Genomic DNA, 57,671 nt, shown 5'->3' on the forward strand with positions numbered 1-57,671 from the left:
AACCCGGGCGTTAATCCTATTAATTCGCTTCGGTGTGCCATATATGGCACACCGAGCCGAATTAATAGGATTAACGCCCGGGATTTACCGGGATTGTGTCAGGGGTTGAGAGTTTGGCACTGCCAAACAAGGCAAGACCGCAGTCTGGCAAACGGGATGGGATTATCGCGATGCTTTCCAATCCAGAAACGACGGAAACTCCCGTTCACCTAGCGGGAGGGAATCATCGGCAGCGATGCCAAATTGAGACAGCGGGACCCGGATTTTAGGCGGAAAAATCAGTGGGCGCCGGCGAAAATGTCTTCCAGTAGCATCTTCCAGGCTTCGCCGCGCGCGGGAACCCCGTCCAACATGCCGATGGGAATGCCCACTTCGAACAGAGCGCCGGGATGGTCGGATTCCCAAATGCGCTGAACTGCCAGGGCATCGGGACGTATCGCGTCCGGCAGGCCGCGGATCCAACTCTCGATTTTGTCCGCGGGGCTACGTGCGTCGACTACCGCCCAGGTTTGATCTACATAGATAACCGAGATGAGTTTCGCCATGGTGCGCCGGTGGGCTTCGATGAGCGAATCCGCCAAAGCTAACACGCAAGTCTGCCCCGGATGGGCCTCCATCAGGGACTTCAATTCTTCCCCGGAACGAGCCCGCAAAGCCTCACCGGGAAGGGTGGTTTTCGGCCCGCCCAGCACGCAATAGGCGTCCTCGCCCAGCCGACCCGCCAAACGCTGCGCGGTTTCCACAATCGACAGGGATATCGGCGAGGAACCGACCACTACAATCGTGGAACCAGGCTTTTCCAGCAGTGGCACCGGCTCGGGTAAAGCCCCCAGCACATCATCCAGCGCCATCTCGCTGGTGTCCACGGTACCGCTGGCGACGGCCTCAGCCAGGTTTTCGCCTCCCGGCACCCCAGCAAACAACTCCGCCGGGAATCCCAGTTCGCTCAGAGCCGCGGCCGGCAATTTCGGACCGGAAGCAACGCGCGGAGCGGAGGTAACGATACGCCCGGCACTCGCACCCGGCGCCGCCGCACCCTGCAGGCGCGCATCAAAAGCCCCGCCGGCAGGCCGGGCCATGGCCCCCATCGAGCCGGCTAAACCGGCGGTTTCACTAGCCTTGGGAGCGGCACTCGGTTCAGGCTGAGTTTCGTTGATGAGGGAAGCGGCATCCCCGATTCCCATCTGAGCCATCTGGGCTTCGAGCTGGGCTTGAGCGGCTTCGGTATTGGAGCTGAGCTGGGAACGCGCTTCGTCAAGCAGGTGTTCCAAATCGGGATCTTTCTTGGTGGGTGAAGCGGTGCCGCCATCGTCTCGCACATTGCCTTTACCGGTCGCGGCAGAATCGGCGGATTCACCAGCATCCGGGGGAGCCTGCTTTTTCTTTCCTAAGCCGGCTTCGTCAGCCTGTTCCGAAAGAGTCTTGTGGGTGGGCTTGGGTTTGGCGCTCGCCGCAGCGGCAGCCGCAGTGCCGGTAGCGTTGCGGAAGCTCTGGGGCGGTTCGCCGACCCCCTCGACTTCCACCAGGACTTCATAGTGTTCCTTGGCGAACATCCCGGCCAGGCCGCCCTTGCGGACTTTTTCGGCTTTGAGCACGGTGACCCGTCGGCCCATCCGTTTTACTTGGCCGATGAGGACGTCAAGGCGATCGCCTTCAACCAGATATCGCGTGGCTGCCACTTATCGTTCCCATCGTCTCGATCATTACTTTCGCGCCCGACACTTCGGTATACGACAGCACCGGCAAACGCGCTATACCAAGGTTAACAAGTTTTCGCAGCGCTGGGCGTAAGACAGGCGCACAAACTAAAACAACAGAAAATCCGGTCTGCTCCGCCTGCTCGGTCACTTCGCGAGTCTGGTTCAGGAAAGTCTCCATCCGATCCGGGTCCAGAGCCAGTTGGGAGCCTTCATCGCCGGGACGTACGCTCTCCAGCAGGGACTGTTCAAAAATCGGATCCAAGGTAATGACCCGCAGTACCCCTTCCATCACGTACTTTGCCACAATCGAGGGACCCAACTCCGCTCGAGCCGCCTCGATGAGCTGCTCAGGTTCGGTGGTCTGCTTGCCTTTCACGGACAGTGCCTCAAAAATCCGGGGCAGGTCCAAGATGGGGACCTGTTCTTCCAGCAAGCCTTGCAGCACAACTTGGACTTCACCCAGGGACAGCATCGCGGGGATGAGTTCCTCCACGGCGCTCGGGTTCGTCTGGCGCACCCCGTCGACCAGGATACGCACGTCTTCACGAGACAGGAGCCGCGCCGCGTTCTCGCTGACCAGCGCCCCCAGGTGGGTAATCAGCACAGAAACACGATCTACTACGGTCGCTCCACCCAGCTCGGCGTTGTAGCGTAACTCCACGGGAATCCATTTGCCGGTCAAGCCGAATACGGGTTCGTTGGTGATTTCACCAGGCAGGTCGTCCAGGATATCGCCCAAGGCCAGAACCTTTCCGGGCGGGGCGATGCCGCGGCCGACTTCCACGCCGGACATGCGGATGACGTAGGTGGACACGGGCAGGTCTACAGAATCGCGGGTGCGCACCGGCGGCAGGACGAAGCCCGATTCGAGAGCCACTTTGCGGCGCAGGCCGCGCACTCGCGCCAGCAGGTCGGTGTCGGTGTTCGCTCCCACTAGGTCGATGAGGTCAGGAGCAAGGAGGATTTCGAGGGCGGGGACTCTCATCTGTTCGATGAGCTGTTCGGGGGTTTCGCCCGCGGGCTTGGAGTCGTCCTCCTCGACCACGACCTCTTCCTCAGCCTCGACTTGCTTGAGTTTCGCCATGGAGCGCCACCCGGCATACAGCAGCAGGGCGCCGATGACAAAGAACGGGGCCTTCGGCATGGCCGGAATGATCCCCATAAAGACGCAGGCCAGCCCCGCGATAAACAGCGCGGCGAAGGACTGGGTCAGCTGGCGAGAGAAGTCCCCGCCGATACCACCTTCGGGAGAGTCCTTGGAACGGGTGACGATAACGCCGGTAGCCAAGCTCATCAGCAGGGACGGAATCTGGGAAACCAGACCATCGCCGACCGTCAGCTGGGAGTATGTCGCGATGGAGTCGCCAACCGACATGCCTTCAACGACCATGCCGATGATGAAGCCGGCGATGAGGTTGACGATGGTGATGACGATACCAGCGATAGCATCGCCCTTGACGAACTTGGAACCACCGTCCATAGCGCCGTAAAAGTCGGCCTCGGAAGCAATCTCGGCACGCCGGGCACGAGCGGTTTCTTCATCGATGAGACCGGAGTTCAGGTCGGCATCGATAGCCATCTGTTTACCGGGCATAGCATCCAAGGTGAAACGCGCCCCGACTTCCGCCACACGCCCCGCGCCGTTGGTAATGACGACGAAGTTGATGATGACCAGGATGACGAATACCACCATGCCGACCACAAAGTTGCCGCCCACCACGAAAGTCCCGAATGCCTCGATGACTTTGCCGGCTTTCGCGGAACCACCCCCGGAGCCGGGCGTCAAAATCAACCGGGTCGAAGCGATGTTCAAACTCAGCCGGAACAGTGTCAGCACCAAAACCAGGGTCGGAAACACCGAAAAGTTTAACGGCTTGGAAACGAACATGGTCGTGAGCAAGGAAATCATGGACAGCATGATGGACATGGTGAGCAGGACGTCCATCATCCACGGCTGCAGCGGGAAAACAAGCAACATGACGATGCCGACAACCCCCATGGGGACTATCAGCTTCGGTATCAATGTGGCATCAAATTTGCCCTTCACGTGCCGGTCTCCTCACGGCCATGGACTCCATTCCTCACTTATCTTACCGTTGCCCCATCGGCAAAAGGGTCGTTTACATTAGTTTTTCCAACTTTTTAGGGGCAAAACTGGTTCGTCAGGATTCCTTCTCAAAGAGGTAAGAGGGCATCTTGTGAACCCCGCCGCGAGTCCCGCGCTTTTTCAGAATCAACACGAATGCCAGAACCTGGGCGACCGCGGTATACAGCTCCTCGGGAATCGCCGCCCCGACCTCGACCGTGGAATACAGAGTCCGCGCCAGCGAAACGTCCTCTACCTGGGGAATCTTTGAATCCTGGGCGACTTCACGAATCCGCGAAGCAATATGGTCCACCCCTTTCGCCAGGACTTTCGGGGCGCCCTGACCCGCTTCGTACTTGAGCGCAACAGCGTAGTGGGTCGGGTTTACCACCACTACGTCAGCGTTAGCGGCGTCAGCAATCATCCGGTTGCGACTCATGGCGATGGCACGAGAGCGGCGCTGGGACTTAATCAACGGGTCGCCTTCGTCCTGTTTGTATTCTTCCTTGATTTCCTGCTTGGACATCTTGGTCTGTTTCTGGTTCTTTTTAAAGATAAACAGAGCGTCCAGCACGGAGACCGCGATGCCGGCGATAACCGAAGCCCAGATGAGCAGCCACATCTTGCCCTGACCGTAGGCAATCAAATCCCACAACGAGATATGTCCGGCCGCTCCCATTATCTCGGTGACCCCGGAAATGACTACGTACAACACGATGCCCACGGCGATGGTCTTAAGCAGGGCCTTCAAACCGTTCCACAAGGGCTGGATGCCGACCACTTTCTTAAAGCCCTTGACAATATTCAGGTTTTGCAGTTTGGGCTTCAAGTGTTTGGCGGAAGGGAACACGCCTTTACCTTGGATAATGTTCACCATCACGGCGACCAGCAAAATGGCCAGCATGAACGGCAGCAGAGTCCACACAATCGTACCCAACGAGGAGGCCAAGAAACCCACGATTTCTTGCTTAGAGGGAACCTCTTTGAGGGTCACCGCCGTCAAGGTCTGATGACGAGCCTTTTGGAACGCCGTGTCCATCATGAACGGAAGCAAGGCTGCCCCGGCGGCCAAGGAAATCCACCCGGTCAGATCCTGGGACTTTTGCAGGCCACCTTCCTCACGAACTTTTTTCAGATGCCGCGGGGTGGCCTTTTCAGTCTTTTCGCCGGAATCGCTCACATGAACACCCCCTGGAAACTCACCATGACCTTATCCATCAGTTTCTCAACGACCTGAGGAATGACCACCATAATCAGGGGGGCGGTGAATGCGGTCATCATAATCTTCAGCGGGAAGCCCAAGGTAAAGGCGTTCATGGCCGGCGCAACCTTGGTCAACAGACCCAGACCCATGTCGGTGAGGAACAGCACCAGCAGCAGCGGCCCGGCAATCTCTATGGAGGCCACCATCAGTTCACCGAAACGAAACACCAGACGGTCGGCGTAGTTGGCCATGTCAAAGACCGCGCCGACCGGCATGGCGTTAAAAGAGCGCGCCAGTCCCATTATCAGCAGCTGGTAGCCGTTGGTAGCAAAAAGCATGGCCATGGCCGTCAGTTCGTAGACCCGCCCGAAAGTCGCCTGGTTCGTCATGGTCAGCGGGTCGAAGGCCTGGGCCATCGTAAAGCCGCCTTCAAAGTCAATGAGCGAACCGGCCATCTGGAGTGCCGCGATGATGATGCGCACCATGACCGCCATAGAAAAGCCGATGAGGGCTTGAATCAGCAGCTCAAATAGGAATACGTCCGATTGCTCTATCGGCCCGACCCGGCTCATGCAAGCGAACCCCAAAGCGGCCCCCAACAGTGCTTTTACTCGGCCAGAGATGGCACGGCTATTAAAAGGCGGGCACAGCGCCAGGAAAACGGTAGCGCGCACGGTGGCCAGGGCAAAAGCGGTAAAGAGAGCGAGATTGATGGTCATTGCCCCACCTCGCCTTAAGAATTCAGCAGGGCTGGAATCCGCGCCATCATGTCTTGGGTGGTGGTGACCAGGGTTTGCAGCATCCAGTAGCCCGAAATATACAGGGCAATCCCCACCGCAACGGTCTTGGGGACGAAAGTCAGCGTGACTTCCTGGATTTGGGTGATGGACTGGAACAGCGAAATGAGAAAGCCCACGACCAGGGAGGTAATCAAAATGGGTGCCGCCAGCTTGGCCCCCATCAACATGGCGGTCAACGCGAGGTCCAAAACTGCGGAGGAGTTCATCGGTACGTTCCTATCAAGGTCTTGGTCAACAAGCCCCAACCGTCAACCATGACAAATAGCAAAACCTTGAAAGGCATAGAAACCATCACTGGAGGAAGCATCATCATACCCATACTCATCAGGGCGGCGCCCACGACCAGGTCAATGACCAGGAAGGGGATGAACACCACGAACCCGATGATGAAGGCGGAACGGACTTCGGAAATCATGAACGCCGGCACCAGGGTGGTGAAGGGGGTTTCCTCCAGGCTGGGCGGATTAGGGCGGTCCGCGGCGCGGGTCATCAGGGCGATGTCCTCCTCGCGGGTCAGCGGTCCCATGAACTCGCGCACCGGCTTTTCCGAGAGTTTCAGCATATCCTGCACTTGAATCTTGCCGTCCATATAAGGCTGCACAGCGTCTTGCCAGATAGACGTGATGGTGGGGCTCATGATGAACAGGGATAGGAATATCGCCAAACCGGAGATGACCTGGGTCGGAGGAATCTGATTCAGCCCCATCGCATTGCGCGCCATCGCCAAGACGATGAAAATCTTGGTGAAGGACGTCATCATCAACAGCAGTGACGGCGCCACTGAAAGCACGGTAATCAGCAGGAACACCAGGACGGCGGTGGAGGGCGCTTTATCCCAGCCGTTGACGTTCAGTTGAATGCCGGGTTTTTCTGGATTGACCGGGGCGTTCGGGTCATCAGGGCCGATGATGTCTCCCGGATCCGTTAACGGGTCGGGTTGCCCAGGTTGGATTACATTTGCAGAGCTCACAAGGGCGGATTGTCCTGGTTGACTGAGCGCGGGGGCTGCCGACTGGCTCACGGTTGACGCGGCCGGGGCGACCGCAGGGTCGGCTGAAGCGTGGGGCATGGAAAAATTGATGGCAAAAACTGCCACGACAGCCAGGAACCAAGCCAGCTGCAGGCGCAGACGAGCCACGCGCTGCTCCGGGCTCAGCTCCCGATGTTTCAAGCCGAATCCGAAGCGAGAGCCGCGGGCGCGTTCGCGTTTTTCCCGTTCCAGGCTGGTGGCATCGACAGCGGTTCGCCCGGAACCGATGGTGTCCGCGCCGAAATCGGGGGGCAAGGTGAACGTGACACCCAGGCGTTCCCAGTGAGCGGCGCTGGTGCGGTACTGGTCGCGCACGACCTGACGGAAGGCAGCTTGGCGCCGCGCTTGGCGCGCCTGGCGCTCCCGTGCATAGGCTTGAAACTCCGCCACCGAAGCGGCGTGTTGGGTCAGCAACATGTCACTCATGCGGACTCACCGCCGAAGTCTGGGATGCGGCGGCAGGAAAAGTTTTGTCTGCCGGCTTTTTGTCGCTCGCCGTGGGTTTCGTAGGCGCTGTTTTCGTGGGGACGAGCTGACCGTCCGCGGCAGGTTTCTGTGGTCCCTTGGCCCCGAATTCGGCGGCAATCTGAGAGGCTAGAGCATCCATCTGTTCCTCAGTAACCTGCGACTTCGGCTTGGCTTTGGCCGCGGCAGGGGCGGCTGGCGTTGCGGGCCTGGCCTGCACGGCAGTACGGCTTGGCGTGACGGAACGAGTCTCGGTAGGCTTCGGGCTCGCCGACTGCGGCGAGGGGCGCGAGCCCCGCTCGGCACGTTTCGTGGCGCGAGCCAACAGCTCCCCAAAAGGCCGGGACACCGGCTGATTAGCCCGCTCCTGAAAAGCCTCGGCGGCAGCGCTCAGTTCCGCGGACATTTCCTCCGTGTCATAAATCTCGGCGATGGGAGTGACGGAGGAATCCCCCGCGCCCACCAGGAACATTCGCCCGCCAATCTCGATGAGGGCGACTTGGGAAACCCGAGACAGCTGCAGTCGAGACACCAAACGCAAGCCCGGACCCTCGTAATCACCGAGGTTAGTGCGCTTGAACCAACGCCACAGCAGCCACATCAGCAGGAACACCACCACGATTCCCACGATGAAGCGCAGGAATATCATCATGGGGTTCTCGGCGGGCTGGCCGGTCAACGGCACGTCCGGGGTGAGCGTATCGGAGGCAGGGGAACTCGGCGGGGTACCCTTTGCGGGTGTAGTCGGAGGGGAAGCTGGAGTGGAGCCGACCAGCTTCGTGTTGCCGGTCGGGCTGGGGCTGGCCGGGTCTGAGGTTTCGGAAGCGCTCAGAGCCGCGGCAAGGTTATTGAGGTGAACGTAACCGAGCGTTGTCCACGCCACACCGGTCTGTAAGACGCCCAGTAAGCTCACCGCTCACCCCTTTTCGACTGATCCATTCACTAGGACTGGCTCTGATTCTGTTGATCGGCCAGAGACACAATCTCCGTAATACGAATACCGTATTCTTCGTCAACCACGACAATCTCACCGCGAGCAATGAGGCGGCCATTCACCATGACGTCAGCGGCTGAACCGGCGGAACGATCCAACTCGATAACGGAGCCGGGGGACAAATCCAGCACGTCATGCACCGCCAACTTGGTGCGCCCGATTTCCGCCGTCAAAGTCATCTCGACGTCATAGAGCAGTTTCATAGACTCGGCGCGCTGCTCGGGAGTGGCAGTGGCCTGAGTGACCGGACCTTCGGGAGTCTCCTGGGCTTTGTCCTCGGCGGCGGTTTCCTGGACCGGCGCGGGACGCACCGCTAACCAGCCCTGCACCGTGCCGTCAGCCTCCAAGGTGGCCTTAATCCAGTCTTCGCTGTCCAGCAGGTCGTCTACGGTTCCCTCGGTGGTGTTTTCCATGACCCCGGTCCCCAGGGCAGAAGTAGCCGCTTCCAAAGCCGGCAACAACGCCTGGGTCTGGGTCATCCCCTCCGCGCCCTCCAAGGCTTCCGCAATAATCGAGGAGGCGACCAAGCACACCTGCAGAGATTCTTCGGCGGATAGAGTCGTGACCACTGCGGGAGAATCAGCACCCGGCATCGGGTCGCCGGGCTCCCATGAGGATGCGGTAAGCTCAGTGGTCGAGGGTAGTAGTGGTATGACCGCCTGGGCAGCATCCAGAACCTGATTCGGGGTCACGCTCATTTCTTTTCTCCTTTGTTAACCGAAACCACCATCGCCGCTAAACGCGACCCGGAAGTTCCTGCAGCCGTTTCTGCCAAAATCAAATCCCCAACCACCATATCCAATGGACGAGAGGTCGGGTGAATTAAAGGTAAGGTATCGCCGATAGCCAGGCCATCGAGTTCACGCGGATTGACCTTCCGGGGAGTGAAACGCACCGCCACCTCAACCGGCACGTCTTCGATAGAATCCACCAGGAGCTGACGCACCGCGGCGGCTTCCGCTTTTTGCTGTTCGGTACGAGTGTCATGGACATCGCCCTGATGAATCGCGTCCGTAATCATCGACACCGGCATCATGATGGAGCAGTCGTCCTGGTGTTCCCCGGCGGTCAGTGTAATCGGGGCAAACAGCACCGGAGTGGAACCGTCCACGACCTGCACAAACTGAGGAGCATACTCGATGGTGCGGAATTGGCTACCCAGCGGCAGCATCGATTGGAAAGCCACATCGAGGTCAGAAAGCACCCGCTTGAGGAAGTCAATCAGGACCGAAACCTCGACCTCGGTCAGTTCTCGGTCAGGAGTCGATTCCACATCTCCGGTTCCACCCAGCAAGTGATCGACCCAAGCCAGAGCGGTTTGGCGAGGGAATTGCAAAACTCCCTTGTTGCGCCCCCCTTGGAAATCAATAATCACCATCAGAGTCTGGGTCGGCAGGGTCTTAATGTAATCGTCATAAGACCGCATGGACAAATCCCCGACTTCACCGGTTATCACCACATGCAGGCGTCCTACCAGCTGGTTGACCCAGTGCCGGGTAAAGGCTTCCAGAGCCATCTCCATAATGCGCGCGTACTCACGCGGGAGCTTCATCGGTTTACTAAAGTCGTAAACTCTCGCATCTACGTCAGTCTGAACGGTACTTGTCTTTGCCATCGTTTTCCATTTTATCCAGGTAAACCGTTAGAGTTTGGGGTTTTCCTGCGTTGTTAGAAAGAATTGCCTTCAGTCTCGGGTGGTCCCCGCCAGCAAGTTTGAGCTTTACTGGTAGGCAAAAGTGGTGAACTGGACAGTCACCACGTGTCCGTTATAAGGCGGAATCGGGCTCTTGTTCAGCTCGGCGGTATATTTCTTTTGCAGCTCCTGCATCGCGCCGGGCTTGTCCAAATCCTCTTTCTTCATGCCTTTGAACAGCCGTAAAGCCGCGTCGCGAGCGGGGGACGGATCGATGTCCGAGCTGCCCTCGCCCTCTGGCTTGATTTCTTCGTCAAAGTAAATCGTGGCCGCAAACGACATGAATCCATCATCGAGGTTGATACTCAGCGGCTCCCCAGTCGACACCGACTGCTTGCCCATCACCAGAGCCTTAGTGGTCTCTACGGGTTTCGGGGATTCCTTTTCACCGTCTCCTCCCCCGATGACACCGAGCAGCTTCAGCGCCAGGAACACACCCACCGCTAATACGGCCAGAATCACTACAATCAGGACGACGAGCAGAATCTTTTTCGCGCCGCCCTTCTTGCCCGGTTCCGCTCCCGCCGGAGGCGCGGTTGGGGGCATAGCCGGTTTAGCGGCTGCCGGGACCGGTTTTGCGGCGGTGCCTCCCGCTGGTTTCGCTCCAACACCGACTGGCATATTTCCTCCCTTAGGTCCGGACCAGCATGGCCGGTTCCGGTCTGTGTTTAGAATCGGACCGCGTCAGAGACTTTGCAATTGACCTGCACCGGGACGATTCGTATTATCCTTTTCCTACGTTACCTGTAAAGTCCTGCTCTCGGGGCGGCTTGACCCCGAAAATCTAGCTTTTTCGATGTCATCGTTCGATGAAACCCGCCCAGCCTAGTCCTCATTGCCCGTAGCGCCTGGCTCACCCGCGGTGCCTTCCGGCGGCGGGGGTGCTAGGGACGGGCCAATATTGGGAGGCGGCGGGGCGATGTTGGCATTTGTCCCACCCGCGAGCTGTTTCGCCGCATCGGGCAGTAAGGCGCGGACGGAATCTTTTGCGGTTGACATAATGACAATATCCACACGCCTGTTGAAAGCCCAAGCATCCTGACCGTCCGTAGCCTCAGTCTGATGATCGGCTCCATATGAAATCGTTCGCAGTTTCGCCCCCGGCACTCCACCGTCCTTTAGCGCAATCAGCACCTCAATGGCACGAGCTGAAGCCAGGTGGTAGTTAGAGGGGAATCTCGCGTTAGCGATTGGTTGCGGATCGGCATAACCTTCGATGGCAATGCTTTCTTCTAGGGATGCCAAAACCGGGGTCACCGCACCGAGTACCTCACGAGCGGTGGGCTGAATCGTTGCCTCTCCAGTCTTAAAGTAGGTGTCGTTGGCAACCATGCCCAACACCAGGCCCTTGTCGGTGATGCGCATCGCCAGGGCGCCTTCCTTGCCAGCCGCTTTCAATTGTTCTTCAACCTGTTTCTTGATGGAGTTCAAGTGACTGGCTTCCCGCATAGCCTGCATACGTTCGGGCTGAGATTGAGGATTTTGGTTCAGGTTACCCATCAGACTGCCCAGCTGCACCGCCGAGGTGGAACCGGCCAAAATCCCCAGTCCCCCATCGGTTTGGAGCGGATTGGCAATCTGAATGGTGGCGTTGAAACCGGCCGCCAGGGACGTGCGCAGCTTGGCCAATTTGCCCTGATCAACCTGAGAAATCGCGTACAGCACCAGGAACAGGCACATCATGACGGTAATCATGTCCAGATAGGATACTGCCCAACGCTCGGTGTTGTCAGGTGCCGGACATTCATGCTTACGCTTTGCCATACAAGTTCCTCCTCTCGGTGTTTGCGGAAAAGTCGTTTCCTAACGACGGGTCAGGGCTAGGCCGCTTTTTCGGCCTTTAGTTGGTTCGGCGGAATCAACGAGCGCAGACGTTCGCCAACCTGACGCGGGTTCGCCCCGGACTGCAGACTGATGAGCCCTTCCATGACGATTTCCATCCGAGCCAACTCCAGATTGGAGATTCTCTCCATACGGGAGGAAATCGGCAGCCAAATCATGTTCGCGCTGAGCAGACCCCACAGGGTAGCCACGAAAGCCGAAGCAATCAGCGGTCCCAAAGTCTCGGGCTCGGACAGTTGCGTCAGCACGTGCACCAGGGAAATCACGGTACCGATAACGCCAATGGTCGGGGCATAACCGCCAGCGACGTGGAACCAGGCATAAGCGGTCTTGTCTGACTGCTTGCGAGCCTCAATTCTATCCGTCAGCATGGAGCGCAAATCTTCGGGATCCATGCCATCGATGGCAGCCATCAAACCTTCACGCATAAACGAGTCCTCAATGCCTTTCGCGGCGTCTTCCAAAGCCAACAGGCCTTCGCGGCGGGCTTTTTCAGACAGCGACACGATGGTGTCAATCGCGTCGGTAGCATCGGGGACCTTAGCTGTGAATGCTTTCGGAACCTGGCCAAAAGCATAGAGGAAGTCTCTCATGGTGAACGACGCCATGGTCGCCAGAAGCGTCCCCCCAAAGACCAGGGTCATAGGCGGGGGCAACAGGATGTTTGTAATCTCGGCACCCTCCATATACAGCATGGCTACTACTGCCGAGAGCGCGCCAACGATGCCAACGATTGATGCGGGATCCATACTTAGTCCTCCGAATCTTTCTCAATGTTCACCACGGTAAGCCTCGCCGCAGGCGTCGAAGTCCGGGAATCGTCTTGGATGATTTCCTCAACGCGAGCCAGCAGGCGGGCGCGGTCCTCACGAATCAGTTCGATGACTTCGGTCACGGTTTGGGAAACCACGTAGCGAGTTGCGTCCACCATGACAATAATCGTGTCAGGCGTGGACTCGACGCGCTCAATCAGGTCAGGGTTTAGGACAAAGTCCGACCCGCCCAAGCGTGTCAACGCAATCATGGTTCCTCCTCTGCGCGGTTTTCCTTAACTTCGGTGTTTTTTCTGAAATTGAAAGGCTTTTAGGGATTTTCCAAGGAATTTCTCGGGTTTTTTCACCCTGAGTTCAGTCCCGGTTTACCCCTGGTTTAGCGCTTCATATTCACCAGTTCCTGCAGGATTTCATCCGACGTGGTGATGACGCGGCTGTTTGCCTGGAAGCCGCGCTGGGACAGAATCAGGTTCGTGAACTCGGCAGCCAGGTCTACGTTCGACATTTCGATGGCGCCGCCCGTCATGGCGCCACGCTGGCCGGTGCCGGCTTCGCCAATCTGGGGCTGCCCGGAGTTACCGGATTCCACGAAGTAAGAGCTGCCCGCCTTTTCCAAGCCCAGCGGGTTAGCAAAGCTGGCCACAGCGATACGCGCCAACGGCCGGTTATCCCCGTTCGAGAACGTGCCACGAATCGTGCCGTCAGCCTCGACCGAGTAACCCGTCATGTAGCCCGCCATATTGCCATCGACCTGCTTTTGACCGAAGTTATTAACCCCGCCGAAGCCGGTCATCGCGGACAGGTCCAGATTAACCTTTTCTTTCGTGACATTTGGAGTCGGAATTGTGGTCACTTTAGGCGATTTGGTCGTATCGACATTGACCTGATCGAGCTTGAATTTAATGCTCTTTAAGGCTTTCTGAGACTCTTGATCCAGAGTACCGTTCGTTCCAAACTGGAATAGCAGCACTCCGTCATTGGCATCAGTCTTAACCGTGGATGCGCCGGTTTTGACCTTGCCGCCAGCCGTAACTTCCAGCTTGATACGTGCCCCACCATCAGTTGTGGCTTTTTCACGCTGTTTTTCGTCTAACTCTGCGTATGCTTTCGCGTCATAAGCGCGCAGCTCCCACTTCGGTTCGGTACCGGGATCGGCAAAATCAGTACGCGCGAAAGTCAGCAAGACATCGTGCGGGTTGCCCTTATCATCGTAAGCATGCACGATTTGGGAACGCTGGAACGCGTTATCCGGCGAAGTCTTGGAGCCGGTCGGATCCATATAAATTTGGTCAGCGGGAATGTTACCGCCATAAATGACCTTGGTAGTCGGTCTGCCCTCTACCGTCTGAGTTAGCGGCAGGGTGATATTGCCGGGAGTACCCGAAGCGTTAATGGTTCCGTCCTTGTCGCCCATCCAGCCCTGCACGAACGAGCCGTCTGCCGCGACGACCTGACCTTGGGCATCCAAACCAAAGGAGCCGTTACGGGTGTACACGCTGGAACCGTTGGTTTTGCGCAGGACATAGAACCCGTCACCATTAATCATGGTGTCCAGGTTACGGCCCGTCATCTGGGCCGCGCCGCCGGTGAAGTTTTGGGTGATGGACTGGAGCTTCACACCCAAACCGACCTGCGCGGGGTTCATACCGCCGCGCTCGTTTAGTCGAGGCGCCGCCCCGGAACGCACCAGCTGGCTGAACGTGTCCTCGAAACGAGTCGACGCGCTCTTAAACCCGGTGGTATTGACGTTAGCGATGTTGTTGGAAGTGACATCGAGCATGGTCTGGTGGACACTCAAGCCCGAGATGCCGGTAAATAGTGAACGTAACATTTTCTCTTTCCTTTGCTCTATGAAGCCGCGGGGGCTGGAGTGTTGTTTCCTTGATTAGTGGTCTGTGTAGCCGGGGCGGGAGTGGCTCCCGGCTGGTTCGGGGTGGTTCCAGTGGCGGTTCCCGAAGCCGCCGGCGTGTTCTTGGGTTCGGTGGCCGCGCCTGTCTTTTTGCCCTCCTGCACGGCGTCCTTGATGGCCTTATCCAAAGGCGTGTCATCAGTCGGGTCGGCGATACCGAGGATGTCGCTCATGTCGACCTTTTGGTTGCCGATGTGGGCCAAGACTTTGCCGTCAGCCAGGAACTCCACGGCTTCAATCTTGCCCGCGGTCGTCACGGCGTTGCCATCAGCATCAACGGCGTCATACACGGCCGTCTTGCCGACCATGGTCGTACCCTGGGCGCGCTGCTGAGCCTCAAAAGACTTCTTGGAGGCCTCGGTCATCTGAATCATCTGTTCCATGTTCGTCATGGTCGAGGTCTGTTCCAGCAGCTTCGCGGTATCCATCGGCTCGGTCGGGTCCTGGTACTTCAACGTCGCCAACAGCAACTTCATGAAGTCGTCCTTGCCCAGCTTGCCGGGGTTTTCCTTCGTTTGAGCAGCCTTATCGGTCTTTTGTCCCTCGTTCATTTTCTTAAGGAACAGGGCCTGCTTTTCGGCATCGCTCATTTCCTTGGTGGTGGCGAGGGTTTTCGCTTCCTCTTTTGCCTTGGCGTTTGCCCCGATTGTGTAATTATCCACAATCGGATTGGCGCCGGCGCTTACTGCATCAACTGGCATAGTATTCTCCTCACAATCACGCGAACATATCCACCGAACCATCGGTGCCGTCCTTCAGGACGTCACCCACCTTCGGCCTGGAAACAACGTCTTCTGGTTCAGTTTCGGATCCATCCGTACTGGCTGCGCCTGCCTGGCCAGCCTGACCGGTTTCCCTCTCGGAAGAACCGGTTCCAGCGCCCGTGAACTGGGCAAACTCTTGAGCGTTTTCCGCCACATCCAAATCCGCCTGCAACCCGGTGGAAGCCAGGTCACGGCGCAAGTCGCTGAGCACTTGGCGCAGCTGGTCGCGCGCCGCCTCCGAAGCTCCCAACAGCTGCAGATGCACGGTGCCGTCAGCGTGGAAGTTCGCCGCCACCCGCACCGGGCCGAAGGTCTCGGGGTTGATGGCTAACTTCAGCTGATGCTGACCCTGACCCAACACTTTCAACCGTGACAGCTGGTGCTGCATCTGGTCAAAGAGCTGCTGGCTCAAGTTCGGGGCGTAAGTCGGGGCGGCTTGGGCCACCGGGTTCGGGGTGGACACAGCCGGAGCAGCGGCCGGCGCGGCGGATGCCACGGGGGTCGTCTGAGCCGAGGTGCCGGACACAGCGCTCACCGCGGAGCTACCTGCATTGGACGCTCCCGCCGCGGAGGCATTCGCGCTGTTCCCAGCTGCTTGCCCGGCCGCCGCCAAGGCTTCGGACATTATTGCTGGCTGCTCGATTGCTTCAGGCACCACCGGGGCTGCGACCTCAGGTTTTGCCGGAATCAGTGACGGGGCTTTACCGGATTTCAGCTGGGCGGCGATGTCTGCCCCGTCTATCGGTTTTTCTGTCTGCGGCGTCTGGACCACGGTAGCGGAGGGCTCCGGAGTGTCCGGGGCGGCCTCGGGCTGGGTCAAAGCCGGTTCCTCAGTTTCAGGCGTCGCCGTTTCCGTTTCTAGAGCTGGCGCTGGGGTCTGTGCCGTGGTTCCCTCGAGGGTGAGGGGGACGGCAGACTCCTCCGGGACCACTTCCGAGGTCGTTTCAGCGGTTTCCGTCAGCGTTTCCACAATCTCTGCGGCCACATCCGTCCCGGTTTGCTGCGCAACCGCGGTATTCGCGGCGGTGTCCCCAGCGGGGGTGGTTTCCGCAGTCTGTTCAGTATCGGCCGATTTCGTGGTGTCCTGAGCCGGCTCATCTGCCGGTTTCGCTTTATCAGCGCGGTCCTTTGGTGTGGTCGAGTCCTTCGCCGCAACTTTTTCGGGACGCCCCGGGCGTTCCGGGCGTTCGGGACGCTCGGTCTTGTCGGCCCGGACATTGCCAGGTTGACCAGGGTTGTCATGACGCGTACGGGACGGACGAACCGACGCTCCCGGTTCAGTCGCCCCGACACGGGAAGGCTTTGCCGGAGCAGGGCGGGAATCACGAGCCGAGCCGGGGTGGTTTTCCCCACGGCGTGCCACCCCTTCATCGGGAGTGCGAGCTTCGGTCGCCAACGCACTCATGAGGGACTCAAAAGCGGTGGTGTCGGCTGTTTTCGCACCCTGCGAAGCCATTTGGGCGGCAATCGCGGCCGCGTTCGTGTTCTTAATATCGATCATGTCACACCCCCAAAGATGAACGTAGGGCGCCCAACGCACTCAAGGACGACGCGGTATTGCTCAAGCTCGCGTTGGCTCCCATCGTGCCGCGGTTCCCGGCCAAAGCCCCCAAGCCGCCGGCCGCATTAGAGCCGTACAGTGAGGAGCCGCCCAAGAACTGGCTGAGTAGGGTCGAGCTGTAAGAATTATTCGAGTTAGCGGTTCCCATCAAGGCAGCCAGCGGATTCGCCCCGGCAGTGCCCGCTCCCGTTCCTGACAGGGCTCCCACCAGCGCGGCAGCCAGGTCTGCGGACGGATTGCCCGGATTCGCCGCACCGCGGTTAGCCGGACCGGAAGCCGCGTTATTTTGGGCCAAAGCCGCATTGCCCAAGGCTCCCAGCAAGCTCACCAAACCCGCCGCCACGGCATCCGGCGAAGGCGCCACCGCGCTGCCGTTGTCTCGGAAAGCCGCGTTCGCAGTGACCCCGGTCGGGGCTGCGGATTTATCGGAATCTTCCACGGACGGGGTGACGCGGGAAGCGGCCTTGGCGGTATCCGGAGCCGTCGGCGCGTTTACAGTCGAAACGGGCGCCCCCGGAGCGTCTCCCGCAGAGGGCATCACGCGGCGAATGGTCACAATCGGACCCAAGTCAGAAACGTTGGCTTCCGTTACGGTCTTGCCGGGGCGCGGCGCGTGAATCGCCTTGCCGTTGCCGACATACACTGCCACGTGTCCAGAATTGCGCAGAATCAGCAGGTCGCCGGGCTTCGCATTCTCAATGCCGTCGACTTCCACGCCGGAGTGCTGCTGATCGTAAGTGACGCGCGGCAAAGTCACGCCGACTTCCCGGGCGGCAGTTTGGACCAATCCGGAACAATCCAGCCCTTTGGCGGGGTCGGTACCGCCCCACACGTAGGGCACCCCGATGTAGGACCGAACCTTTTCCACGAAAGCCTCAGCGGTCCCGGGAGCTCCTTGGATCTGCCCTTTCCCGGAAGTTCGGGTGGGAGTGGCCTTATTGGCCGCAGAAATTTGGCTGGCCAACTTGGTGCTGAAATCTCCCGTAGTCTCGGAATTTTTAGACGTTGATTTTGCCGCCCCACTCTCGGTCACCGAGACCGGTGGACGGCCGTTGTTATTCAACGCATTAATCATGTCTTGAATCGCACTGATTCTTGACTGGACACTAGCCAGGCTCACAATTGACCTCCCTTGGCAAAAGCGGGGCTTTGCTGACCGGTTGAGCCTGTCACAGACTCACTCGGGAGCGTTTCCCTTATCGTGCGAACACGCGGTTCCGCACCGGTTTTGCCCTCCGTGGCACTGCCAGTGTTGCCCATGTGAGACGCAAGCTCATCAAGAACAACCTGTTCCTTATGCAAATCATCGGCAATAACTTCTTCCGCATGACGATTTTCAAGTTTTTCTAAGGTTGCAGTGAGGCGACGAGCCCCCTGCCATTCATCTTGACGTTGATCCACCACCGCTTGCGCGTACTCTTTTCGAGCAATACCCTCCTGAATCTGCATCATTGCCGCGTTACGCATCGCCGCAGCTACAGCCAGGTTTGTGGCCCCGGTAGTCTGCATAGAACCGAGCCGGGCACGGGCCGAGGACAGCTGCTGATCCGCGTGGTTTAAGTCCGCGTGAGCCGAGGCGAGACGGCCCGCCGCCTGATCCTCTTGGAGTTGGCGTAAATTGAGTAAACCCTGAAGACGGAACGCGCGATCTACCATTGACTACACCCCCTATGCCGCTTTCTCAGACTTGAAAGCCTGATAGAGATCAAACAGTTGCGACCAAGCCGCGTCGAATTCGACCTTTTCATCGGTCTTTTGGGTCAGGAACGCTTCGATGTCGGCATCATATTTCACAGCCGTGTCCACTTCGGGATTCGTGCCTGCCTGATAAGCCCCCACGTCCAGCAGGTCCTGGACCGAACGCTTCGCCCCCATAATCTGACGCAGGGCGGTAGCGGCCTCTTTTTGTTCCCGTGTAGTGACTTTGGAAGCCACCCGGGAGATGGAGCCTAGGGCATCAATAGCCGGATAGTGGCCAGCCACCGCCAGTTTCCGATCCAACACCACGTGCCCATCCAGAATGGAGCGCGCCTGGTCAGCGATGGGTTCGTTGTGGTCGTCCCCGTCCACCAGCACCGTGTAGATGCCGGTCACGGACCCAACCGAACCCGAACCGGCCCGTTCCAACAGTTGAGCCATCATCGAGAAAGTCGAAGGAGGGTAACCGCGAGTGGCGGGCGGTTCACCTACGGACAGGCCGATTTCGCGCTGCGCCATGCAGGTACGGGTCAGGGAATCCATCATCAGCAGGACGTGGCGGCCCGCGTCCCGGTAGTACTCAGCGACCCGGGTGGCAGTGAAAGCGGCACGTTTGCGCAACATCGGGGACTCGTCAGAAGTCGCCACCACCACGACAGAACGGGACAGACCCTCCTCGCCCAAGTCATCTTCCAAAAACTCCCGGACCTCCCGCCCGCGTTCGCCCACTAGGGCGATGACACAGACTTCGGCATTCGTGCCGCGAGCAATCATCGACATCAAAGTCGATTTGCCGACCCCGGAACCGGCAAACAGGCCAATGCGCTGGCCTCGCCCCAAAGTCACCAGGGTGTCCAAAACCCGCACCCCCATCGCGACGGGCATATCAATCCGGGCACGCTCCAACGCGTTGGGAGCCGCCCCGTGAATCGGCACCCGGTCAGCCGCATAGATAGGGCCTTTACCGTCAAGCGGGCGACCCGCCGCATCAATGACCCGACCCAGCAGAGCCGGACCGACCGGAACTGTGGCCGGCAGACCGGTACCGCGAACCGGAGAACCAATCCGCAAACCGTCCAGATTGTCCAGGGGCATACACGAGGCGATACCCGCGTCCAGCGCCACCACTTCGGCGGGAACTCCCGGATCATCACCAACCAACACGACTTCACCCACAGAGCATTGCAAGCCGCGGACCTGCACAGACAGGCCCACAACGGACTCCACCTCACCGACCCGTTGGGGGCGCGAGGCATTCAGCAAACTCACAAAAGAGGGTAAAGTGGCCAGCTCCAAGACGCTCACTCCTCGGCTGCTTGAGCGGACACCAGAGCCTCTCGCGCACGCCGCACAGCCGAAGTCAGCCGGGCATCCAGCAAACCCTCCGGCATGTAAGCCACTGCGTCGCCCGGATCCAGTTCCGAATCGGGAACCAGCTGTACCGGGCAATCCACGCCCAAGCTGGTCAGCGTAGCCACATCCTGTGGGTTCATATTGACCTTCACAATGTCTTTCGGGTCATTCATCGACAAAGCCCGCTTTAACGCCGCCTTGGCGCGAGTCGGTTCATCGGATAGCTCCGCCCCGATCAGGGCTTCCGCTAAATCCACTGCCGCTTCCATCAGTGCGGCTTTCATGTCTTCGATGACCAGGGCGTCCCGGGAGGAAACCGCATCGGCAATAGCCTGGATTTCATCCATCGCGTCCACATAAGCCTCGGTGCGGGCTTCTTCGGCCAGGCGCGCGTCCTCATTGAGGATGTTGCGCTCCTGTTCAGCTTCACGAGTCGCCCGTTTTTGACCGGCAGCCCACCCGGAAGAAAAGCCTTTGGCGTATCCGAATGCCTGGGTGGATTTGTCGTCGCCTTTGGCTTGGTTGGAAGCGCCCGCCAAACGGAACGCGCCCGCCGTAGCCGACCCGGCAGCGGTGGATAGCGGCACCGGATTGGGCGCACCGCCGCGTCGCTGGTTTTCTTTGACCTCCAAGAGGTCCTGGTCAAGCCACATATTCGTCTTCCTCCTCGCGGCGGATGACGATTTGGCCAGATTCCTCCATCTTGCGGATCAGCTGGACGATTTCGGAACGAGCTTCCTGAACCTGGCTCATGCGCACGCTGCCCAGCATGTCGATTTCTTCCATGACATTCTGGCGAGCACGCTCGGAAAGGTTCTTCATCAGGCGAGAACGCAAATCTTCGTTCGTACCCTTCAGGGCCATCGCCAGGCGAGCCCCGTCGACCTGCCGCAGCACCAGCTGAATACCGCGATCTTCGAGCATAACGATGTCTTCAAAGACGAACATCCGGGAGCGGACTTCATCAGCCAGGTCCTCGTCACGTTCTTCCAACCCGGTCAGAATCATCTTTTCAGTACCCGGATCGGCCCGGTTGATGATGTCGACCAGCGGTTCGACACCGCCGATAGCTTGCATTTCTTCAGAGTTAATGACCTGCTCAGCCTTCTTTTGCAGGGAAGCAGCCACCAGGGTAACCATTTCGGGGTTAGCCCGTTCCATCTGGGCAATGCGCACTGCCACATCGCCTTGAAGTTTCGGACCCAGACCAGCCATGACACGCGCGGCGTGATCCGGACGCAGGTGCGCCAGCACCAGGGCAATCGTCTGGGGGTGCTCGGAGGAAACCAAAGTCACGATTTCACGTGGATCGGCGGATTTCAGGAAATCGAAAGGCTGCCCCTGCATGCCCTGCATCAGGCGTTCCATGATTTCCGCGGCTTTTTCCTTGCCGAAAGTCTGTTCCAAAACTTTCTGAGCGTAGTCCAGACCACCGTGGCCCAGTTGCAAACTTGCCGATGCTATGGAGTTTTCATAGAACTCATCGATGACGTCCGCGGTGATTTCGCGAGGTACGTTAGTCATCCGCAAGATTTCAGCTGACAGCGCCTCGACCTCATCGTCAGTCATTTCGCTCATGACGCGAGCAGCGCGATCCTTACCGATTTGAATCAGCAGCAAGGCGGCTTTCTGCAGCCCGCTCAAAGTCAGTGCTTGTGACATTACCATGTTTAGTGACCTCCCATCCAGGCGCGCAGCTGCTCAGCAACTAGTTGCGGTTTGTCGAGAGCCAGTTCGGCAATCTCCTCACGCTTGGCTTCAATCTTTAGCAGGATTGGATCAGGTTCGGGCTCCGGTTCAGGCTCGGGCTCCGGTTCAGGTTCCGGAATCGTGGCCGCCTCAATCTCCAGAGCTTCTTCCTCCGGAGCGCTCAAGGTGTAAGGATCGGGCAGCTGATCCAGCTCGCCGAGGTCCAAAGCCTCACGTTCGCGAGCCTTGGCACGCTTCTTGGCCACCGCCGCGATGATAATCAACAGCAAGATAATCAATCCGGCAATAACTGCCTGACGAATCAGGGAGGCGGTCTTTGCCGCAGCCTCCGCGGCAGCTTCAGCCGCAGCAGCCTTTTCAGCCGCTTTCTTTGCCGTGTCGTCGAACGGAGAACGCGAGATATTCACAACGTCTCCGGTAGCAGCATCAATACCGGTAGCCGCCGCCACCATGTCACGCACTTGCGCCATGTCCAAGCGCCGGGCGGTATCTTGATTCAATACGACCGACACGGACTTGCGCAACGCCGCTCCAGGAGCACGAGTCGACTGGGTCACTTCTTCGTTGACCGCGTTGTTTTGCACGTTCTGGGTGTTGGAGTAGTTACCGCCGTTATTGCCGTTCAGCTCGTAAGGGTTGGCAATGTTATCCGGCCCCAAGATGCCACCGACGATGGCCCCGCCACCGCTGTACTGTTCGGCCGCGTTCGAGGCAGACAACTGCTTAACCCCGCCCTCCGGATCGGTAAAGATACGAGTGGTCTTAACCTGGTTATCTTGGGAGAGGTCAACTTGCGCCGAGACACGGGCATTACCGACCCCCACCAGGGGTTCCACTACCGCCAAAGCCTTGGCGACCAAACTCTTTTCCATTTCCGAAGCCGCGGCCGTACCGCCTTCGACCTTGTCGGACAGGCTGTTGCCCAGCGTATCGACCACGGTCACTCCCGACTTGTCCAAGTTCGGCACGGAAGCGGAAACCATGTTAATAACGGCTTGCACCGTGTCATTGGAAACGTCTTTGCGATTCTTCGGGGTGATGGTCACAGAAGCGGTGGTAGCAACGGGTTTCTTCGGGTCGGCAAATACGGATTCCTGCGGAATAGCCAGGGCGACCGAAGATTTTTCAATGTCGTCCATGGTGTCGATGGTCTTGGCTAGCTCGCCTTCCAGGGCGCGTTTCTTGGCCATTTGCTGTTGGAAGTCGGAAGCCGCCACGCCCAGGTTATCCAAAACGGCATAACCGGCAGTGGGCTGTGCGGGCAGGTCGGCGGCCGCCAAGCTCATGCGTGCGCTCTGCACATCTTTCGCCGGCACCTTGACCACACCATTATCGGCGACCTGATATTTGATGCCTTGTGAATCGAGCTGTTCGGTGACGGCAGCTTGATCTTTATCCGTCAAACCTGAGTACAGGGTGGTGTAGTCGGGACGTGCCACCCAAGAGTAAAGCACCACGCCGCCCAAGATGAGCACGGCTACCCCGATAATCGACAGGGTCTTTTGGCCTAACGAAAACTGGCCGACGGTACTTTTGACTTTATCTACTGCGTTTACGATGACCGGTGGCATTATGCTTGCATCCTCATAATCTCGTTGAACATGTCAACTGCCTTGTTCCGTATAGTGGAGGTCAGTTCCATAGTCAGCTGGGATTCTGCGGCTGCAATAGTGTATTGGTGGACATCATTGAGTTGCCCGGTCAGGGCCTGCACACCCAGCTTCTTGGCGGTACTCTCACGTTGCTGCATGTTGTACACCGCATCGGCAAAAACGTTGCCGAAAGAGGTTTCCGCGACATCGCGGACATCTCCACCCAACGGGGTTAGACCGGTGCCGGTCGGGACGATGTGCGTGGCATTGGTACCAAGACGCGACGGACCGGCTTGGGTGGCTGCGGAACGTGAGAACCCAAGGGATTGTACTAAGTTATTGGTCAGCTGCTGGGTTCCGGTCAAGGAACTGGTCAGGTTGCTACCAATACCATCTACAGAGTAAGGCATAGCTTACTTACCTCCCGATTTGCAATGCTGCTTCGTAGGTGGACTTTGCACGATCCACCACGGCAGCGTTTGCCTGGTAAGCCCTTTGCGCCATAATCAACTGGGTCATCTGTGATCCCAAGTCAATATCAGGGTGGCGGACATACCCTTCTTCATTCGCGTTCGGATCGCGGGGGTCGTACACGATCCGGCCGTCGGTGCCACCGAGCGCAATGCCCGATACCATCGTGCCTGCTGGACGCCCGTAATCAACAGCCTGAGCCACCACGTAGCGGGCCCGGAAGGCCTCTTCGTTCATGGGCTTGGTGGTGTTGATGTTGGCGATGTTATCCGAGATGCAGTCCAACCACTTGCGGTTGACTGTCATGCCGGTTCCAGCGATACCGATTGCTCCAAACGTGGTCATGATGTCGTCCTCATAGCAGAGCGAATGTTGGCGTATTCCCCACTGATTGCTTGGGTAGCCAGCTGAAAGCGAAGAACCGTATCTACGCTGGAGATCGTCTCAGTGTCCAGGTTGACATTGTTACCGTCTATACGAGTGGGCTCCAAAGAGCGAGCAGTGGCGATATGCGTGGTGGCAGGGTGTCCGAACTCGACGGCGCGAGCCAGTTCACTTTCGAACGATACCTTGCCGGCTAAGAATCCCGGCGTCTGAATATTGGCAATGTTGTCGGCGATGACTCGCTGACGCATAGACAATCCATCCAGCGCGGTTCGCATTGCTACGTAACCAACAGAATCAAACATGACGACCTCACATGTTCTCTCGCTGGATCATTCCTTCGATCCTCATTACCCGCATAACTTCCTGCTAGCGGTTCAGTGCTTTTTGCGCTGACATATTCAGTATCGGCAGTTCCCAAGGAATTGTCGAGGAGTTTTGTTAATTTGTTTTGGGGTTCATGGGAAGTTTCTGCGAACCCCGCGATTTTTACATTAAGTAGGTTTTTGTTAGTACAAATGACCGAACTATATGCCCTGGTAAATAGGGTTTCTGGAAGATTACACAGCTGTAACTTATCGTATTTTCAGCATCATATTTTTACCACCTTGTCAGCTTTCAAATCGGCAGGTTTCGTTCACCAAAAGTTCCTATATCTATAAAGCTAAACGGCGCCTCGTTCAGTTTCTTTTCAGCTTATTCTGCGACCCGTTCGCGCCCCGACAATTTCCCCCACTGTCAAAATGTCGCCAATTTTGTGTATATACACGTGAAATTCCCCCACGACCAGCTCAAATACAAATTCATTAGAGCTGGTAACATTCTGAGGCTTAGCTGAGTGTTAGGGTAAACTTCCCCGGACGTACAAATTTTTGCTAGCTTGTAGGTTTCGACACAAAATTAATTCACTAGCGTTCATAGGCTGAACATAGTTAGGACTTTCATCCTGGGTGTGATGTTGGTCACACTACCTAATTTGTACGCATTTACACAGCTGTTTTACTGCTCTTTTGCCCAAATACTCAGGGAGCTTTCAGGAAAACGTCGTTTCCTGAAAGCTCCCCGTGAACGCAAACGGCGGCGACACCCCTGAGTGAGCCCCGCGCTTCTACCCCTCTAAATCTAAATACCGGGGACCTGGTTCGATTTTCTTTTCACGAGGAATCTTGCGGAGCTTATCGCGTTCTTCCCCGGCGCGGCGCAGCTCTTCTTGATTCTTACGCATGGCAGACGTGACCTGTTTCCCCAGTTCCGACAAGTCCTTTTGTACCTGACGCGCTCGCGGAGCCAAATCCGGAGGCAACGGCCCCAAACGCGGGGGCTGCCAACCCGACTCATCGGAAGGAATCTGGCCTGTAGCCAGCATCCGGCTGTCCGCAGCAATCTGAGCTTCCAACCGATCCAGCTCGTCCTCCCAGCCCGAAGAGTTATCGTGTTTAGCCGACACCCAAATCACCTCGTGAATTACGCTTCACCTCACCGGGTTTAGCTACGCCGGCAGACTTTGCTTCCTCCGCTTCCAACTGTGCGGCCGCCTGTTTCCACGCATCCGCCAACGGTTCAAACAGCTCCCGAATCTCTTGAGCTTTATCAGCGTCGCCCTGCACGTTGGCGTTGACCAGTTCTTTCATGGCATACACATACAAAGCCATCAAACCCTCAGCACCGTCCCATACGTCCATCCGCAGGGAAGACATCAACTCGGCGATGATGTCCTGAGCATGAGTCAGATTTTTATGCGCTTCAACCCGGTTCTGACCGCGCAGGGCTTTCTCAGCCCGTCCAATATCAAGCAGCAGCCGGTCGTAGAGCATCGTCAATAACCTGGCCGGCGAAGCCGTGACAATAGAGTCCTGCTGGAACCTATTAATGGCGGTCTGCATACTTTCCTCCACTTAAATAAAACGTACCCTTTAACCATACTTCGGCTGGGTTCACAATGTATGAAACCCAGCCGAAGAATGTTAGATTATGCGGTTTTTACTGGCCTCCCAGCTGGGCTAACTGTCCAGCCAGCCAAGCCTGCTGCTGTTGCATCCGAGCCAGCATCGTCTCCAGAGAGGAATACTGCTTGTACAGCTGGGCTTCCTTACGCTCCAGACGATCGGAGTAGTCGGAGATTCGGTCGTCATAGTACGAGACTGTCTTTTGCCGCGACTCGATGACCTTGGTCAACGACCCTTCGGTAAAGTCAGAGACCTTGGAAGCCATGTCCCCGACCTTCTTGGAGAACTCCACCATGACCTGCTGCACCTTTTCGGGGTCGCTTTCCATGGCCTTCTTAAACTTCTCGGCGTCGAACTTCAACTCCACCTGAGAACTGTGGAACTTACCGTCTGCGCCTTTCTCGACACCGCCTCCGAGGCTAATTCCAAACGAGGCTAGGGAATAGGTCTGTGACTTACCCTCGGCATCCGTAAGGGTTATCCCGTTGGAAACCAGGCTCATAATGTTGTTCTTAAGCTCGCGGCCTTCCGAGTTACCCAGCGGACCGGCAGCGGTATAGGTGAAACGCTTGTTGGTTAGCGGATCAATGCCTTCCTTGGTGACGCTTTGCATCCCTCGATTCAAGGTGGTCAGAGCATCCGTCAGGGAACCCATCATCTTTTCCATCTTGCCCGCGGCCACATCGAAGTCCCGCGTGGCGTTAATCTTGACACCTTTTAACAGGGCATCAGTATAGACCGGGGTGCCGTCAGCGTTCGTCTTTTGCACCACGTTGGACAAGTCAATTTTGACGTTATCCATAATCTGAATCTGGTTCGATCCGTAGGTGCGTTCCTGGCCGAGCAGGCGAATCTTGGCATCCGAAGATTGATGGATGATGTTCAGAGTCTGTTCCTGAGCACCGGTACCCGCCACGGCGGTGGCCAAAGCGGCAGCGTCCTCGTAAACGTACTGAGCCGAGTTAGTGGCCGCGTCCGTCTTGGAAGTTTTGGCAGTCAGTCCCAGACCCTGCGTGATGTCACCGGCGAAAATCTTGTAGTCGCCCTTGTTGGCTCCGGTTTCTGTCCCGTTAATCTGAAGCAAGTATTTGCCCGTACCATCGGGATTGTCGCCGATACGCACCGCCGTAGCGGTCACTCCGGAATCAGTGGCCGCATTGATAGCCCTGGCAAACGCCGGGGCGTTGGCCGAGGTCGGGGAAATCGTGGTGATTTTGTCACCAAGCATGATGGAAATCTTGGGCGGCTCACCCTTTGCCTTGGCGGCATCGTAGAGGCTCTGGATAGCGTCCTGATCCAAGGTTGCCTGCTTCGACTTCGCCACCTGCAGAACATCGAATTCGACCGAGCCAACTTGGGCTCCGGGCGAAGTGGTCACTCCTACCATCGGATCGGAAGACGTCGCCTTGGCGGCTTCCCAGATTTCTGAAGTATTGAAACGGACGCTTTCCTTGCCCACACGCCCATACACGTCCCAAGCCGCCCGCTTAATGTTGGCGAACTTGCTGTTCATATTTTGGAAAACTTGGACCTGAGACTTGTACTCACTTTGCTTTGTCTTCAGCTTGCCCAGCGGAATCTGCTCCAGCATCATCAGCTTCTCGACAATGCCCTGGGTATTGAACCCGCCCAGTCCTGGTAATGCAATTCCCATGATGTGCTCCTTCCATGGAATAAAAGGTGTTATCCCATCCTGAGATAACGCCGAGGTTCAGAACACCGACAGGTGTCCCACTGACACTACCTCATGCTTAATTGTCGGTCATTATCCCTGAGAATTAAGGGGAAATTATTTTTTTCGTCGATTCCGGCGCGCTTCCGCCCGCATATTCTGTTGCCGAATGGACAATCCTCCCAGGTAAGAGGTGGTTGGCGGGGTCGGTGGTTTTTCTTCTTCCGCCGGGAGTTCCGCTGCGGATTCCCCACCACCTAAGCGGGCTTTGTCTTTACTTTTAGGTTTCTCGGCGGCTTCGGCGGCGCGCTGGGCTTCTTGCTCCGCTTCGAGACGAGCCTTTGCCTGCGCTGTGCCACGGGCGTGACCAGCCAGGAAGCTCTTGGTGGAAGTACCCGGCGCGACCTCGGCAGCGGACTCTTCCGACTCCTTACGGCAAGACGACCCCGCGGACGTGCCGGACGAAACTTGTGACAACGAATCACGCAGAGACGCTGAACGGGGACGAGGTGTCCCGGAAGTATCCCGCGGGCGACCCCGTGCTGAGGCAGAAACGGGGGGCGCAATGAGCGTGTCCTCTATCTCCAGGTCCATGTCCGGGTCTGCACGCAACATCTCATCGGCGTGATCTTCAATCTTTTGGAAGTAGCTCTCGCGGCGTTTCTTAACGATGCCGGTGACTTCCTCGTTTTCTTCCGCAGCCGCTTCGGGATCGAGGTGGCGGTTCATCCCCTCACGCATCAAGGTGAGGGCTTCGGAACGCAGCTGAGACACTCGAGATTGGGTGACGCCCAGCTCGTCGGCCACATCTTGAATCGGACGTTCCTCAAAAAATACCTGCTCCACCACAAAGCGCAAACGCTGCGGCAGGGCGCGAACCGCGGCGCGCAGATACACCAGGCGTTCGTCATCCAGCAGCGTGTCTTCCGGGGAGGGACTTTCATCGGGGAGTTCCAGAGTCCGGTCGTCCTCGTTACCGGCGGGTGCGTCCATAGAGACGACGCAGCGAGCGGCATCTTGCTGAGCGGACTCCACCGACTCTACGTCCACCCCCAGAGCCGAAGCGAGTTCCTCTTTCGTAGGGGCGCGTCCCGCAGCAGCCGTGAGAGTAGAGGTCATTTCCTCCAGCTGTTTGGTGCGTTGACGAGCCCCGCGGGTCGCCCAGTCCATGGAACGCAGTTCGTCCAGCATGGCTCCGCGAATCCGGTAAACCGCGTAACGATGGAACGGCACTCCGGTTTTTGGGTCATAAGAATTAGCAGCTTGCACCAGGGCCAAAGAACCCGCCGAAGCGAGGTCCTCGCGCTGTACAAAAGACGGGACACGGCGCAACAACTCCGCCACTTGGTAACCAACCAAGGGGAGGTTTTTTTCAATTAGCTCGTTGCGGTTCACTTCGCCGAGTGAAGCCTCCACCGTGTCTCTCCTCAGAAAAAATTGCAGGTGCAGTCCCAGTCAGTTTACCTTTTAAACCATTTAATTAGCGGTAGATTAATGAGGAATCGGCAGGATTGAGTGATTGGCAATTTTGCGGGTAAGTTTAGCTAAAGAGCTGTCAGGCTTTGACGATTGGGCTGACTGAGGAGGAGAGCGCTATGTCGTTAGACGCATTGTCACGCCAACTGTGGAAACAACGTGAAACTCTGGAGGTCATGCTGTTTAAGCTGGAAGAAGAACGTTTGATTACTTCCACAGCCTCATCCCGGTGGCTGCCACGCGCCACTCGTGAGCTGGAAGCCGTCATTGCGCAGGCTCAGACGATGGAACTGGAGCGCTCCATGGAATCTGAAGCCGTGGCGGTCGACTTGGGACTGCCCCCCGAGGCATCCCTGAAAGAAATTGCTGAAGCGGCGGACGAGCCGTGGCAGACCCTGTTGAACCAACATCGCGAAGCCCTCATCTCCCTGACTTCTGAAATTGCCGATATGTCCAAGGCGAACCAGGAAGTCCTGTCCTCCCTGCAACGCGCCACCCAGGAAACCCTGATGAGTATGCAAGGGGCGGAAGAAACCTATGGTGAGGACGGGGGAATCCACGCTTCTGGAACGGGCGAATCCACCATGCTTGACACTTCAATGTAAGAACAAGAACACGGGGTTTTGAAAAAATTCTCATATCCGAGCCTTTCAAGCCGATGAGCTTAAACGTGGACGCGTGAGGCGTCACATAGATTGAGTAAGCACACAGGCTAGGGAAAGGACACTCCGATGGGTTCAACGTTTTCTTCGCTGAACGCCGGATTGACCGGTCTTTACGCAGCCCAACGTCTCATCGAGGTTTCCGGGCAGAACATCAACAACTTGAATACTCCTGGGTACACCCGCCAGCGTGTCGAACAGCGGGCTCTCGGTATCGGTTCGGAACCGTCTATCTTTGCAGGTTCCGTCCCCCAGGGCGGCGGCGTAGAGATTACCCGTATCCGTCGGCTCGACGATTTCTTTTTGGATGCGAAACTGCGTTTAGAGACCGGCCGTGCCGCCGGCACCAAAGAGACCAGCATCGCTTGGAAAGGCATCGAGTCCGCGATGGACGAGCTGGGTCGGATGTCCGTGTCCGATTCCATGCGTACTTTCTTTAAGTCTTGGGGAGACGTCAATAATAACTCCGATAACCGCGGGGCGCGCGCCACCACCCTGGGGGCCGCCGAAGCCTTGGTCACCAATATTAAGACCGGCTACACGCACATTAATGACCTGTGGAAGAACGGGCGCGAACAGCTCGAGGCGCTGGTGGCCGACTTGAACACCACGATGGATTCTGTCCAAAAGCTCAATGACCGTATCCGCAAGGCTACCGTGGCTGGCGGCAACGTTAGCGGCGCGGTCAACCACCTGAAAGATGAGCGTGACCAGCTGATTCTGCATATTTCCGAGCTGACCGGCGCTACCGTGCGGCAGGGCTATTCGGTGTACACGAAAGAAAACGCGCCACACCCCAATATGATTGGCCAGGCCTACGACGACGGCACCGTGGAAGTCATGCTCGGCGGGAACTCCCTGGTCGGCAAAGATTACGTGAACCACTTTGAGGTGGAAGGTGCGCGCGATATGGCCGGCATTGACTCGGCTCCGCGGGACAAGTACAAGGCCGCGGTTGATGCGCTGAAAGCCGGGGGCAAGGATACGACTGAAACGTTTGACTACCACGGTCAGAAAATTCAGCAGTATCAAGCACATGTGCAGCGTTACGAAGTCGGCGACAAGATTCTGGACAATGATGGTAATGTGGTAAAGACCCTGGTTTCCGGCGATCCCGAGGTCGGCACCAAGTACGTGGCATTTTACGATATGAAGGCTGTCCAGGTGGACGGCAAGACACTGCAGGAAGCCAAAATAGGCGGCGAGCAGGGTTTTACCGACTTTACTTTTATGAAGGACGAGGGTCCGGTGCGGCTGCGCTGGGCACTCGGCGGACACATGGTCGCCATCGAGGACGGCACCATCGGCGGGTTAATGCAAAACCTGAAACCGGCCCAGTTCCCCGGAGTTTCCGGCACCATCGGCAACGGAGGGGCTTGGGCGGAAACCGGCAAGCTCTACAATGACTTGGCGACCAATATCGCCACCGAGATTAACGCGATTCACGCCAACAACACCGGCGAAGGCGGAACGAACAACACCAAGACCCTGGTGACCAAAGAAACCAAGTTCTACAAAGTGGACTTGTCCGCGCCCGAAACTATTGAAGACCCCCCCGGTTCGGGTACTTTCGTGAAGAACCCGAACCGCATGAAAGAAATAACCAGTACTTCCCTAAAGCGCAGCGACTACAAGACTGACGAAGCCTACGATGCGGCCATCAAACAGAAAGTCGCCACTTTGGAAGCTGCCAATCAAGGCTCTGCCATCGTGTATGAAAACGTGAAGGAAGACGGCGGAGACTTCTTTAAGTTCGCCGCCACCGACAACACGCTACCGGCCGCCATGCGCTTGTCCGTGGCCATCAAAGACCCCCAGATGATTGCTGCCGGCCAGTATGTCAACGGGGTCTATGACGGCTCGGTTTCCCTGGCTTTGGGCAACCGTCAAGACGCGCCGACCTCGGCTATGAACGAATGGTCCAAGTCGGTGGTGGATATTGGTGTACACGCCAAGAGCGCCGACGACAAGCACACTTTAGCGGAGCAGACGCGACTTATCGCCGAACAACGGCAAAAGTCACAGAGTTCTGTTGACATGAATGAAGAAGTTATTAACCTGATACAGGGTCAGCACGCCTACGCGGGCGCGGCACGCATCATGAGTACTGTTAACATGATGCTTGAGGCCCTCATCAACCTAGGTAGGTGACTGACATGATTACCCGCATGACAACCTCTATGATGGCTGGCACTACGCTGGCTACGATTCAGCGCAACTTTAACCGCCTGGCTGATGTAAACAAGCAGCTGTCCTCGGGCAAGCGCATGTCTTTCGCCTCCGACGATCCGGCCTCCTCCGTCTCCTCTATGCGCCTGCGCAAGGAGCTGGCGGCTACCGAGCAGTTCAAGCGCAACATCAGCGATGCTAACTCCTGGCTGGCGACTTCGGACGCCGCCATGCAATCCGTTGCGGATCGTTACACGGAAGCCCGGACCTTGCTGATTAACTCCATTGATGGAGCTTTGGGAGACAAATCCCAAGGAGCTCTGGCCGCGCAACTGCGCAAGATTGCCGAATCTATCATGTCGCAGGCTAACTCGACCTATCTGGGTCGCACCGTTTTTGCTGGTAACTCGGATAAGGGCCTGGTGTTTAAGACGGGTCAGAACGCGGACGGGGACACCCTGTTCCTCGCCGCCGAGAAAGACGAAATCACCGCTAAGACTGTTGATCGCCGTATCGACGCGGACACGACTGTGCAAGCCAACGTAGACGGTAACGAACTGTTCGGCACCGGCACTATTAAATGGGACGGCAACACCCTGAACACCGACAACAACCCGTCAGTCATGAACCTTCTGATTGCGGCTGCCCAAATTTTGGAATCCCCGACCGGTCCGGTAGGCGACAACCGCCAGAAGATTGAGTCCATTCAAAAGGAACTGGGCGAACGATTCTCGAAACTCCAGGAAGCGCAATCCGCGGTCGGCGCCCGACACAAGCAGGTTCTGGAAGCGCAAAACAGCGTCATTTTTGACCTGCAGCAGGTCAAAGGCCAGATTTCTGACGTAGAGGATATCGACATCCAAAAGGTCACGATTGACATGTCCCTGGCTTCGATGGCTTATCAAGCATCTCTCAGTTCAACGCAGCGTGTCGTGCAGCCAACTTTGCTAGACTACTTACGATGAGCACCAACGACGAAGTTACCGAACACACTGAACAAGCCGGCGACGGCGAGGAATTTCCGACACTCAAAATCCGGATGGTTCGGCCCATGCCGGGCCTGGAAAGCCACCTGGATTTTAGCCTCTCTGCGGTTGACGAAACTGGGGTTTTGTGGACGCTGAAGTCCATCATTGACCCCAATGTTCGTCTGTTCGCGGTCCCCCCGGTGGCATTCTTTGACGGATACACCCCGATTATTCCCTCCTCCGCGAGGGAACGTGTCGAGATAAAAGAGGGCGAAGAGCCCTTTATCCTGGTCATCGTGCACCCGGCATCCGGTTCGTACCCCCACACGGCAAACCTGCTGGCACCCCTGGTCATTAATCCAGAGAACATGAGTGCGATACAGGTCGTGCTCGAGGATCAGGACTGGCCGTTGCAGGCACCTATCGGCGACCCCAAGGAATCCTAAAATTCGGTTCTCGGTACCACGATGACCTTTCAGCGCCCCGGCATGAGCCGCGGCGCTATAGTGGTTTCAAAACTCGGCAATGTCGGTGCGGTAGTGCGAATTCTCCAGGTTGATGCTCTCTAGTGCCCGATAAGCGCGTTGTCGGGCTTCATTCAAGTCACTTCCCCGCGCGACTACTGACAGTACCCGCCCCCCGTTGGCAACTACCTGACCGGAATCGTCGACCTTCGTACCCGCATGAATAACGTGAACCCCAGGCACCTGACTCGCGGCCTCTAGACCGGTGATGACACCGCCCTTCACAGGTGCCTGCGGATAGCCGTAGGCAGCCAACACCACATTCACCACCGCCTCATCGCTGACCTTGAGCTGTTCAGCCGCCGCCAGGTTACCGTCTGCCGCTGCTGCCAACAGCGCCAACAAATCCGTGTCCAGGCGTTCCAGCACCGACTGGGTCTCCGGGTCTCCAAACCGAACATTAAACTCAACCACCCGCGGACCGCGTGAAGTCAAAGCCAAACCTACGTACAGCAAACCGATAAATTCACAGCCCTGGTTAGCCAGCACGTTACACACCGGCAGGGCGATTTCTTGGGCCACCCGTTGCTCCAGGTCCTCTGGAGCCCACGGTAGCGGCGAGTAAGCACCCATGCCGCCCGTATTAGGCCCCTCGTTACGGTCATAGGCCCGTTTGTAATCCTGGGCAGCCGGCAGAGCAATCGCCTCGTGACCATCACAGATACAGAACACCGAGGCTTCGGGCCCGTCCAGGAATTCTTCAATCACGACAGCGGGCTCGTGGGGATTCGCCATCGCCTCAATACAGGCGGCGGCATGGGCCACGGCGGTATCAAAGTCAGACGTCACCACCACGCCTTTGCCGGCAGCCAAACCGTCTTGCTTCACCACGTAAGGAGTCCCGAAACGCTGCAAAGCATCGCGCGCCTCGTCCAGAGTGCGGCAGGCTACCGAGGCGGCGGTAGCGACCCGGGCCTGCTGCATTATCGTTTTCGCGAACGCTTTCGAGCCCTCCAGGCGGGCGGCCAGACGTCCGGGACCGAAAACTCGGTAACCCGCCTCACGCAGGACATCAGCAACCCCTTTGACCAGCGGGGCTTCCGGCCCAATGACCACCAGGTCGGGACGCAGAGACTGGGCCAGTTCCAGCACCTGTGCAGGGTCATCAGCCACGCATTCCACGTTTTCGCCCACCGCCGCGGTACCGGGATTACCGGGGGCAATCCACAATTTCTCCAACAGATTTGATTTCGCAATAGCCCTGGCCAACGCGTGTTCACGCCCGCCGCTTCCCAAAAGTAAAACCTTCACAATTTCAGTTTAATAGCTTTTTAGGCGGTTCAATAATAGGAGTAAAATTTTGCTTTCGGGTCGACTGTTAGGATGTGGGTATGTCGTTTACAGAAGCGCTCGGAATGGGCGAGTTTCGCCCGCAAACTAACGTTGATTTTGGCCGCGTGGCCGAAATTCGTCCCACCCAGGGTCTGTTTGTGGCGTTTGAGGGCTGCGACGGAGTGGGCAAGACCACCCAGATTGCGCGGGCTGCCTCGTGGGTGCGGGAACAGGGCTGGGAAGTCATCGAGACGCGTGAGCCCGGCGGGACCGACCTGGGGGTGGCTCTGCGCCAGCTGCTGCTGGACGCGGGGGACGTATCGGCTCGCGCCGAGGCGCTGCTGTTTGCGGCTGACCGTGCCCAACACGTGCACAAACTCATCATTCCCGCTATTAACGATGGCAAAGTCGTGATTACTGACCGCTACCTCGCGTCCTCCATCGCCTATCAGGGGCACGGGCGGGAACTCGGTGCCCGGGAAATCCGCGATTTGTCCATGTGGGCGACGGGGGGATTGGTTCCGAATCTGACGGTGCTGCTGGACCTGGACCCTGAGGTCGCGGCGGCTCGCCAAGCTGCCGATGAGTCCCTGGGCAGCCCGGACCGGATGGAACGCGCCGGACTCGACTTTCAAAAGCGCGTCCGAGAGGACTTCCTGCGGATGAGTGACGGCCAGGACACTTGGCTGGTCATTGACGCGAGCCTCCCGGTAGAGGAAATCGCCACCCAGGTGCGGCTACGCCTGGCTCAGCTCCTGCCGGTCATCAAGTCCTGGTGAGCCGGAAAGTTGCGGTGAACCCATGAGTATCAACCCCAGCGGCGGCGTGTGGGCCGAGGTAGCCGGACAAACCCGAGCTATCTCACAGTTCTCCCAGGCAGCCGTGGCCGCCCGAAACCTAATCGCGGCCCCAGACCGCCCTGCTGACGCCGTAAGCTCTGTGGAAAACGCCACGCCAGCTACGCGGACGGACGCAGGCACCAACCTCGCGGCCATGACACATTCCTGGCTGGTGGTCGGCCCGCCCGGATCGGGACGCTCCACCGCCGCCAAAGCCTTCGCCGCCGCCTTGGAATGTGAGGACCCGGACAACCCCGGCTGCGGAATCTGCGCAGCCTGCCGCGACGTGCGCCAAGGCACCCACGCTGATGTCAGCGTCATGACCACCGAAATGGTCGAAATCAAGTTCGATGATGTGAAAGCCCTGGTCCAGCAGGCCTACCGGCGGCCCGTCCGCGGACCGTGGAACATCATCATCATCGAGGACTACGACCGCATGAGCGAATACAGCTCCAACCTGCTGTTGAAATCCATTGAGGAACCGCCCGAACGTACCATCTGGGTGCTGTGCGCCCCCAGCGCCGCTGACGTGCTCTCGACCGTTCGCTCCCGCACCCGCCTGGTGCAGCTCAGCCTGCCCAGCCCTGCCGCCGTGGCGGAACTGCTGGTTCGTCAAGACGCCTCCATCAGTCCCGAATTAGCGGCTGAAGTCGCCGCGGCCGCCGAATCGCACGTGGGACGGGCGCGGGCCTTGGCTTATGACCCGCAGCTGCGCGACGAAAGGGTGGGGATGCTGCGGATGATTTCGCAAATGCACACCACCGTCGAGGCGATATGGACCGCGGCCGCCCTGGTGAAACTGGTAGACAAGCAAGCCGAGGCCCTGCGCGGCGCCAACGACCGGGAGGAACGCGCGAAAGTCCTGGAGGCTTTTGGTTTGGCGGCCGACACGCCCGATTCCCGACTGCCCCGGGATGTGAAGTCAGCCCTGCGGGGAGCTAAGCTCAGCGAGACCGATGCGCACCGGCGAGCCCGGCGGGCCAGCTTTGACACTTGGGATCGAGTTTTGGGCGACATTTCGGGTTTTTACCGCGATGTCATGCTGGCACAAGCGGGGTCGACCCAGCCGCGCATCAATCTGTCTCGACCCGCCGGTGAGCTGGTCGATGCTTACGTAGCTCGTGTCGGTACCGGACCGCAGCCCCTAGCCCAAACCACAGCCCGGTTGGAGGCGATTCGCAGGGCTCGGCGCCGCCTGATGGGAAACGGCAACGCTACCTTGGATATCGAGGCGCTTTGTGTGGAACTGGTGGACCGGAATAGGGCAAAATGAGCTTAGGCGAACGGAAGGAAAACATGAACAAGCTGACAAAAGGTTTCGGGATTGTGGCTGCCGTGGGACTGGCGCTAGCGGGATTGGCAGGCTGCGCCCCACAGAACCCCCTGGCGCAACCTTCCAAACCACCAAGCCCCACCCAAACTGTGGACCAGCCGAACCTCGCCGCGTATTATTCCCAAGACCTGCAGTGGAAGAACTGTGGCGGCGACTTCGAGTGCGCGATGCTGGAAGTGCCCCTCGACTATGACAATCCACAGGGCGAACACGCCAAAATCGCGATGAAACGCCTGAATACCGCCAATCGTGAGACACGTATCGGGACGCTCATCATGAACCCCGGCGGGCCCGGCGGCTCGGGAGTGGAAAACATGAAACCCGAAAACGTGGCCTATTTCTTTAGCGACACGGTGCGGAACTACTATGACGTGCTGGGATTTGACCCCCGCGGAGTCGGGGCTTCCCAGCCCGCCATCGAATGCCGCACCGACCAGGAACTTGATGAGGATAACTCGACCTACTACGACCTGTCTACCGAAGCCGGACGCGCGGCCGATATCGCCGACTATAAAGCCCTGGGGGAAAAGTGCCTAAAGAATTCCCCGCAGATGACCCGTTTTGCCAGTACGGAATACACCGCCCGTGATTTGGACATTATGCGCGCCGCTGTTGGCGACGACAGGCTTTACTACCTGGGATTTTCTTACGGTACTTACCTGGGTGCGATTTACGCGGACCTTTTTCCCTCCCGCGTGGGACGCATGGTGCTGGACGGGGTGCTCGACCCGTCCTTGAACATGAACGAAGTTTCTGCCCTGCAAGCCAGCGGGTTTGAAGCCTCCCTGCGGGAATTCGTGACGCAATGCCAGCAAAAGCACGCCAAACAGTGTCCGCTGCACGGTGATGTTGATTCGGGAATGGCCCAAATCAAATCCCTGCTGGACTCCCTGAAAACCAACCCGATGCCCGCCAAGAGAGGCCGCGAACTGACCGCCCCCCAAGCCTTTACTGGGCTGATCGGCAATATGTACAACACTGCATCATGGTGGCAGCAGCTGTTGCCCGCCCTGAACCAAGCCCTGAACGAGGCTGATGGCACCGGCCTTCTGAACAGTGCAGATTATTACAATGAACGCAACGTGGACGGCACGTATGACAACAACTCCTCCGATGCGTTCGTGGTGATTAACTCACTGGACTATGAGCCGGTCGGCGATATGGCCCAATGGAAAGCGAACGCGGCAAAGCTGGAAGCGGATTATCCCACCGTCGGGGAATTCTTCTCGTACAGTTCCCTCGGCGCGGAAAACTGGCCAGTTAAGGCAAAAACCACGGCGAAACGCGAAGTTAATCCCCCTCTGGAAGAGGACATCCTGCTGATTGGAACCACCGGAGACCCCGCTACTCCGCTGAAAATGGCTCAGCACACTCGCCAGATGATGGATCATTCCAAACTGTTGACCGTGCAAGGCTGGAATCATACGGCATACAACTCCTACGCGCCGGGCTGTGTCAAAACCATCACTGACACTTACCTGGTTTCGGGCAAAATCGAGGCCGCAAACAGCGGAACCTGCCAGGTGGATTAGGTACGTCCGCGGCGCGCTGACGCCGGCAGCAGGGTCTGCCACCGGCCTGTCACCGGTCTGTCACAGTTTGGAACGACCCGTGTTTCAGGCTAAAATGAAACCCGCGCATTTTGCGCACCGCCGCCTTAGCTCAGTCGGCAGAGCGATTCACTCGTAATGAATAGGTCGAGAGTTCGATTCTCTCAGGCGGCTCTGTTTACACAGCGGCTCAAGTTAATTCTCGGGTCGCTTTTTCTGTCTGGAGCTCCACCTAAGACAGTCCACAGGACTGTTTCTTAACGGCTCCGCACCCCGCGCGAGCGGCACACACGCTCCGCGCCGCCGCTCCTCCCACAGGCGGCTCCAGCGGAACTCCCCACCACCGCAATGAATAGGTTCGATGCTCTCAGGCGGCTCCATGTCTTTCGGTGCAACAACAAAATGTGGTAGATATGGTAATCGGATATGGTCGCTCTGCTGACGCTGTGCTGATAAGAAAATTACGAGGCGCGGTAATAACGTTCAATTAGCGTTTCGCTAACTGCACTGGCCTTTACACGCAAATGCCCACCCTAGAAGGCACCTCTTACCGTTGTAGAACCGCAACGTGAGCACTGTAAAACCGCAACGAAACGCTTGTAGAACCGCAACGCGAGTACTGTAAAACCGCAACGAAACGCCCCCTAAACCTCAATGACATGCTAGAATAGCTTCATGATTACTTCTGCAATTCCGCGAAATGCGAGAGTGTTGGCTGAAGAGATTTTAAGCGACACTCCGGTGCTAACAGTGTCGGGTGCGCGCCAAGTCGGCAAGAGCACATTGGTGTCTCAACTGTTGCAAAATCGGAGCCATCGTTTTCTCAACCTGGATAATGCCGCAACTTTACAGGCGGCCCAGACAGATCCTGACGGTTTTGTGCGACAGTTTCCGGAAGGGGTTGTGGCAATTGATGAAATCCAACGAGTGCCGGCATTACTTCGCGCGATTAAGGCAGCGCTCGACGAGGATAGGCATCCCGGCAGATTCATTGTTACTGGTTCGTCTAATCTGATGAATCTGAAAGGAGCGGAAGAATCGTTAGCGGGACGTGCGGAAACTCTGCGTTTACGCGGTTTTAGCCGGGGGGAACGCAAGGGAATCACAGAAGATTTTGCGGCAAATGCCTGGAATCCCTATCCCCAACTACCAGCGTCCGACTTTGAACGCATCGACTATCTGCGCATGATTACCGAATCTTCCTTCCCAGAAATCGCGGAAGCTACCCCGAGGCGGCGCGACCGGTGGGTGCAAGCATATGTGGAACGAGTACTAACCAAGGACGCTACCGATCTGTACGGAATCCAGTATCCCGATCGGCTGCGGGTTTTACTTGGAAAAATAGCCTCGCAAGGCGCCTCAGAATTCGTGGCGGCGCACATCGGGAGGGAACTGAACATTCCAGAGCGGAGCGTTCCCGGATATCTAGACGCCCTAAAGAACGTGTTTTTAATCGATGTTTTACCAGCTTGGGGCACTAATCTAACCAGACGAGTGATTTCGAAACCAAAAGTGTTCCTGCAAGATCCTGCTACGGCGGCCAGTCTCGTAGGTGTCGATGCCGCGTCCTTGGAAATGCAAATCTCCAGTTCCTTCACCGGTGGGCTACTTGAATCTTTCGTGGCCACCGAACTCCTGAAACAACAGGAGTGGTCAGCGATACCTTTCAAGTTGTTCCACTTCCGTGACTCCACCGGCAAAGAGGTCGATTTGGTCATGGAGTCACGCAACCGCGAGGTCGTAGGAGTGGAGGTCAAAGCCGCAGTCAGTTTGCAGGGCAAAGACTTCTCTGGGTTGCGTCACCTGCAAAAGCTAGCCGGCGAAAGGTTTAGATGTGGAATCTTACTCTATGCCGGAAAAGAATCCCTGCCGATGGGGCCGGGCCTGTGGGCAATGCCCATATCTGCTCTATGGAGTGTTTAACGGCCTGGGGTGTCTTATCGCTCACCTGGTGCCGGATGGAATCTAGATGTGTGAGGTAGCGAGGGCTTTTTTGAGTCCTATGGCTTTCATGATTTATGTGATTGACGCAGAGGATGGGTAGCCGTCATTGCATAATGATTTGTAGAGAGATTCGCGGGTGAAGATGTGGAACTTGTTGATTACCTTGACTATCACTGAGGAGGATGAAAAATGAGCCGAGGTCATTTTAATAACTGGATATTGACGCAGTGAGAAAACTCCAGTTTCCGCACACCAGCTCGACAGCACATTTCCTGAACTCCAGGAAATGCTTCCTAGGGATAAACCAATCCTCTCAAAATACTCAAATTCATGACCTAGGACTTACCTTGTGGCACAATTTGCATAACGGAGTAGTTTATTCAGGTTTATTATGCATCCAAGCACAATTGTGCTTTGAAAATTTGTTACCCCCAGCCGGGTTGAATTATTTATTCTTCGATGTCTAATATAGAACCGTTCATCCACTCATACTTTTGGAGGGCGCCATCATGGCCAAGAAAGTAAAAACCATCCTCATTGACGATATTGACGGCTCAGACGCGGTCGAGACAATCACCTTTGGCTTAGACAACGTCAACTACGAAATTGATCTAAACGAAACCCACGCTAAGGAACTGCGCGACAGCCTGGAGCGCTGGGCCGATGCTGGACGTAAAGTTTCGGGCCGCCGCCGCCGCGGAACTGGCCCGGCGGCCAACAACGAAGTCCGCGAACTCAACCGCCGCGTGCGCGCTTGGGCTGGCGAAAAAGGAATCCCGGTCAATGACCGCGGCCGAGTTCCGCAAAAACTCATCGACCAATACCGCGCCGCCACCGGCGACAAGTAGAGGCTATTCCGCTTAAAAACTTCACAACACGTAAGGACTGACCGTCCGGCCTATTGCGGCGAAACTTTATTCACGACGCAATAAACAGATTGCCAGGGCGGCCAGTCCTTCGCAATTCCCCGTAAAACCCATGCGATCAGTCGTCGTTGCCGAAAACGACACCGGAGCCCCCAGGATATTGCCCAACGCCGCCTCGGCTTCAGCGTAACGCGGACCGAGGCGCGGCTCCTGACCGATAACGGTCACGCCGGCATTAACCACCGACCAACCGGCCTCGTGCAACAACCGCATCGCCGCGCTTAAGAACACTTCCCCGCCGGCTCCGGCAAACTCCGGGCGAGACACCCCAAAGTTCGTGCCCAAGTCGCCCAACCCAGCGGCTGAGAGCAGGGCATCGGCCAAAGCGTGTGCGGCCACGTCTCCGTCCGAATGCCCCTCCAGCGGCGCATGCTCAGGAAAAGACAGGGTCCCCACCTTGAGCGGACGGCCCGCCACCAGCTCACCGGCAGCAAAACGATGCGCGTCAAAACCCTGGCCAACTCGGAAATCCATGAATAAAATCCTAATTGCAATGTTGGTGGTATTTAACCCTTTTGGGTGGTGTATTCCCCTGACCAGCACTTTAGTCTGGGGATAATAGCGAATTATGCTCATCCCCAAGCGGATACAAGCTAAGGAGGCCAGTCGATCGTGAGCGATGTGCAGCTAAAATGTCCGTCCTGCGGTGCTCCCATTAATTTTGATGTGCCCAGCGGCAAGATGAAGTGCAGCTTTTGCGGGGCTTCATTCACAGTCGAGGAGGTAAACCAGTTCAACGGTATCTCCCAAGCCAACGCGGAACTCGATGCCGCGCACGCTAAACAGGCGGGGACAACGGGGGCCACCGGCGGGGCCGGAACCGCTGCGAGCCCGGAAACGCAAATCTCCACCACTCCTGCCGAGGGTCAACCCGGCTGGATTGAGCCCCCGCCCACCTATCTGGACGAAGCTACCGGACAGCAAATGGCTCAGTTCCAATGTAATTCCTGCGGTGGGGAAATCATTGGTTCGCCCGATATGGTCAGCGCCCGATGCCCCTGGTGCAATAACAACTTCGTGGCGACCGGACAGCTGACCAGCACCCGCGTCCCCGACCGGATGATTCCTTTTGCGATGACCAAGGAACAGGCCCTGGAGGCTTTCAAAGCCAACATGAAGGGGCTGAAACTCATTCCCAGAGAGTTTAAGCAGGTCAGCGTCGACGACATCCAAGGCGTATACGTGCCTTACTGGCTGTATGACGCAACGGTCGCGGGCGAAGGCAACTTTAGTTGCGAAAACATCCGCACCTGGACCGATTCGGAATACGAATACACCGAACATCGGGAATATCAGGTGTATCGCAGCGCCAACGTCGCTTTCTTGGACGTGCCGGTAGCGGGCACCACGAAAGTAACCGATAAAATCACGGAATCCGTCGAACCTTTTGACTACACCAAGTCGGTCGCGTTTTCCCCCGCCTACCTGACAGGCTTCATGACCAACAAATATGACGTGGACGCACAAGACGCCAACCCCCGCGCTTTGGAACGCATGAAAGACTCCACCGAGGAAGTGCTGCGGAACTCAATCAGCGGCTACGACACAGTCTCGACAATCAACACTTCCATCCAACCGGCTTTCGGTGAACTCGAATACGTGTTCCTGCCGATGTGGCTGATGAATGTCAAATTCCAAGGCAAAAACTACAACTACGCGATGAACGGGCAAACCGGCAAGTTCGTGGGTACGTTCCCGGTATCCGAGCGCAAGTACTGGACCGGCCTGATAGGGATTGCCATCCCCATCGCCATCATTTTTGGCGCCATATTTATTCCGTTCCTGATGCCGTTGATTTTCGATTGAGGTTAGAAATCATGAATATGCGTAAGAAAATCCTTTTTTCCGCTGGCGCACTAGCGGTGGCGTTGGCTCCGGCGGTTGGTTTCGCCCTGCCCGAGGCAGCGGGCACAGAAGTCAGCCCTACCGCAGTTTCCGGGTCGGCCCCGGAGCGCGTGGTGCGAGGCGAAACGTCCAATACCGAGTTTATCTATGACGACGCGGATTATTTGGATGCCAATCAAGAGGCGAGGCTCACAAACATCGCGAAAGCGGTATGGCAGACTTCCGGTCACCGCATTATCTACATTTCCACCACCGATCCGGCTATGGAGGACGACCCCGATGCCTGGCTCGACGATTACGCAAAGGCCCACAATATTTCGCTTGACTCCGTCATTTTGGTGGCCGGAGGCGTGAACTACACCACCACTGACGGGCAAACCTCTGACGCGATTTCTGACGCGGACTGGGAACAGTTGCTGAAAAAGTCTAAAACCGCAGCAGACACGCATACCAAGCGTGCCGACAGTTTCTTTATGACTTTTGCCGATTATCTGAACAAGCATCCTCTGGAGAGGGCGGGTAGCCCCGCGGCGGCGTCACAGCCGACCGACCAGACTCCGCCCCCGGAGGAGCCAGAAACCCCGGAGGCCAGTAACGAACCGGCTGATTCCGCGGAACTGACTCAGACCGAATTCGGCGACATCATCAAATTCCCTGATGAGGGACAGGTTCCTTACGTGGGCGGACAGCCTGACGTGAAATCCGCAGCGCCTTTCATCCGCGACCACTCCGGGGTGTTTAGCAAGTCAAAGATTGCCGGCTGGGAAAAGCAAATGACCGCCCTGGCTGACAAGTACGGGATTGCACCCTATATCGTGACCGTGGACGATTTCAGTAATCAGACCCCGCAACAGTGGGGAGCGAACTACTACAACGCTAACCAGCTTGGCCTGGGGGAAAAGGATGCCAACGGGGTAATCATGGTCATTAACCCCACCTCGCGCGATCTGTGGTTCCTGGGTCACGGGGACGGTGAAAAAGCCTTTACCGTCTATGGCATCGAAAAGCTCTATGACCACGTCAAACAGCCCTTGGGCGATGACGACTGGGACGAAGGCGTAGAGGTCTACCTGACCCAAGTGGCGGATTACCTGGAACAATGGAAAGCCGGGACACCCTACAGCGAGAGTCATCCACTACCTCACCCCATGACCCTGGAGTCCACCGCTGCCGGTGCCGCCGGGGCGGCAGCCCTCGGTGGCGGTGCCGGGACTCTGGTGATGCGCCGGATCAGGAAGAAGCACGATACGGCACAGCTGCAGTCGGGAGCGACCTATTACGTCGTGCCTGGTTCGGACCAGATTACGGGCTCTAACGATGTCTTTGTGAACGAATACACGACCCAAGTCTTGCGTCCCAAGAGCAGTAGCAGCGACTCCGGTTACAGCGGCGGCTCGTTCAGTTCCGGGGGCACGTCGTTTAGTTCCGGGGGCGGTAAGTTCTAAGTTCACGGCCCAAGGGCGGTAGCGTGGCGTACCCAGCGATGTTACGTGTCCGGTGGCGCGGCGGCCCACCGGCAACCGCCACACCCGCCCGTTAACCCCGCTTGTGAACAGGCATGACACGCACCGCGCTGGCAACGCCCCTCATAACCGACCTAAGATTGACACGTGAGTGAGGTTCCGGCGCCGCGGCTAACCCGCAACCAGTTTTTTCGGCTGGTTGCGGCTGTGGTCTGCGCAATCCTCACCGCGATTATCGCCCAGCAGTCCCTCGCTACCGTCAAGGGACAAAACTTTGACGGCCTGACCCGGTTTGCGGTCAGCCTCGGCAAACCGTTCCTGTTCGGGGCGGATACGGCCGCGCTGGACACCATTTCTATGGGCGCTCTCATCGCGCTGACTGGTGTGGTATTTTTGATAGCCGCCGCCCGGAAACGGCGCGAACTGGGAATTCGTGTGCTGATTTTGGTGGCGGGCGCGAACTTGACCACCCAGATCCTGAAGCACTGGATTATTCACCGCCCCGCGCTGGGCGTCGATTACCAAGGTTTAGCAAACTCGCTACCCAGCGGACACACGACAGTAGCGATGACGGCGGCGATTGGAATCGTCATGGTCGTCGTGCCCAAGTGGCGTTCCGTAGCCGTGTTTGTCGGCTGGCTCACCACCAGTTTTGTCGGCATTGCCGTGATGCTCAACCAATGGCATCGCCTCTCCGATGTACTCACTGCCATTCTCATTGCGGCCGCCTGGGGCTTGGTGCTGACTCCCCGGGAGGCCACCGACCGCCGTTTCGGCCACACCCACCGCGTTACCCTCCTGGTTTCTCTGGCCGCCACCCTCATCGGGGCTATCGGAATTGGTGTGATTTGGCTGCGGATGACCGACATTCCCCTGTCCGAGGCCGCTCTGCAAGCCGCCTCCAGAACCCCGCTCGGTTTGGCGACCGGCGGCGCCTCCGTGCTGACCATCATCGGCCTGGCCGGCTTGGTCCTGGCGATGGTCAACACGCAAGCCCGCCATTAAAACCGACCGGGGCGGTTTCACCCTTTTGGGTGGTTACTCGCCCACGGCACGCCGATACCCTGTGAGAGTCCGTTATATCAGGAGGTAACTATGAATATTTCTTTCCCAAGTTTCCCCTCTCGGTTCAGTCGGGCCGGAGCAGGATTCGCGGTGGCGGCATTGGCTGTCGCCGGTTTGTTGGTACCCGCGGCGCAAGGCGTCGACACCGGGGATACCTACGCCGCTAACAACTGTATTGCGTGGGATCGCCTGGGCGGGGCGAACGCAATAGAGACTTCCGACCTGGTGGCCAATCGCGCCTACCCGACGGGTTCACCCGATTTTCTGGTGGCTTCCGCACGAAACCCGGTTGACGCGTTGCCCGGCGGCGCCTTGGGTGTGGGACCCATCCTCCTCACCGATGGTAAGAGTTGGAACCTCGAGACTCTGGCAAAATATCAAAATGTGACGATACTTGGCGGCTACGGGGCGGTCGAGGAGCTGGCAGAAACATTTTTTGACGAGCACGGCATTTCTAGCTCCCGGCTACAAGGCCCTGACCGCAATGCCACCGCCACCGCTATTGCCGATCGCTGGGTAAAAGTTCACGGCCAACCGACTCATGTCTATGTCACCCGCAATACCGGGACCGGTTCACCCGATGCCGTAGCCGCTTCCGTGGTCCGAGACGGACCTATCTTGACCTTTACGAGTGCTGCGAGCTTGCAAGCCGCAGCCGCAAAAATCCAGGAAATGCACCCCAGTCAGGGCGTGGTCATTCTGGGTGGTGAAGCGGTGGTTTCCGCTGCCGAGGCAAATGTCCTGGCCGGGGGCTTGCAGCTGAATCGCCTCAGCGGGATGAATCGTTACGAAACGTCTAGAGTCATTGCGAGTTGGGTGGCGCAAACCCGCCCGGTTCACCACATTTATTTGGCCAGCGGTCACGCTTTGAAAGATGCCATGGTGGCCGGAGCCTTCAACGATGGGGTCATCCTGTTGACCCCGCCGGATGGTTCGGGAATCAATGAATGGGCACGGATGATGAACGCGGACGGCATCACGGTTGTCGGTGGAAGCGGCGTGGTTCCCGATAGCACCGCACAAATTGCCGCCTGCGGTGAAACTGCTGGAATCACCAATTCCCTGGTCCAGGGGCTGCTGTATCCGTTCGGCACCGATCAGGCCTGCTCTACCGCGAGTTGGAACGCGGCGGAATCTCTGGGCATGATGGAACAAATGCCGCAAGGCGAGGATGCCTGCTGGCAAAAGCCGACGGGTACACACATCAGCATTCAACACCGTGGAGACTATTTCTCTGACGGTTACCCCGATGCCATCGTCTATGTCAGCGATGTGGACGGAACGATGGTGTTCCTGGTGGTTTATAACCCCGCAAATCCGAGCCACCCCTACGTATCCTACCTGTGGGGCGGCAATGGTGATTGGGGTTTCCGCGTGGTGGAACAGTCTTCTTACCCCCTGTTTGAACCGCTTTCCGACGGACAAGTGGTCAATCAGCTTACCGTAGAGGATATCGGCGGCAAGCCGAAAGTCGTGCAGCCGGTCAGCTAAAACTGGCACTGTAGCGAAAGCGTTGGTGGTGGGGAACCTCGTCGGTTCCCCACCACCAACTCGTTTCTAACTGCGTAATTGAGCCAATTTCACCCTTATGGGTGATGATTTGCGGGATTAGCGCCGCTACCTTGGTGATATTCCCGCTACCCCAAGGAGGTCACCATGTTCTCTACGCTCCACCGTTCCAGTTTCCGCCACAAAGGCCTCACCGCCGGTGTTGCGGTGGCCGCCCTGGCACTGACCGGCTTGATGGTTCCGCTGGCACAAGGGGCGGAATCGGGTGAGACCCAGACCAATCTCGGTTGTCTCCCCCAGGATCGCCTGGGAGGCCAAAACGCCATCGAAACATCCGCCCTGGTGGCCGCCCAGGCCTATCCGGAGGGCTCCGAAAAATTCCTGGTGGCCTCCGCACGCAACCCCGTTGATGCTCTGCCGGCCGCGGCCCTGGGTTGGGGTCCCGTGCTGCTGACCGATGGCCTCAACTGGGATTTGCACACTCTCGCCACCCTGAACACCGCCTACATTGTCGGAGGGCCAGGAGCAGTACCGACATCGGCAGAAATGTTCTTTACTGAACATGGGATTGAACACCAGCGGATGCAAGGCGCGGACCGCAATCAGACTGCCGCAGCTATCGCGGATTTCTGGGCTTCCACCAATGGACAACCGGAATACGTGTATGTCACCCGCAATGCTGGCGCTGGTTCCCCGGATGCCGTGGCGGCCTCCGGGGTGCGTAACGGACCGATTTTGACTTTCACCAATCCGGCTAGCCTGCACGCCGCGGCAGCAAAAATCCAATCTCTGAAACCGCAAAGCGGGGTGGTCGTCCTGGGCGGTACCAGCGTGGTCAGCGATGCCGAAGCTCAAGTCTTGGCCGGTGGTCTGCCCTGGCAACGCTTGAGTGGCCAAGACCGTTACGAAACGTCTTGGGCTATAGCCAACTGGATACTGCAATCTAAAACCCGCTCCCATATCTATCTGTCCAGCGGTCACGCTTTGAAAGATGCCATGGTGGCAGGGGCTTTCAATGACGGGGTAATCTTGTTGACACCACCAGATGGTTCCCGCATTTTCCAGTGGGCTAATGAAATCAACGCTGATGGCATCACGGTTATCGGGGGACGTGGTGTCGTTTCTGACGCAGTCGCGCATAACGCGGCTTGTGGTAAGACCCCGGGAGTGGACGAAAAAGTGGTCGCAAACCTGCTGTACCCGTCAACGGAACACGTTTGCTCCACGGAAACTTGGGATAGTTTGAACAGTCTCGGATTGATTCCGTCCATGCCCTCCATGCCCAATGCGTGCTGGATGCCGCGCGACCGGATTAACGAGCAAGTGAAAATTGTGCGCCAATCCGATTTTGACCGCGACGGTTTCGGTGATGCCGTAGTCTATCTGTCCGACAACGACGGAACCTCAGTCTACCTGGTTCTATACAATGCTTACGATCCAGCACATCCCTACGTGGCGTATCTGTGGGGGGGCAATGGCGATTGGGATTTCCGCATCACGGACGACCCCTTCGCTACGTTTGACCTGATTGCCAACGGTGAGCTGTTCCGCAACCTAGCTGTCATCCGTAACAACGGAGTCCCCCAAATGTTAGAGCCGGTTGGTTAGGCGGTGTCACGCTGAAGCCACCGAGAGCAGTAGCTCGACTAGGCGTGGGTGGTGGGGATTCTCAGAACCCCCGCCACCGCTTTTTATTCCAATCTCGCCCAAAGATTCATGCGCCCTGATAAAATTTGCAAACAACAGACGGCAGGACTTCGCCCCGGCCACAGACAGGAAAATCTGAAAGGGAAAGGCTATTGACCCGGATTACCATTGTGGAGGACCAGACTATCCTGTTAGATTCCCTCGCTTCCGCGATTGATGCCGAGGACGATTTTACCGTTGTCGACAAGCTCAGCGATGCTGCCGCGATTCACGCATCGGTGCGGATTCACCCCGTCGACCTGGTGTTGATGGACGTGGTGACGGAAAATTCTTCTGGTTTGAGCGAATCGGCCAAACTCAAGCAGGACCACCCCAACCTCAAGGTCGTCATCTTCACCGCCATGCCGGATGCGGCTTTCGTACAGGAAGCCCAAGAGGCCGGGGTCGATTCTTTCGTGTACAAAAACATTTCCACCCCCGATTTGTTGGCTGTGCTGCGTTCAACCATGCAAGGCAACTCCAGTTTCCCCGGCACCACCGCCCTGCCCAGTTTTGGCGCCAACGAGTTGAACCAGCGCGAGATGCAGGTGCTGCGCCTGGTGTGCGCCGGTTATGCGCGCAAGGAAATCGCGAAAAAGATGTATTTGAGCGAAAACACCATCAAGTCCTACATCACCCAGCTGCTGGCGAAAAGCGGCTTTTCTTCCGTGGCACGCCTGGCATTGTGGGCGGTTTCCAGCGGCTACATCGTGGTCCAAGACAATGACGCGGAATGTGACTGAATCGGGATTTCATGTCTGCCTCACCCTATCCGCGCAATAGGTTTCCCAGTTCGCCTTCCGTAGTTTCGGTCGGACCCACCTGGGTACACGACTGGCTGGCGCATTTGGGTGTTGCGCTCGCTTTGGGATTCATTGCGGTGGTTTTGATTTTTGCCCCACTGCGCACGATTTCCTTTCAAACCGAATACACCATGGCGGTTCCTACGAGTTTTGACCAACGCCTGACGGATTACTATCAACGAAACGGAGTCAAGGTCGAGCCTCACAGCGAGTGGTCACTGCTGAAACTGCTGCGTTCGGGGCCCGCTTACGTGATTACCAGCGAAGTCATGGCCAATTCGGCACAGAAATCCGAACAGGACGGACGGTTCACGAAACTTTATCCCGAATCGATTGTGCTGGCCTCGCGCGCCACAAAAGTCAAGTCCATCACCGATTTCCAGACACTAGCCGATGGCACGAAAACTATTTATCTCGATCAAGGCGTTTCCCGGCTGGAACTGATGAGCGCCCTGGCTTTGCGTCACGACTCCGAGGAAACGCAAGATTTTTCCGCAGCTCAAGCGAAACGACTATTGGATAGCATCAAGCGCCAGGGCCGACTGGAGACCGGAACTTCCCCGCAAGACTTGGAACGGGCGCTTCGCCGCGGCTGGTATTGCTTGACCACGGATCGGCGCGCGGCCCAATCCTCCGTGAGTCCCTCAGTCCATTACGCCCCCGCCCCCACGCTCACTGCACAAATCGGCATCTGGCAGCGCAGCCCTAACGGCATTCACGGAACCTTGCCGCTGGCAACGGTACCCACGGGATTTTTCAGCCCCGTCGACTATCCCTCCACAGATCCGGATTTCCAGGAACAAATCCACGCCGAAACAGTAACTAACCTGGACAATTACGAGGAATTTGTCTGGGACGCCAGCCTCTACAACGACACCTACGACGGGTCTTGGGGATGGGAAAATACCAACGAGGCCTACGAACTGGGAGGATTCATCGCCCTGCTTTGTTTCCTCAGTTTTTGGGCAGGATGGCGGTTCTGGACAGCGACTTTCACCTACGTGCGCTGGGCGGTGCTGGTACAAGCGGGGATACTCGCGCTGTGGATTATGGCGCGGATTATCAAGCACGCCTCCCTCGGAGTTTTCGAGCGTTACACCTGGTATTACTATTACGTCCCGATTTATACGACCTGCGCAATCTTGTTCTTTGTCATGTCCCACTCTAGCCGCGGGCGCCCGCCGGGTTACCGTTTCTTGCGCGCCTCGATTATCGGAGTCGGCGCTGCTTTGATTCTGCTGGTATTCACCAACGATTTGCACCACCTGGTGCTGCGCTTTGGAACCGGACAGTCCGGGGTGGATTACAGCTACGGTCCGGGATACTACCTGTATTACTCGGCGGCGCTGCTGGTTTTCGCGGCGGTCATATACGCCGGTTCGTGGTCACTCCGGGGACATTGGCTGCGTTTGGTGGGGGGAATCGGGATACTGTTCCTCGCGGTGTTGTTCTATTCTGTGGCGTACACGATGCGAATCCCGCTGGTTCGCGCCACCGAAACCGTCCAAATGTATTGCGTAATTTTTGTGTTGGCATGGGAGATGCTGTTCTTTATCGGGGCAATTGGGCAAAACCGCGGGTATCTGCGTTTCTTTGAGAAATCCCAGATACCCATCGAAATTGTCGACCGGGATTGGCTTCCCCATTACCGCACTTCCCAGCCCCTCAACCTGGACCAGGACACTCGCCAGCAGCTGCGAGACCGCCAGGTACCCCTGCTGGTCACAGACACTTCGGTGCAGCCGAACCGAAGTGTGTACTGCCAAACCCGCCCGGTGGACGGAGGTCACGTCCTGTGGGAAACGGATGTCACCGCGGTGCAGGATTTGGAGCGGGCTTTGGCGGCGCTGCGTGCCCGCGAGACTCACCAAACCGAAATTCTGCGCGCCGAATACGAAGCCACTTTAAACATGGAGGAATCAGCCGATGCCCCCATACTCTTTGACCGGCTCGACGACTTGATGAACGCGTCTCTGGGGCGGATTCAAGCCAACACCGCTCGGCTCAACGTCCAGCTGGACGAAAGCGAGCGCTCCGATATTTTACGCAACATTAAGATGGACCTGGGTTACGCCAAACGCGCGGGTCTGTTGACTTTGCAGAACTTTGAGAACGACACTGTTTCGGTCAACGCCCTGACGACGTTTATGAGCCAATCCTGTACCGATTTTTCTTACGCAGGAGCGGTGGCCGGCTTGCACGGCCCGACCGCTCCAGGTGGCACTGTGGTGTTTGGAAGGCTTGCATCGCACCTTGAACCAGCTCATTGGGGCGTCAGAGGCGGCCGTGTTCGTAAACTTCGAGGTCGCTCCAGACGGCACCGCCCGGTTGAACTGGATTATTGACCTGCCCGAAGATGACCTCCCCCTGCTCGATCCGCTCTTGACCTGGCCGCGTGCCCAAGTCGAAATGTTTGTCGAGGATGACACCTGCCACCTGAACATGATTATCAACGCCGTCGAACCCGCTTCGGCCCAGGAGGCGGCGCATGAGTGACCAGCTCTACAATCTCACTCCCGTCCAGATGGGAGCCGCGACCGCCCTCATGGGTATCGGCTTATTGGCGGCGTGCCTGCTCACGATGGGGCAATGGCTCATTCACCGGCGGCGTTTAGCCACGGTATTCCTGTTAAGCGTGGGGATTTTGCTGGCGTTCTATACGTGGGCATTCGCCACCGTTTTTATCCATTCCCAGACCGGGATTTTCCTGCTCAAAGACCGAAACATGGGGTGGTTTGTGGTGGTCTGCTTGGTGCTGGGGGCGGCGACAATGGGGACCAACTACCGCTATGCCGAGATGCCCCTGCTGGTGACGCTGACCCCGGCAATGCCCCCCTTCGTCACTGCCGGAGGAGTCTGGGTACTGCTCACCTCCGGGGCTTTAACGACCTCCTGGCTGTGCGTCCAGGTGTGGCGCGACTGGCAACTGCTGCATTCCGAGCTCAGTCCTTTCAGTGTCAAAGGGGCTTTGGACCGGCTGGAACACGGGGTAACGTTCGCCAACTTCCGGGGTCGCAGCAAGTTTGCCAACGTTGCGATGGAAGGGCTTTTGGGGCGTCTGGGGTTGACATCGTTGACGAACATCGGGACGTTGGAACGCCAACTATGTCAATTCAGGTTTGAGACAAAGAGCCACCAAGCGGGCAGTGATTCGCCGAACTGCTGGGAAGCGAACGAAGACGGAACCTCCCAGCTGCGGATTAAGGAACCCGATGGGCGGACCTGGGTGCTGACCCATAGCCGGATTCGAGACGGCAGGCGGGCTTGGATTCAACTGCTAGCTGTCGATGTCAGCGATTACATGACGCTCAGTTACCAGCTTTCAGCAGAGATTGACGCCCTGCAGGCCCGCCAAAAACGCCTGGTCAGGGAGACTTCGCGGCTCGATGAAGCCCTGTCACGCCGGCTCATTTTATCGACCCGGTCCACCATTCACGACACGCTTTCCCAGCGCATTTCTTTCGTCCACCGCTTCCTGGAGGACGAAGTGTCGGATGACGAGCGCCTGCGCCGCCTCCAGGGTCTGCTGGAGGATCTGCCCTCCGACCTGAGTAAGGACCGCGTCACCGCCACCCCCGAAATTTGGTTGGAAACTCTGCAAGATTTAGCCTCGGCGGCCGAACTGGAACTGCATATCTCCGGCGACCTTCCGCCCCAGGCGGACAAAGCCCGGATGTTTACGGAGGTGCTGCGCGAAGCCATCACGAATGTGTTGATTCACACGACTTCCAAAGAAATGGAGGTGCGTCTGGGTCAGGACGCCTCTGGTTTCTGGATGGAAGTCTCGAACCCCAGCACCATGGAAACCACGCTGACCTACGGCACCGGCCTGAGCAACTTGGAATCCCGGCTCGAAGCCCTCGGCGGTTCCCTGTCCGTGTTCACCACCCCGCGTTTCACCCTGCGCGCCCGCCTGCCGCGCTGAGCGGGAATCGTTCCCCCCCCAGTTTGGCAATCAGAGCTGGTCAGCGATGCTTGCCAGCAGGGCTGCGATGGCGGGGCGGAACGTCGGGGCATCGAGCAGCAGCGACACCGACACCACCCCGGCAAAAGGCATATCGAAAAAATATCCCGGCTGCACGGTTATGCCCCGCTGGGCAATCAGCCCGGTGATGAGCGCGTCCTCGTCCACGTGGGCGGGAAATCGCAGCAGCGCGTTCCAGCCGCCTTCGGGTTCCAGCAGGCTCACGGTTCCGCTCGGTTCCGTGCGCACAAGGTCCCTCAAGGTGGCAAGGTTCTGGCGGCAGCGTTGCCGGGTGGTGCGGGTCGCGGCGGGCACAGCGGCCAGGTATTGCTCCAGGCGCTGGGCCAAAACATCGGAAAACGGCAGGTAGGCATCCGCGATGACGTCCAGCCGGGCCAGCGCCGCCGCCACGTCTGGCTCCGGCCCGGACACTTCCAGCCACGCGATTTTCAGCCCCGGGGCGCTCAAGTTTTTACTCATTCCGTCCAGAGCAAAGGTCAGCACTTCCGCAGTCCCGGCCAGGCGTTGGCGATCGGCGGGTCGGGTGGGCGCGCCGGGCAGGTCGAAGTCAAAGAACACCTCATCAGCGATGAGCGCTACCTCGTGGTTCGCACAGTAGCTGAGGAGCCGCTGACGATCCTCCCCGTGTACATAAGAGCCGGTGGGATTGTTCGGATTGATGGCCACCACGGCGCTCACCGCCCCCGGATTGAGCTCGCCCAGCTCCCACCGGGACCCCACCCAGGTCAGGGGATAGAAATCCACCCCCACGTTTTCAAGCCCCGCAATCGTTTCTACCAGCGGGTATCCCGGGGTCGGGGCAGCGAGCCGTTCTCCGGGATTACTGGTCAACTTCGTCAACCAGGCATAGCCCTGGGAAGTAGAACTTAAGATGTAGAGATGGTCGGGATTCACGGTGCGTTTGTCGCGCTCCCCCAGCCAGGCGGCCAGTGCCTCGCGAGCCGCCCGAGGCCCCCGCGGGTCGGGCTCGTAGGGCGGCAGGCCCGGTGTACCCAACCCCCAGCGGGTCGGATTGGAATCCGCTAGATTCACTTTCAACATGCCGTCGCGTCGGGCCGCGCGCTGGGCGATAGTCACGGCGTTGGGTTCGTTCAGTTCCACCCGGTGAGAAAATTTCACCCTCCTACGATACCGCGACACGCACAGCGACGAATCGCCGTAACTCACAGACCTGGGCAAACACAATATGTAGTGGTAAAATTGAGCAACACGCACAATATGTAGTTGATTTGGCGAAATACCTCCCTAGAGTAATTTCTTGTGTCCCCGATACCGGGAGATGAGGAGACGAAAGGAAGAAGATGACTGCAACGAAGCAAGAGACGACCCCCGTTTTTGAAACGAACCCGCGCCACCACACGGTTGACCCCATAGAGACAGTGGACGAATACCTGAGCCAGGCTGACTGGCGGGTCAACGCCAACGCCAACCAGGGCTACTCGGTCGGCGGCCTGATTTTGAACGCGGCGGGCAAGATGGTCGCCAACTACTGGCTGGACAAGGTTTATCCCGCCGCGGCCGGCGCTGCCCACCGAGACGGTGACCTCCACATTCATGACCTGGATATGTTCGCCGGATACTGCGCTGGTTGGTCGCTAAAACAGCTGCTGCAACAGGGTTTCAACGGGGTCAGCGGGGCCATTGCTTCCAATCCGCCGCGGCACTTCAGCTCGGCTTGCGGACAAATCGTAAACTTCCTGGGCACGCTGCAAAACGAGTGGGCGGGCGCCCAAGCGTTCTCTAGTTTCGACACCTATATGGCGCCTTTCGTCCGCTTGGACAACATGACGTATGCCGAGGTCAAACAGTGCATGCAGGAGCTCATCTACAACCTGAACGTCCCGAGCCGCTGGGGCAGTCAGTGCCCGTTCACGAACCTCACTTTTGACTGGACCTGCCCGCCCGATTTGCGCGACGAAGTGCCGCTCATCGGCGAGGAACTGTGCGACTTTGCCTACGGGGACCTGCAGGCCGAGATGGACATCATCAACCGCGCCTACATGGAGGTCATGACCGAGGGTGACGCGGACGGACGCGTGTTCACCTTCCCCATTCCGACCTACAACATGACCAAGGATTTCGATTGGGATTCCCCCAACGCCAACCTGCTGTTTGAAATGACGGCGAAGTACGGGTTGCCCTATTTCCAGAACTTCATCAACTCGGAACTGGACCCCGGCCAGATTCGCTCCATGTGCTGCCGATTGCAGCTCGACCTGCGGGAACTGGTCAAGCGCGGTAACGGGCTGTTCGGTTCGGCGGAACAGACCGGGTCTATCGGGGTGGTGACCATCAACTTGGCGCGTCTGGGTTATCTGCACAAGGGCGACGAGGACGGTTTGCGCGCCCGCTTGCGTGAACTCATTGAGTTGGCTTCGGTGACTTTGGAACGCAAGCGCGTCACTATCCAGTACCATATGGACCACGGTCTGTTCCCCTACACGAAACGCTACCTGGGGACGCTGGACAACCACTTCTCTACCATCGGGGTCAACGGCATGAACGAGCTGATTCGCAACTTCACCGATGACGCTTATGACATCACCGACCCGCGCGGACACGCCTTGGCGGCCCGTATCCTGGACGGGGTGCGCGACCAGATGGTGGAGCTGCAGGAATCTACCGGACATATGTACAACCTGGAGGCGACCCCGGCCGAGGGCACCACGTACCGCCTGGCGAAAGCTGACCGGAAACGTTTTGGGGACAAAATCCTGCAGGCCGGCACGACCGAAAACCCCTATTACACGAACTCCTCGCAGCTGCCGGTAGGATTCACGAACGACCCCTTCCTGGCCGAGGAACTGCAGGAGGAGCTGCAGACCAAGTACACCGGCGGCACCGTGCTGCACCTGTACATGGGCGAGGCTGTGTCCAGCGCGGAGGCTTGCAAGCAGCTGGTGCGCCGCTCGCTGACCACTTGGCGCACCCCCTACATCACCATCACGCCAACGTTTAGTATCTGCCCGACACACGGCTACATTTCCGGCGAACACTTCACCTGTCCGCAATGCGAAGCGAAGGGCCGGCACCAAGATTGCGAAGTGTGGACCCGCGTCATGGGCTACTTCCGGCCTGTCCAGTCCTTTAACATCGGCAAGAAAGGCGAGTTTGCCGAACGCCAGTATTTCAGCGAGTCGGCGGCTGCCTCCCACGGTGAGCTGCACTCGCGTCTGGCGGAAGCGGCCTTGGTTTAGGGACAGATTTACTACCCTCGTGGTTTCACAAGGGTCGTGGGTCGACCGGGTTCGCGGGTGACAGTTTTCGGACGCCACCCGCGGACCGAGATTTTCCGTACTTTTGGGTGATTACAAGCCTTATCCGTTTGCTTAGGCTGTTTATCAACCTGGGGCAACCAGCCCCATCAGCCTGACAAGTGGAAGGAATACTCATGAAAAAGTTACTTGCGTTGACGGGTGCGTTCGCCCTGGCTCTGAGTCTATCGGCTTGCGGCGGTGGGGACGAGAAACCCACTGCGGACGCTAAAGCTCCGTCCGAGGCGCCCGCTGCTGATCAGAAACCCGGCCTGATTTCCACCACCGAGGACGTGGCCATACCTGACCAAGAAGAAGCTGAGGAAAAAGTCAACGATGCGGACGCATTGGAAGACAAGTGGGAAGCGGAAGGCGAAGCGTTCGCGGAAGGAAAGGGAATCGAGAACACCAGTTCCCACGTTTCGCCAACTTTTGCCAATTTCGATAAAGACAAAATCTCTAGCTACCGACTGTACCTAAACGCTAATGACGATTGGAAGACCGGAGACAAGGTCAAGGTCACTTTCTATTGTCAGACTGTTAAACCCGCGAATATCAAAGTGTGGATTGCTCCGCAGATTGAGGACGCAGGCGACGATCAACCAGGTCAACTCAGCGAAGTCGCTTGCGGTGTGGACAGCCCAGCCGAAGCCACTTGGGAATACACCTTGCCAGCGGATTCATCTAACCTGATGTTCGTGCAATATCAAGTGCCGGTGGAAGGCTTCATGATTCTCTTGGACGAAAAGCA

The 57,671-nt window shown here is 57.8% G+C and carries 52 protein-coding genes and 1 tRNA gene (1 of these 53 running past the window's edge); 21 read left to right on the forward strand and 32 right to left on the reverse strand.

The window, feature by feature from the left end:
• Nucleotides 1-278 precede the first annotated feature (278 nt).
• From AC5LBQ_RS02140 to AC5LBQ_RS02280, 29 genes are all read right to left on the reverse strand, one after another.
• Nucleotides 279-1,679: a hypothetical protein gene (locus AC5LBQ_RS02140; RefSeq protein ID WP_493264494.1), complete on the reverse strand. Its 1,401-nt coding sequence runs from the start codon at nt 1,677-1,679 to the stop codon at nt 279-281.
• Nucleotides 1,654-3,747: a flagellar biosynthesis protein FlhA gene (locus tag AC5LBQ_RS02145; protein ID WP_493264495.1), complete on the reverse strand. Its 2,094-nt coding sequence runs from the start codon at nt 3,745-3,747 to the stop codon at nt 1,654-1,656. The genes AC5LBQ_RS02140 and AC5LBQ_RS02145 overlap by 26 nt, the downstream gene beginning before the upstream one ends.
• Before the next feature lie 115 nt (nt 3,748-3,862).
• A complete protein-coding gene (locus tag AC5LBQ_RS02150) occupies nt 3,863-4,966 on the reverse strand; it encodes an EscU/YscU/HrcU family type III secretion system export apparatus switch protein (protein ID WP_295027910.1) in 1,104 nt (367 codons plus the stop codon).
• Nucleotides 4,963-5,709: a flagellar biosynthetic protein FliR gene (locus AC5LBQ_RS02155; RefSeq protein ID WP_493264496.1), complete on the reverse strand. Its 747-nt coding sequence runs from the start codon at nt 5,707-5,709 to the stop codon at nt 4,963-4,965. Before AC5LBQ_RS02155 ends, AC5LBQ_RS02150 begins: the two co-directional genes overlap by 4 nt.
• 14 nt (nt 5,710-5,723) lie before the next feature.
• Nucleotides 5,724-5,996, reverse strand: a complete 273-nt coding sequence (locus AC5LBQ_RS02160; RefSeq protein ID WP_295027914.1) for a flagellar biosynthetic protein FliQ — start codon at nt 5,994-5,996, stop codon at nt 5,724-5,726.
• On the reverse strand, nt 5,993-7,246 hold the full coding sequence (gene fliP, locus AC5LBQ_RS02165; protein ID WP_493264497.1) for a flagellar type III secretion system pore protein FliP: 1,254 nt from the start codon (nt 7,244-7,246) through the stop codon (nt 5,993-5,995). The genes AC5LBQ_RS02160 and fliP overlap by 4 nt, the downstream gene beginning before the upstream one ends.
• Nucleotides 7,239-8,198, reverse strand: coding sequence for a flagellar biosynthetic protein FliO (locus tag AC5LBQ_RS02170; RefSeq protein ID WP_493264498.1), 960 nt, complete (start codon nt 8,196-8,198; stop codon nt 7,239-7,241). Before AC5LBQ_RS02170 ends, fliP begins: the two co-directional genes overlap by 8 nt.
• A gap of 29 nt (nt 8,199-8,227) precedes the next feature.
• Nucleotides 8,228-8,977: a flagellar motor switch protein FliN gene (fliN, locus tag AC5LBQ_RS02175; RefSeq protein ID WP_295027917.1), complete on the reverse strand. Its 750-nt coding sequence runs from the start codon at nt 8,975-8,977 to the stop codon at nt 8,228-8,230.
• On the reverse strand, nt 8,974-9,894 hold the full coding sequence (locus tag AC5LBQ_RS02180; RefSeq protein ID WP_295027919.1) for a flagellar motor switch protein FliM: 921 nt from the start codon (nt 9,892-9,894) through the stop codon (nt 8,974-8,976). Before AC5LBQ_RS02180 ends, fliN begins: the two co-directional genes overlap by 4 nt.
• Nucleotides 9,895-9,999: 105 nt before the next feature.
• Nucleotides 10,000-10,593 (reverse strand): flagellar basal body-associated FliL family protein, encoded by a 594-nt coding sequence (locus AC5LBQ_RS02185; protein ID WP_493264499.1) that lies wholly within the window; start codon nt 10,591-10,593, stop codon nt 10,000-10,002.
• A 204-nt stretch (nt 10,594-10,797) separates the two neighbouring features.
• Nucleotides 10,798-11,736 carry a flagellar motor protein MotB gene (locus AC5LBQ_RS02190; RefSeq protein ID WP_493264500.1) on the reverse strand — a complete coding sequence of 313 codons (939 nt, stop codon included), beginning with the start codon at nt 11,734-11,736 and terminating at the stop codon, nt 10,798-10,800.
• Between the two features lie 56 nt (nt 11,737-11,792).
• Nucleotides 11,793-12,563 carry a motility protein A gene (locus AC5LBQ_RS02195; RefSeq protein WP_493264501.1) on the reverse strand — a complete coding sequence of 257 codons (771 nt, stop codon included), beginning with the start codon at nt 12,561-12,563 and terminating at the stop codon, nt 11,793-11,795.
• Between the two features lie 2 nt (nt 12,564-12,565).
• Nucleotides 12,566-12,838 (reverse strand): flagellar FlbD family protein, encoded by a 273-nt coding sequence (locus tag AC5LBQ_RS02200; protein ID WP_297589031.1) that lies wholly within the window; start codon nt 12,836-12,838, stop codon nt 12,566-12,568.
• A 125-nt stretch (nt 12,839-12,963) separates the two neighbouring features.
• Nucleotides 12,964-14,418: a flagellar hook protein FlgE gene (locus tag AC5LBQ_RS02205; protein ID WP_491680680.1), complete on the reverse strand. Its 1,455-nt coding sequence runs from the start codon at nt 14,416-14,418 to the stop codon at nt 12,964-12,966.
• Between the two features lie 17 nt (nt 14,419-14,435).
• Entirely contained in the window at nt 14,436-15,197 is a 762-nt protein-coding gene (locus tag AC5LBQ_RS02210; protein WP_295027927.1) for a flagellar hook assembly protein FlgD, read from the reverse strand.
• Between the two features lie 16 nt (nt 15,198-15,213).
• On the reverse strand, nt 15,214-16,761 hold the full coding sequence (locus AC5LBQ_RS02215) for a flagellar hook-length control protein FliK (protein WP_493264502.1): 1,548 nt from the start codon (nt 16,759-16,761) through the stop codon (nt 15,214-15,216).
• 1 nt (nt 16,762) lies between these two features.
• Complete coding sequence (locus AC5LBQ_RS02220) at nt 16,763-17,941, reverse strand: C40 family peptidase (RefSeq protein WP_295027931.1); 1,179 nt, start codon at nt 17,939-17,941, stop codon at nt 16,763-16,765.
• Nucleotides 17,938-18,477: a flagellar export protein FliJ gene (locus AC5LBQ_RS02225; RefSeq protein WP_491680695.1), complete on the reverse strand. Its 540-nt coding sequence runs from the start codon at nt 18,475-18,477 to the stop codon at nt 17,938-17,940. The genes AC5LBQ_RS02220 and AC5LBQ_RS02225 overlap by 4 nt, the downstream gene beginning before the upstream one ends.
• A 12-nt stretch (nt 18,478-18,489) precedes the next feature.
• Nucleotides 18,490-19,824 (reverse strand): FliI/YscN family ATPase, encoded by a 1,335-nt coding sequence (locus AC5LBQ_RS02230; protein WP_282922617.1) that lies wholly within the window; start codon nt 19,822-19,824, stop codon nt 18,490-18,492.
• Complete coding sequence (locus tag AC5LBQ_RS02235; RefSeq protein ID WP_282922616.1) at nt 19,821-20,525, reverse strand: FliH/SctL family protein; 705 nt, start codon at nt 20,523-20,525, stop codon at nt 19,821-19,823. Before AC5LBQ_RS02235 ends, AC5LBQ_RS02230 begins: the two co-directional genes overlap by 4 nt.
• A complete protein-coding gene (gene fliG / locus AC5LBQ_RS02240) occupies nt 20,515-21,534 on the reverse strand; it encodes a flagellar motor switch protein FliG (RefSeq protein ID WP_282922615.1) in 1,020 nt (339 codons plus the stop codon). Before fliG ends, AC5LBQ_RS02235 begins: the two co-directional genes overlap by 11 nt.
• Nucleotides 21,535-21,542: 8 nt before the next feature.
• Complete coding sequence (gene fliF, locus AC5LBQ_RS02245) at nt 21,543-23,153, reverse strand: flagellar basal-body MS-ring/collar protein FliF (protein WP_295027938.1); 1,611 nt, start codon at nt 23,151-23,153, stop codon at nt 21,543-21,545.
• Complete coding sequence (gene fliE, locus AC5LBQ_RS02250; protein ID WP_295027940.1) at nt 23,153-23,584, reverse strand: flagellar hook-basal body complex protein FliE; 432 nt, start codon at nt 23,582-23,584, stop codon at nt 23,153-23,155. The genes fliF and fliE overlap by 1 nt, the downstream gene beginning before the upstream one ends.
• Nucleotides 23,585-23,591: 7 nt before the next feature.
• Nucleotides 23,592-23,990 carry a flagellar basal body rod protein FlgC gene (flgC, locus tag AC5LBQ_RS02255; RefSeq protein ID WP_004007579.1) on the reverse strand — a complete coding sequence of 133 codons (399 nt, stop codon included), beginning with the start codon at nt 23,988-23,990 and terminating at the stop codon, nt 23,592-23,594.
• Nucleotides 23,987-24,334: a flagellar basal body rod protein FlgB gene (flgB, locus tag AC5LBQ_RS02260; RefSeq protein ID WP_493264503.1), complete on the reverse strand. Its 348-nt coding sequence runs from the start codon at nt 24,332-24,334 to the stop codon at nt 23,987-23,989. The genes flgC and flgB overlap by 4 nt, the downstream gene beginning before the upstream one ends.
• An 803-nt stretch (nt 24,335-25,137) precedes the next feature.
• Nucleotides 25,138-25,476, reverse strand: a complete 339-nt coding sequence (locus AC5LBQ_RS02265) for a transcriptional regulator (RefSeq protein WP_298634094.1) — start codon at nt 25,474-25,476, stop codon at nt 25,138-25,140.
• Nucleotides 25,466-25,912, reverse strand: coding sequence for a flagellar export chaperone FliS (gene fliS, locus AC5LBQ_RS02270; protein WP_282922610.1), 447 nt, complete (start codon nt 25,910-25,912; stop codon nt 25,466-25,468). Before fliS ends, AC5LBQ_RS02265 begins: the two co-directional genes overlap by 11 nt.
• A 97-nt stretch (nt 25,913-26,009) precedes the next feature.
• The gene (fliD, locus tag AC5LBQ_RS02275; RefSeq protein WP_493264504.1) at nt 26,010-27,629 is read right to left on the reverse strand and encodes a flagellar filament capping protein FliD; all 1,620 of its coding nucleotides are present in this window, start codon (nt 27,627-27,629) and stop codon (nt 26,010-26,012) included.
• A 135-nt stretch (nt 27,630-27,764) separates the two neighbouring features.
• Complete coding sequence (locus AC5LBQ_RS02280) at nt 27,765-29,063, reverse strand: sigma-70 family RNA polymerase sigma factor (protein WP_493264505.1); 1,299 nt, start codon at nt 29,061-29,063, stop codon at nt 27,765-27,767.
• A gap of 179 nt (nt 29,064-29,242) precedes the next feature.
• Here AC5LBQ_RS02280 and AC5LBQ_RS02285 point away from each other — a divergent pair, with 179 nt between their 5' ends.
• The 4 genes from AC5LBQ_RS02285 (at nt 29,243) to fliW (ending at nt 33,368) form a co-directional block, all read left to right on the forward strand.
• Nucleotides 29,243-29,728, forward strand: a complete 486-nt coding sequence (locus AC5LBQ_RS02285; protein WP_295027952.1) for a flagellar protein FlgN — start codon at nt 29,243-29,245, stop codon at nt 29,726-29,728.
• Nucleotides 29,729-29,854: 126 nt separating this feature from the next.
• Nucleotides 29,855-31,936, forward strand: coding sequence for a flagellar hook-associated protein FlgK (locus AC5LBQ_RS02290; protein WP_493264506.1), 2,082 nt, complete (start codon nt 29,855-29,857; stop codon nt 31,934-31,936).
• A 5-nt stretch (nt 31,937-31,941) separates the two neighbouring features.
• Nucleotides 31,942-32,919: a flagellin N-terminal helical domain-containing protein gene (locus AC5LBQ_RS02295; RefSeq protein ID WP_493264533.1), complete on the forward strand. Its 978-nt coding sequence runs from the start codon at nt 31,942-31,944 to the stop codon at nt 32,917-32,919.
• The gene (gene fliW, locus AC5LBQ_RS02300) at nt 32,916-33,368 is read left to right on the forward strand and encodes a flagellar assembly protein FliW (RefSeq protein WP_493264507.1); all 453 of its coding nucleotides are present in this window, start codon (nt 32,916-32,918) and stop codon (nt 33,366-33,368) included. The genes AC5LBQ_RS02295 and fliW overlap by 4 nt, the downstream gene beginning before the upstream one ends.
• Nucleotides 33,369-33,434: 66 nt before the next feature.
• Here fliW and purD read toward each other — a convergent pair whose 3' ends face one another.
• Complete coding sequence (gene purD / locus AC5LBQ_RS02305; protein ID WP_493264508.1) at nt 33,435-34,697, reverse strand: phosphoribosylamine--glycine ligase; 1,263 nt, start codon at nt 34,695-34,697, stop codon at nt 33,435-33,437.
• 80 nt (nt 34,698-34,777) lie between these two features.
• On the opposite strand from purD, the gene tmk reads away from it, so the two are divergent.
• From tmk to AC5LBQ_RS02335, 6 genes are all read left to right on the forward strand, one after another.
• Complete coding sequence (gene tmk, locus AC5LBQ_RS02310) at nt 34,778-35,497, forward strand: dTMP kinase (RefSeq protein ID WP_493264509.1); 720 nt, start codon at nt 34,778-34,780, stop codon at nt 35,495-35,497.
• Between the two features lie 22 nt (nt 35,498-35,519).
• Entirely contained in the window at nt 35,520-36,830 is a 1,311-nt protein-coding gene (locus AC5LBQ_RS02315) for a DNA polymerase III subunit delta' (protein WP_493264510.1), read from the forward strand.
• A gap of 23 nt (nt 36,831-36,853) precedes the next feature.
• On the forward strand, nt 36,854-38,422 hold the full coding sequence (locus AC5LBQ_RS02320) for an alpha/beta hydrolase (RefSeq protein ID WP_493264511.1): 1,569 nt from the start codon (nt 36,854-36,856) through the stop codon (nt 38,420-38,422).
• 119 nt (nt 38,423-38,541) lie between these two features.
• A tRNA-Thr gene (locus tag AC5LBQ_RS02325) sits at nt 38,542-38,614 on the forward strand.
• 501 nt (nt 38,615-39,115) lie between these two features.
• Nucleotides 39,116-40,363 carry an ATP-binding protein gene (locus tag AC5LBQ_RS02330; RefSeq protein ID WP_493264512.1) on the forward strand — a complete coding sequence of 416 codons (1,248 nt, stop codon included), beginning with the start codon at nt 39,116-39,118 and terminating at the stop codon, nt 40,361-40,363.
• A gap of 530 nt (nt 40,364-40,893) precedes the next feature.
• The gene (locus tag AC5LBQ_RS02335; protein ID WP_297346335.1) at nt 40,894-41,232 is read left to right on the forward strand and encodes a histone-like nucleoid-structuring protein Lsr2; all 339 of its coding nucleotides are present in this window, start codon (nt 40,894-40,896) and stop codon (nt 41,230-41,232) included.
• A 66-nt stretch (nt 41,233-41,298) separates the two neighbouring features.
• On the opposite strand, the gene ispF is transcribed toward AC5LBQ_RS02335, so the two are convergent.
• A complete protein-coding gene (gene ispF, locus AC5LBQ_RS02340) occupies nt 41,299-41,886 on the reverse strand; it encodes a 2-C-methyl-D-erythritol 2,4-cyclodiphosphate synthase (protein ID WP_493264513.1) in 588 nt (195 codons plus the stop codon).
• Nucleotides 41,887-41,922: 36 nt separating this feature from the next.
• Between ispF and AC5LBQ_RS02345 the strand changes: the two genes are divergently transcribed.
• From AC5LBQ_RS02345 to AC5LBQ_RS02385, 9 genes are all read left to right on the forward strand, one after another.
• Nucleotides 41,923-43,116, forward strand: a complete 1,194-nt coding sequence (locus AC5LBQ_RS02345; protein WP_493264514.1) for a TFIIB-type zinc ribbon-containing protein — start codon at nt 41,923-41,925, stop codon at nt 43,114-43,116.
• Nucleotides 43,117-43,127: 11 nt separating this feature from the next.
• Nucleotides 43,128-44,600, forward strand: coding sequence for a TPM domain-containing protein (locus AC5LBQ_RS02350; RefSeq protein ID WP_493264515.1), 1,473 nt, complete (start codon nt 43,128-43,130; stop codon nt 44,598-44,600).
• A 165-nt stretch (nt 44,601-44,765) separates the two neighbouring features.
• Nucleotides 44,766-45,623 carry a phosphatase PAP2 family protein gene (locus AC5LBQ_RS02355; protein WP_295028217.1) on the forward strand — a complete coding sequence of 286 codons (858 nt, stop codon included), beginning with the start codon at nt 44,766-44,768 and terminating at the stop codon, nt 45,621-45,623.
• Between the two features lie 90 nt (nt 45,624-45,713).
• Entirely contained in the window at nt 45,714-47,174 is a 1,461-nt protein-coding gene (locus AC5LBQ_RS02360) for a cell wall-binding repeat-containing protein (RefSeq protein ID WP_491680846.1), read from the forward strand.
• Nucleotides 47,175-47,339: 165 nt separating this feature from the next.
• Entirely contained in the window at nt 47,340-48,800 is a 1,461-nt protein-coding gene (locus AC5LBQ_RS02365; protein WP_493264516.1) for a cell wall-binding repeat-containing protein, read from the forward strand.
• 191 nt (nt 48,801-48,991) lie between these two features.
• Nucleotides 48,992-49,621 (forward strand): response regulator transcription factor, encoded by a 630-nt coding sequence (locus AC5LBQ_RS02370; RefSeq protein WP_493264517.1) that lies wholly within the window; start codon nt 48,992-48,994, stop codon nt 49,619-49,621.
• 11 nt (nt 49,622-49,632) lie between these two features.
• Entirely contained in the window at nt 49,633-52,026 is a 2,394-nt protein-coding gene (locus AC5LBQ_RS02375; RefSeq protein WP_493264518.1) for a hypothetical protein, read from the forward strand.
• The gene (locus AC5LBQ_RS02380) at nt 52,010-52,177 is read left to right on the forward strand and encodes a hypothetical protein (RefSeq protein WP_493264519.1); all 168 of its coding nucleotides are present in this window, start codon (nt 52,010-52,012) and stop codon (nt 52,175-52,177) included. The genes AC5LBQ_RS02375 and AC5LBQ_RS02380 overlap by 17 nt, the downstream gene beginning before the upstream one ends.
• On the forward strand, nt 52,170-53,606 hold the full coding sequence (locus tag AC5LBQ_RS02385; RefSeq protein ID WP_493264520.1) for a sensor histidine kinase: 1,437 nt from the start codon (nt 52,170-52,172) through the stop codon (nt 53,604-53,606). Before AC5LBQ_RS02380 ends, AC5LBQ_RS02385 begins: the two co-directional genes overlap by 8 nt.
• Nucleotides 53,607-53,636: 30 nt before the next feature.
• On the opposite strand, the gene AC5LBQ_RS02390 is transcribed toward AC5LBQ_RS02385, so the two are convergent.
• Nucleotides 53,637-54,785 carry a pyridoxal phosphate-dependent aminotransferase gene (locus AC5LBQ_RS02390; protein WP_493264521.1) on the reverse strand — a complete coding sequence of 383 codons (1,149 nt, stop codon included), beginning with the start codon at nt 54,783-54,785 and terminating at the stop codon, nt 53,637-53,639.
• A gap of 182 nt (nt 54,786-54,967) precedes the next feature.
• On the opposite strand from AC5LBQ_RS02390, the gene AC5LBQ_RS02395 reads away from it, so the two are divergent.
• Nucleotides 54,968-56,863, forward strand: coding sequence for a ribonucleoside triphosphate reductase (locus AC5LBQ_RS02395; RefSeq protein ID WP_493264522.1), 1,896 nt, complete (start codon nt 54,968-54,970; stop codon nt 56,861-56,863).
• A 194-nt stretch (nt 56,864-57,057) separates the two neighbouring features.
• A protein-coding gene (locus AC5LBQ_RS02400) for a hypothetical protein (protein WP_491681043.1) crosses the window boundary here: on the forward strand, nt 57,058-57,671 show its 5' portion. The gene runs 4 nt beyond the window's last position; the window shows 614 of its 618 coding nt (coding positions 1-614); its start codon is at nt 57,058-57,060; the stop codon falls past the right edge of the window.

It is taken from the genome of Mobiluncus sp. (assembly GCF_985070215.1).

Excerpts from the sequence above, each read along its gene's own strand:
- AC5LBQ_RS02155 (WP_493264496.1), bottom strand. The coding sequence starts at position 5,709 with ATGACCATCAATCTCGCTCTCTTTACCGCTTTTGCCCTGGCCACCGTG.
- AC5LBQ_RS02160 (WP_295027914.1), bottom strand. The coding sequence starts at position 5,996 with ATGAACTCCTCCGCAGTTTTGGACCTCGCGTTGACCGCCATGTTGATG.
- fliP (WP_493264497.1), bottom strand. The coding sequence starts at position 7,246 with ATGAGTGACATGTTGCTGACCCAACACGCCGCTTCGGTGGCGGAGTTT.
- fliN (WP_295027917.1), bottom strand. The coding sequence starts at position 8,977 with ATGAGCGTGACCCCGAATCAGGTTCTGGATGCTGCCCAGGCGGTCATA.
- AC5LBQ_RS02180 (WP_295027919.1), bottom strand. The coding sequence starts at position 9,894 with ATGGCAAAGACAAGTACCGTTCAGACTGACGTAGATGCGAGAGTTTAC.
- AC5LBQ_RS02185 (WP_493264499.1), bottom strand. The coding sequence starts at position 10,593 with ATGCCAGTCGGTGTTGGAGCGAAACCAGCGGGAGGCACCGCCGCAAAA.
- AC5LBQ_RS02190 (WP_493264500.1), bottom strand. The coding sequence starts at position 11,736 with ATGGCAAAGCGTAAGCATGAATGTCCGGCACCTGACAACACCGAGCGT.
- AC5LBQ_RS02195 (WP_493264501.1), bottom strand. The coding sequence starts at position 12,563 with ATGGATCCCGCATCAATCGTTGGCATCGTTGGCGCGCTCTCGGCAGTA.
- AC5LBQ_RS02200 (WP_297589031.1), bottom strand. The coding sequence starts at position 12,838 with ATGATTGCGTTGACACGCTTGGGCGGGTCGGACTTTGTCCTAAACCCT.
- AC5LBQ_RS02205 (WP_491680680.1), bottom strand. The coding sequence starts at position 14,418 with ATGTTACGTTCACTATTTACCGGCATCTCGGGCTTGAGTGTCCACCAG.
- AC5LBQ_RS02210 (WP_295027927.1), bottom strand. The coding sequence starts at position 15,197 with ATGCCAGTTGATGCAGTAAGCGCCGGCGCCAATCCGATTGTGGATAAT.
- AC5LBQ_RS02215 (WP_493264502.1), bottom strand. The coding sequence starts at position 16,761 with ATGATCGATATTAAGAACACGAACGCGGCCGCGATTGCCGCCCAAATG.
- AC5LBQ_RS02225 (WP_491680695.1), bottom strand. The coding sequence starts at position 18,477 with ATGGTAGATCGCGCGTTCCGTCTTCAGGGTTTACTCAATTTACGCCAA.
- AC5LBQ_RS02235 (WP_282922616.1), bottom strand. The coding sequence starts at position 20,525 with ATGTGGCTTGACCAGGACCTCTTGGAGGTCAAAGAAAACCAGCGACGC.
- fliG (WP_282922615.1), bottom strand. The coding sequence starts at position 21,534 with ATGTCACAAGCACTGACTTTGAGCGGGCTGCAGAAAGCCGCCTTGCTG.
- fliF (WP_295027938.1), bottom strand. The coding sequence starts at position 23,153 with ATGCCACCGGTCATCGTAAACGCAGTAGATAAAGTCAAAAGTACCGTC.
- fliE (WP_295027940.1), bottom strand. The coding sequence starts at position 23,584 with ATGCCTTACTCTGTAGATGGTATTGGTAGCAACCTGACCAGTTCCTTG.
- flgC (WP_004007579.1), bottom strand. The coding sequence starts at position 23,990 with ATGACCACGTTTGGAGCAATCGGTATCGCTGGAACCGGCATGACAGTC.
- flgB (WP_493264503.1), bottom strand. The coding sequence starts at position 24,334 with ATGTTTGATTCTGTTGGTTACGTAGCAATGCGAACCGCGCTGGATGGA.
- fliS (WP_282922610.1), bottom strand. The coding sequence starts at position 25,912 with ATGCAGACCGCCATTAATAGGTTCCAGCAGGACTCTATTGTCACGGCT.
- fliD (WP_493264504.1), bottom strand. The coding sequence starts at position 27,629 with ATGGGAATTGCATTACCAGGACTGGGCGGGTTCAATACCCAGGGCATT.
- AC5LBQ_RS02285 (WP_295027952.1), top strand. The coding sequence starts at position 29,243 with ATGTCGTTAGACGCATTGTCACGCCAACTGTGGAAACAACGTGAAACT.
- AC5LBQ_RS02290 (WP_493264506.1), top strand. The coding sequence starts at position 29,855 with ATGGGTTCAACGTTTTCTTCGCTGAACGCCGGATTGACCGGTCTTTAC.
- AC5LBQ_RS02295 (WP_493264533.1), top strand. The coding sequence starts at position 31,942 with ATGATTACCCGCATGACAACCTCTATGATGGCTGGCACTACGCTGGCT.
- fliW (WP_493264507.1), top strand. The coding sequence starts at position 32,916 with ATGAGCACCAACGACGAAGTTACCGAACACACTGAACAAGCCGGCGAC.
- tmk (WP_493264509.1), top strand. The coding sequence starts at position 34,778 with ATGTCGTTTACAGAAGCGCTCGGAATGGGCGAGTTTCGCCCGCAAACT.
- AC5LBQ_RS02315 (WP_493264510.1), top strand. The coding sequence starts at position 35,520 with ATGAGTATCAACCCCAGCGGCGGCGTGTGGGCCGAGGTAGCCGGACAA.
- AC5LBQ_RS02320 (WP_493264511.1), top strand. The coding sequence starts at position 36,854 with ATGAACAAGCTGACAAAAGGTTTCGGGATTGTGGCTGCCGTGGGACTG.
- AC5LBQ_RS02330 (WP_493264512.1), top strand. The coding sequence starts at position 39,116 with ATGATTACTTCTGCAATTCCGCGAAATGCGAGAGTGTTGGCTGAAGAG.
- AC5LBQ_RS02335 (WP_297346335.1), top strand. The coding sequence starts at position 40,894 with ATGGCCAAGAAAGTAAAAACCATCCTCATTGACGATATTGACGGCTCA.
- ispF (WP_493264513.1), bottom strand. The coding sequence starts at position 41,886 with ATGAGCATAATTCGCTATTATCCCCAGACTAAAGTGCTGGTCAGGGGA.
- AC5LBQ_RS02350 (WP_493264515.1), top strand. The coding sequence starts at position 43,128 with ATGAATATGCGTAAGAAAATCCTTTTTTCCGCTGGCGCACTAGCGGTG.
- AC5LBQ_RS02360 (WP_491680846.1), top strand. The coding sequence starts at position 45,714 with ATGAATATTTCTTTCCCAAGTTTCCCCTCTCGGTTCAGTCGGGCCGGA.
- AC5LBQ_RS02365 (WP_493264516.1), top strand. The coding sequence starts at position 47,340 with ATGTTCTCTACGCTCCACCGTTCCAGTTTCCGCCACAAAGGCCTCACC.
- AC5LBQ_RS02375 (WP_493264518.1), top strand. The coding sequence starts at position 49,633 with ATGTCTGCCTCACCCTATCCGCGCAATAGGTTTCCCAGTTCGCCTTCC.
- AC5LBQ_RS02385 (WP_493264520.1), top strand. The coding sequence starts at position 52,170 with ATGAGTGACCAGCTCTACAATCTCACTCCCGTCCAGATGGGAGCCGCG.
- AC5LBQ_RS02395 (WP_493264522.1), top strand. The coding sequence starts at position 54,968 with ATGACTGCAACGAAGCAAGAGACGACCCCCGTTTTTGAAACGAACCCG.